Consider the following 57,671-nt stretch of genomic DNA (forward strand, 5'->3'; position numbering starts at 1 on the left):
CTTTTTTGATAAAAACATCGTCTTTCGCACCACTTGCGTAAAGTTACACCAATAAGGTCATTTTTAGTACGTTTCGTCTTCCAGAACGGGTTCGGGCGAGCCTATGCGGGTCACCAGCAGCTGGTCTATCTTGTAACTGTCGATATCGACGACTTCAAATTTGTAGCCCGAGTGCAGTACGAAATCGGTGCGCTTGGGGATTTTGCGCAGCATGTACATCATGAAGCCGGCGATGGTTTCGTAGTTTTCATCATTGGGGAAGTCGTCGATGTCCAACACACGCATTACATCTTCCAGCGGTGTCGAGCCTTCTACCAGCCAGGAGTTGGCATCACGAGACACTATATTGTCTTCCTGAGACTGCACCAGTTCACCCATGACGATGCTCATGACGTCTTTAAGGGTAATGATGCCGACCACCATCGCATACTCGTTCATGATAATGGCAAAATCTTCCCCCGCCGTTTTGAAGTGCTCCAGCACCTCATACATGGACAGGGTATCCGGAATGATAAGAGGGCTACGGATGATGCCTTCTTTTTGCAGTGATATGGGCTGCTGGTGCAGCACCTGCATCAGGATATCGCGGGAGTCGACGTATCCGACCACCTTGTCCAGACTGTCTTCACATACCAGAAACTTGGCATGGGGATGCTCGGCTATCTTGGCCTTGATGCTGTCCTGACTCTCGGTGAGGATAAAATAGATAAGACTTTCCCGTGCGGTCATCGCCGAGGTTACGGTGCGAGACTCCATATCGAACACATTTTCAATCAGGTGATGTTCCTGCTCCTGCAACACCCCGGCCTGAGCCCCTGCATCCATCATGGCGATGATGTCTTCCGGCGTAATTTCGTCCTTGCGCATGGTCGGCACCTTGAACAAGCGAAAGAACAGGTTGGCCAGACCATTGAAAAACCAGACCAGTGGCTTGAGAAAAACGATAAAGAACGACATCGGTCGCACCACGGAAATGGCGATGCGTTCCGGCGCTATCATCGCCAGCCGTTTGGGCATGAGATCGGCAAACAGGATAAACAGCGAGGTCACCACGAAAAAGGACAGGAAGAACGCCGTTTTTTCGATCCAGACGCCCTCGAAGAACGTCTTCAGTAATTCGGTGATAAAAGGTGTAAAGGCGGCTTCACCCAGGATACCCCCCAGAATCGCCACGGCATTGAGACCAATTTGAACCACGGTAAAAAAGTTACCCGGCTGTTCCTGCAGCATCAGCACCTTTTCGGCATTGGGATCCCCATCGCTGGCCATTAATCGCAGTTTCATTTTTCTTGATGCGGCCAGGGCAATCTCCGATACCGAAAAGAATGAACTGATAGCGACCAGCAGAACGAGTATCAGCAGGTTCTCAAATAACGTCATAGTGATGTACACCGGTAAGAATAAAGGGAGGCAAAAGCCGAAAAAACAGGCTCAGGATATCATGGCGTATGGAATTTAACAGAAGCCGGCCAGTGGTTTCAGACAGGATCCGGGGTGATATCAAAAAAGTGCTGTAAAAAGAAAAAGATTGTCGTGATACTGGCTATCATTCGACTAAAAAAAGCCCACAATGAGTCTGTCCGTTGTGGCGAGATCATTCAGATAATCAAGCACAGGGATAATACCAATGTTGATAAGGCGATTATTACTCGGCTGGATACTGTCCGGGCTGACGCTGCCCGTATGGGCCTCGGATCACACCCTGGACCACTGGTCTTTTCAGGAATATCTGGATGCGTTTCCGCACCAGCGCAATCTGTCCGACGCCTTTTCGGCGCGGATTCGGCAAGCCGCCGAGCCCTGGACTGCATCAACAGACAGGCCGGTACGTATCGCCATGCTTATCCCCGACCAGCAGGTGTCGGATTACTGGTCTCGCAACCAGAAAAGCTTCACCAGCCGTCTGCAGGAAATAGGCCTGCCCTTTACCCTGAAAAGCTACTCATCCCATCCGGAAACCACAAGCCGGGTACAGGAACAGCAGCTGCTTGAGGCTCTGAACGGCGATCCAGACTACCTCGTCTTTACCCTGAACTCGCTGCGTCACCGGGTCCTGATAGACAAGATAATGGCCCGTGGCCGACCCAAACTTATCCTGATGAATGTCACTACCCCGCTGAAACACTGGGGCAAAAACCAGCCGTTTCTCTATGTAGGATTTGATCACGCGGAAGGAACCCGGCTTCTGGCCGATGCCATTAGCAAGATGACCGGAAAACAGGCCAACTACCTGATGCTGTATGGCACCCGGGGGTATGTCAGCCAGGCAAGAGGGGATGAGTTTATCCGGCTGACATCAGACCAGCCCGGTTTTACCCTGCGCCAGGCTTTTTATACCGATGTAAACCGGGAAAAAGCCCGACAGGCGGTACTGCAAACGCTGGCAACCAGCCCAGATATCAACCTGATCTATGCCTGCACCACGGATATCGCCCTCGGCGCCATCGACGCCCTGAAACAACTGAACAGGGAAGACAAGATTATCCTCAACGGATGGGGAGGAGGCAGCGCCGAGCTCGATGCCCTGGCCCAGGGCAGTCTGGATCTGACCGTGATGCGTATGAACGATGATAACGGCGTTGCCATGGCGGAAGCCATCCGCCTCGATCAGGAGGGCAAGGCCAGCCAGATCCCCCAGGTCTACAGCGGGGACTTCGCCGTCGTTGACAAAGATACCCCCACCGCAGAACTGGAGCGCCTTAAAGCCAATGCTTTCCGTTACTCGCAGTAGCCCCCGCGCCAGGCGCTTGCTCCGGCTGATGCTGATGGCGCTGCTGCCTGCATTTCTGTTGCTTGCCGTGGCCCTGCTGACGCTGACCTATAACAGCACGTCAAAGATGGTCGATGAAAGTGTTCACCATCAGTTACAGGAAACCCACCATCGGTTGCAGAGCCGCCTCGACAGCTACCTGAATGGTCTGGATAACCTGCTGTCGACCGCTGCCGAGCAAGCGGTGCTGGCCGCCATCATATCGAGTGACGACCGGCAAGCCGCCAGGACACAATTACAGAAGACGCTGGATAATAGCCACGGTGAATACCTGGATCTGCTGATACTGACACGACAGGGTCAGTATTGGGTAAACATGAACTCGCCCCTCTATATGCTGGAACACCGGCTACCATCGCTGATTGCCGACACCCCCTTCTTTAATAAATGGTCCAGTATCGAGCTGGAGCCCTCCCCCAGCCCCTTGACGGCCTTGATACAGCGTTATCCCGTACTGTCACCGGATTCGGGACAGATAACAGGCAGCCTGTTCGGAGGCCTGGTGCTGAATGACAACCTTACCCTGTTAAGCTTGCTGGGGCAGGAACTCGAAAACATCAATGTACAGCTGGTGTTGCGCGGAAAACCGGTGGGGCCGCCCCTTATCAACAGTGACATACCTTCCGACTTGTTCACTCAGGTCCTGTCCAGCCAGCGCCTCCAGGGCCAGATCCAGGGCCATTATTTCAGCCTGCAGCCCCTGCTTATCAATGGTGAGCAGAGCGAACTGCAACTGTTGCTGCTGACCAATGACGCCATGTTCCAGCAATTACAACAGACCTACGGCTATCACACCCTGCTGGCGTTGCTACTGGTATTAAGCACGGCCCTGGCCCTGTCACTCTATACCCTGAGGCTTATCTCCTCACCATTGGCCAGCCTCACCCTGTTTGCCGAACAGGTGAGCCGTGGTCACTCGGTCTCTTTTCAGCCTGATTGCATCGAGGAATTCAACCTTCTGGGCACAAGCCTGGAACAGGCCGAAAAATCACTGCGTCTTCACAGGCTGGTGCTCGAAAACATGATGGAGGCAGTGGTGATTTTCGATCGCGCTCACCACCTCATATATGTCAACCATGCCTATACCAAGATTACCGGCCAGAGTCTGGATGAAATCGCAGGCCAGACACCATACCGCACCTTACACCTTGAGTCGGGCGACACGTCGCTGCAGCTCCCATGGCAAACGGTCAATGCGACCGGTTTCTGGCAGGGAGAGATATCTGGCCGAATAAGAAATGGCAGCCCTAGTCCTCTGTGGTTGTCTATTACCTCCCTCAGAGACACCGACAACGAGATAAGCCATTATGTTGTCGTCTTTTCGGATATATCCATACTCAAGGATACCCAGCAGCAACTGCAGAGAATGGCTCATTATGATCCGCTGACGGGCCTTGCCAACCGCAGTCTGTTCAATGAATTGCTCGACCATAACCTGAGCCGGGCTGCGCGCCATGACACCAGCCTCACCATGCTGTTTATCGATCTGGATAAGTTCAAACATATCAATGACAGTCTGGGACATGCTGCGGGAGATGAGCTGCTTAAGGCCGCAGCCCGCCGAATTCAGCATCATAGCCGAACCGAAGATATACTCTGCCGTTTTGGCGGGGATGAATTTATTCTGGTACTCACCAGTCCCTTGTCACACCAACAGGCCATGTGCGCAGCACAGCGTCTCGTCAATGCCTTTTCCGACAAACCATTCCGGATACAAGGACAATACCGTTACGTCAGCATCAGTATCGGACTCGCTTGCTATCCAGAACATGGCAGGGATCAAGAAACTCTGATGAAAAACGCAGACACTGCCCTCTATCAGGCCAAGGAGCAGGGACGTAATCAGGTACAGATATTTGACGCCGGGATGAATTTGCAGACCCAGATACAGATAAAGAAGACCACCGAATTACGGATTGCCCTTGAGCAGGGACAGATGGAACTCCATTATCAACCCCAGTTTTGTCTCCGCGATGGCAGCCTGGTCGGGGTCGAGGCTCTGGTGCGCTGGAACAAACCGGGGATTGGGCTGGTCTACCCAGGGGATTTCATTCCCCTTGCCGAAACAACCGGGATCATAGTCCCCATGGGTAAATGGGTGCTGAAAGAAGCCTGCCATCAACTCAGTGCCTGGCGACAGGCCGGATTTAACAACATCCGGATGGCGGTCAACCTGTCGGCCCGTCAACTCCGACAGCCCAGCCTGGCGAGTGATATCGCCGGCATATTGCAGCAACAGGAGATGAATGCCGATATGCTGGAGCTGGAAATAACGGAGAGCATGCTGATGGAGGACATGAATACCGCCATCACCACCATGTCAGAGCTGAACCAACTGGGGATACACCTGGCCATAGACGACTTCGGAACCGGTTACTCCTCCCTCGCCTATCTGAAGAATTTTCCGGTGCGCCGGCTCAAAATAGATAAATCCTTTGTCCAGGATCTGACAGCAGACACTGAAGATACCGCCATTATCAGCGCCATCATCAACCTGGCTCACAACATGGGTATCGCCGTTATCGCCGAAGGCATAGAGAATGAAGCCCAGCTTGAATACCTGCGTCAACTGAACTGTGATGAAGGACAGGGGTATTTTCTTGCCAGGCCCATGCCAGCCGCAGATATGGATAAACTGTTACAGGAAAGCTGTCCCCTGGTTGAAAAAGATCAATAGCCATAAAAAAGCGGTCCTGGTCGATATGGTTTCGATCAAGGCCGCTTAAGGTTATGGGATGACACTTTATTTTCATCCCACAGGTGGTTCAAAAACAGCGCTGGATTATTCGACCGTGACCGACTTTGCCAGGTTTCTCGGCTGATCCACATCGGTACCCTTGATCAGGGCCACATAGTAAGACAGCAACTGCAGCGGCACCGTGTATACGATGGGTGCGATAACCTCTTCCACATGGTTGACCTGCATCACCCTCATGGTGGCATCGCCCTTGAAGCCGGCCTGCTTGTCGGCGAACACATAGAGAATACCGCCACGGGCGCGCACTTCTTCGACGTTGGACTTCAGCTTTTCCAGCAGATCGTTGTTGGGGGCCACCACGATAATCGGCATGTCGGCGTCGATCAGCGCCAGCGGGCCGTGCTTGAGCTCGCCGGCCGCATAGGCCTCGGCATGAATATAGGAGATTTCCTTGAGCTTGAGCGCCCCTTCCATGGCGATGGGATACTGCTCGCCCCGGCCGAGGAACAGGCTATGGTACTTGTCGGCAAACTCTTCCGCCAACACCTCAATGTCACCGGCCAGGGCCAGGGTATCGACGATATGGCCCGGCAAGGCGCGCAGTGCCGTGACCAGCCCGGTCTCGGTTTCCGCCGTCATGTTACCGCGACAACGGCCCACCGCCGCCACCAGCATAAGCAAACCGGCCAGCTGGGTGGTGAACGCCTTGGTGGACGCCACGCCGATTTCGGCACCGGCCCGAGTCATGAAGGCCAGATCCGATTCCCGCACCAGGGAAGAGCCGGGCACGTTGCATATGGCCAGGCTGCTCATGAAGCCGGACTCCTTCGCCAGCCTCAGCGCCGCCAGGGTATCGGCAGTTTCACCGCTCTGGGACAGGGTGATCAGCAGGCTGTTGGGGCGCACCACCGACTTGCGATAGCGGAACTCGGAGGCAATTTCGATATCGCAGGACACGCCGGCCAAGGCTTCGAACCAGTAACGGGCCACCATGCCCGCATGGTAGGAAGTGCCGCAGGCGATAAGCTGGATATGCTCGACCTTTTCGAAGATCTCGCGGGCGCCATTGCCGAACGATTCCACCACCACCGCCGATTCGGTGATCCGGCCTTCCAGGGTGTCGGTAATCGCCTTGGGCTGCTCATGGATTTCCTTGAGCATATGGTGGCGATATTCGCCCTTGTCACCCGCATCATGGGTGACGTCAGACTCCAGCTCTTCACGCACCACTGGGTTGCCGTCGGTATCGAAGACATGTACCTCGCGACGGGTCACCTCCGCCACGTCCCCTTCTTCCAGGAACATGAAACGGCGGGTCACCGGCAACAGCGCCAGCTGATCCGAGGCAATGAAATTCTCGCCCAGCCCCAGACCAATTACCAGCGGCGAACCGGAGCGTGCCACCACTACCCGAGAGGGATCGCGCACATCCATCAGCACCGTACCGTAGGCGCCACGCAACTCTTTTACCGTGGTTTGCAGCGCCGCCAGCAGTGACTCGCTCTGTTGACGGTGGTAATGCACCAGGTGAGCAATCACTTCGGTATCGGTGTCGGAGCTGAACTCGTAGCCTCTGCCTTGCAGCTCTGCCCGCAACTCTTCATGGTTTTCGATGATGCCGTTATGCACCACCACGATATCGCCGGACACATGAGGATGGGCATTGCGTTCGGACGGCTCGCCATGGGTGGCCCAACGGGTATGGGCAATACCGGTACCGCCGGCCAGCGGATGCTGCTCGAGGGCATCGGCCAGCGCCTTTACCTTACCCAACCGGCGCAAACGCCCCAACTGACCCGGAGCGTCAACAATGGCAACGCCCGCCGAGTCATATCCGCGATATTCAAGACGGCGCAGGCCTTCTACCAGAATTTCTGCCACATCACGCTGGGCTACAGCCCCTACAATTCCACACATATATTATTCCTCAGTATCCGTGGCAATAATCAGGTTAATGCCCTTGTGCTCTAGTTGTTGTTGATATTCTTTGGCTATGCCGTCGTCGGTCACCAGGGTATGAATGACGCCCCAGGGCAGCTCCATATTGGGGATTTTGCGGCCAATCTTGTCGGACTCCACCATCACCACCACCTCGCGGGCGACTTCCGCCATCACCCGCGACAGGCCCGTCAGCTCGTTGAAGGTGGTGGTACCCCGCTCGAGATCGATACCATCGGCGCCGATAAACAGCTGATCGAAATCATAGGATCGCAATACCTGCTCGGCCACCTGGCCCTGAAAGGATTCGGAAGAAGGATCCCAGGTACCGCCGGTCATCAGCAGGGTCGGTTCCGGCTCCAGCTCGCGCAGGGCATTGGCGATATTCAGAGAGTTGGTCATCACCACCAGGCCATGCTTCTGACCCAACTCACCCAGCAGCGCCGCCGTGGTACTGCCGCTGTCGATGATGATGCGGTTATGGTCACGCACCCGTCCGGCCGCCGCCCTAGCCAGCGCCTGCTTTCGTTTCGAAATCGGCTCACCGGCATTTTCCGCCACCATTTCACTCGGCACCGGCACGGCACCGCCATAGCGACGCAGCAGCAGACCATTTTTTTCCAGCGCGGTCAGATCCTTGCGAATGGTGACCTCGGAGGTTTCGAAGCGTTGCGACAGCTCGTCCACCGTCACTTCGCCCTGCTCGTTGAGCAAGGTAACGATGGTATGGCGGCGTTGTTGGGTATTACGTTTCGACATGATCTAGCTAAGTTTCGATTTGAAACCTGATGCTAGCAGATCAAAAGATAAGGGATCAATCGATAGTTTCGCGATTGGGGATTCGATATGAAGAGGCAACAGAGTTGCCTCCTCCGACACGCTCCAAGTACATCCATGTAACGCTCAGCACATGACATCCCTGTTATGTGACGGTCGGCTGAGGCAATCTCTGCAGCCTCTTCTTGACGCCCGAGTTAGCTGTTGGCATCACCAACAGGCGATACCGGGGTTTCAAGGAGGACAAAGGGATCTGCTCAGCCGGCCATCCGCGCCAAGGATGGCGCGGCTGAGCCCCCAGGGAGGGGTTCACGGCGAGTCGGCGGAGCTGGCCCTTTGGCCGATGTGCAAACATCGAGCTAAAAAACCAAGCTGTTCTCCCACTAGCTGATTTGTGACCAAGAAACAGGCTTACGGCTTCTTTTTGACGGGCCGTGGCCAATCCTTGATATGACGCTGGCGTACCCTCGTTATCACCAGCTCATCTGCGGCCACGTCCTTGGTAACGGTGCTGCCGGCCCCAAGGGTGGCGTTCTTGCCGATGCGTACCGGGGCCACCAGCTGGGTATCGGAGCCGACAAAGACGCCGTCTTCGATGATTGTTTTAAACTTGTTCACGCCATCGTAGTTGCAGGTGATGGTGCCGGCACCGATGTTCACACCGTCGCCGATCTCTGCATCGCCCAGATAGCTCAGGTGACCGGCCTTGGAGCCTTTGCCCAGGCGAGACTTTTTCATTTCGACAAAGTTGCCGACGTGGGCATCCTCGCCCAGCACGGCACCGGGCCGCAGACGGGCGAAAGGACCGGCGCTGCTGGCGGTGCCCAGCTCGGCATTTTCGATGATCGAGTAGGGCTTCACTACGGCGTCGTCACCGATCACGCAATCCTTGAGGATGGCGCCGGCACCGATGCTGACTCTGTTGCCCAGCGTTACCTTGCCCTCGATGATGACGTTGACGTCTATGGTGACCTCTTCACCTACGGTAAGCGTACCGCGCAAATCGAAACGGGCCGGATCCAGCAGAGTCACGCCATCACGCATCAGTCGCTCGGCCTGCATCTTCTGGTAGGCACGCTCAAGACCAGCCAGCTGTACCCGGTCGTTGGCGCCTTCCACTTCCGCAGTGCTGGAAGGATGAACTGTGGCAATCTCGCAACCGTCCGCATGGGCCATGGCGAAGATGTCGGTGAGGTAGTATTCACCTTGGGCGTTATTGTTGTTAAGCGCGCCCAACCAGCGCTTGAGCAGACCGGCTTCGGCCACCAGCACCCCGGTATTCACTTCATTAATCGCCAGCTGCTCGGCATTGGCGTCTTTCTGCTCGACGATACCGACTACCTTGCCATTTTCTCGCACGATGCGGCCATAGCCGGTGGGGTTGTCGAGCTTGACGGTCAGCAGACCCACGCCGCCGGTTGGCTTGGCTGCCAACAAGGCCTTGAGGGTATCTGGCTGCAGTAACGGCGTGTCACCATACAGCACCAGCACGTCATCACTATCGGCAATCTCGGGTAAGGCAACCGCCACCGCATGGCCGGTGCCCAGTTGCTCGGCCTGGTGCACCCAGCCGATGCCCGGCTCATCGATGCGCGCCTTGAGCTGGTCGGCACCGTGGCCATAGACCAGATGAATACCGTCTACCGTGCAAGCCCGGGCCGCCGCGATGACATGACTGACCATGGGCCGATTCGCCACCGGGTGCAATACCTTGGGTAAGGAAGAACGCATGCGGGTGCCCTTACCCGCCGCCAGAATCACTGCCTGTGTTTTCATAAAATTGAATATCCCGTCGATAAAGAAGCGGTTCGCTTAAGCAATATGCGGACTTCGTGCCCGGGCGTAAGAAGGAACAGTACGCCAACCCGCCAAAACCCATCCATGGGGGCTCGGAAATGCCGTCCTTGGCATTTCACGGTCGGCTTAACTGCTTCCTTCTTACGCCCTGAAGATGTCGGTGATGCCCGACAATAAAAAGCAGCCCATCTGCGAAAGCGCCACCATCAAAAAAACTGCCGTCATTCTGATTTTTTTGTAAAAAAAAAGCGACCCTGGGGTCGCTTTTTTACGCACGGCTAGTAACGCACGTTATCTTTTAACCAACTGCAGCACGCGCAGTTTCGCCAGAGCCCGGGCCAGATCGGCGGCCGCTTCTGCATAATCCACATCGTGTGAGGAATTCTGCAGTTTGGCTTCCGCCGCTCGTTTGGCTTCTTCGGCCTTGGCTTTATCCAGATCTTCGGCGCGAATCGCAGTGTCGGCCAAAACCATGACACTGCTGCCCTGCACTTCCAGCATACCGCCGGAAACATACAGAACTTCTTGCTTGCCGGCTTTGGTGACATATTGCACCAGGCCGGGACGGATAGCCGTCAGCAAGGGGGCATGTCCGTAACGGATCCCCAATTCACCCTCAGAGCCGGATACAGTCACCGCACTGACAGAACCGGAGTACAAACGCTCCTCGGCACTGACGATGTCCAAGTGAAAGCTATATTCAGCCATCAGGTACTCCTTCGAGGCTTACAGTTTCTTGGCTTTCTCGACGGCTTCGTCGATGGAACCAACCATGTAGAACGCCTGCTCGGGCAGCGAATCGTAATCACCGTCCAGAATGCCTTTGAAACCACTGATGGTATCCTTCAGGGACACGTACTTACCGGGAGAACCGGTGAATACTTCGGCCACGAAGAAAGGCTGGGACAGGAAACGCTCGATTTTACGGGCACGGGATACAGTCAGCTTGTCGTCTTCAGACAGTTCGTCCATACCGAGGATGGCGATGATGTCTTTCAGCTCTTTATAGCGCTGCAGCACAGTCTGTACGCCACGAGCGACAGAGTAGTGCTCTTCACCAACAACCTGCGGATCCAGCTGACGGCTGGTGGAGTCCAGCGGATCAACGGCCGGGTAGATACCCAGGGCGGCGATCTGACGGCTCAGTACCACGGTAGCGTCGAGGTGGGCGAAGGTGGTCGCCGGAGACGGATCGGTCAAGTCATCCGCGGGCACGTAAACGGCCTGTACGGAGGTGATGGAACCGGTCTTGGTGGAGGTGATACGCTCTTGCAGTACACCCATCTCTTCGGCCAGAGTCGGCTGGTAACCTACTGCAGAAGGCATACGGCCCAGCAGTGCGGATACTTCGGTACCGGCCAGAGTGTAACGATAGATGTTATCCACGAAGAACAGTACGTCACGACCTTCGTCACGGAACTTCTCGGCCATGGTCAGACCGGTCAGTGCCACGCGCAGACGGTTTCCTGGCGGCTCGTTCATCTGACCGTATACCAGCGATACCTTGTCGATAACGTTGGAGTCGGTCATTTCGTGGTAGAAGTCGTTACCTTCACGGGTACGCTCACCAACACCGGCAAATACGGAATAACCGCTGTGCTCGATGGCGATGTTACGGATCAGTTCCATCATGTTGACGGTTTTACCAACACCGGCACCACCGAACAGACCAACTTTACCACCCTTGGCGAACGGACAAACCAGATCGATAACCTTGATACCGGTTTCCAGCAGCTCGGAGCTGTTGGCCTGTTCTTCGTAGCTGGGCGCTTCGCGGTGGATAGACCAACGGTCTTCTTCACCGATAGGACCCTTCTCATCGATAGGGTTGCCCAGTACGTCCATGATACGACCCAGAGTCTTGATGCCTACCGGCACCTTGATCGGGTTGTTGGTACGTTCGATTTCCAGACCGCGGCGCAGACCGTCGGAGGAACCCATGACGATACAGCGCACAACGCCGCCGCCAATTTGCTGCTGAACTTCCAGAACCAGGCCCTGGCTCTGGCCTTCAGTCGTGATCTTCAGCGCTTCGTATACGTGGGGAACCGCATCTTGCGGAAATTCCACGTCTACTACGGCGCCGATGATTTGGACTATGATACCCTTACTCATGTCAAATCCTCTAAACCTTTGAATACCCTTGCCTTATACGGCACCGGCACCGGCAACAATCTCACTCAGCTCTTGGGTAATCGCAGCCTGACGGGCTTTGTTATACACCAATTGCAGATCTTCTATCAGATCGCCGGCGTTATCGGTGGCGGCTTTCATCGCCACCATACGTGCAGCCTGCTCACTGGCCAGGTTTTCTACCACACCCTGATACACCTGTGCTTCCACAAAGCGTACCAGCAGCTTGTCCAACAATGATTTTGGATCAGGCTCGTAGAGGTAGTCCCAGCTGTGGCTGGCCACGTTTTCTTCCGATGCAGGTAAGGGCAACAGTTGATCGACCGTGGGTTTCTGAACCATGGTGTTTTCAAACTTGTTGTACACCAGATACAGCTTGTCTATCTCACCCTTGTTGTATGCCTCTAGCATGACATTGACGGAGCCAATCAGCTCAGACAGCGACGGGTTATCACCCAGGCCGCTCTTCTGTGCGACTACCTTGCCGCCATGGCGGTTGAAAAAGCTTACCGCCTTGCTGCCGACCAGGCACAGGTCAGCGCCTACACCTTTGTCGGACCATGCTTTCATTTCATTCATGGCTTGCTTGAACAGGTTAATGTTCAAACCGCCACAGAGGCCACGATCGGTCGAGATGATAATAAACCCAACGCGCTTGACCTCGCGGTCTGCCAGATAGGGGTGCTTGTATTCCAAGTTCCCCTGCGCGATGTGGCCGATCACCTTGCGTATGGTTTCAGCGTATGGGCGGCTGTGGTCCATGCGATCCTGCGCTCTGCGCATTTTCGAGGCGGCCACCATCTCCATAGCGCTGGTGATCTTCTGAGTGTTTTTGACACTCCCGATCTTGCTACGTATTTCTTTTGCGCCGGCCATGTCGCTTCTCCAATTCAGGTGGCAGCAAACGCTGCCACATGGTTACCAGGACTGGGTAGCCTTGAAGCTATCCAGCAACGCAGTCAGCTGGGCAACAACATCTTTGTTGAAGTCAGCTTTCTCGTTGATCTCCGCCATCACGGCGGCATGTTCTGAATTGGCATAAGCGAGCAGGGCGGCTTCGAACGTAGTGATGAGCTTGAGCTCAACATCGTCCAGATAGCCATTTTCGGCGGCAAACAGAACCAGGCCCTGTTCGGCGACGGACATAGGACGGTATTGCTTCTGCTTCATCAGCTCGGTCACTTTCTGACCGTGACTCAGCTGCTTGCGAGTCGCCTCATCCAGATCGGAAGAGAACTGAGCAAAGGCCGCCAGTTCGCGATACTGAGCCAGAGCGGTACGGATACCACCGGACAGTTTCTTGATGATCTTGGTCTGCGCAGCACCACCAACACGGGATACGGAGATACCCGGATCAACTGCCGGACGAATACCGGAGTTGAACAGTTCGGTGGTCAGGAAGATCTGGCCATCGGTGATGGAAATCACGTTAGTCGGTACGAAGGCAGAAACGTCACCAGCCTGGGTTTCGATGATTGGCAGTGCGGTCAAAGAACCGGTCTTGCCTTTCACTTCACCCTTGGTGAACTTCTCTACGTAGTCGACAGACACGCGAGAGGCGCGTTCCAGCAGACGAGAGTGCAGATAGAAAACGTCACCTGGGTAAGCTTCACGACCTGGCGGACGACGCAGCAGCAGAGAGATCTGACGGTAAGCAACGGCCTGCTTGGACAGGTCATCGTATACGATCAGGGCATCTTCACCGCGGTCACGGAAGAATTCACCCATGGCACAACCGGAGTAAGGTGCCAGGTACTGCAGGGCAGCAGATTCGGAAGCAGAGGCAACTACCACTATGGTGTTCGCCAGGGCGCCGTGTTCTTCCAGCTTGCGTACCACGTTAGAGATGGTGGACGCTTTCTGGCCGATGGCCACGTACACACACTTAACGCCAGAGTCTTTCTGGTTGATGATGGCATCGACGGCCAGGGCAGTTTTACCTACCTGACGGTCACCGATGATCAGCTCACGCTGACCACGACCCACAGGGATCATGGCATCAACAGCCTTATAGCCGGTTTGCAGCGGCTGATCGACCGATTGACGGTCGATAACGCCCGGTGCAATCATTTCTACCGGAGAGAAGGTATCGGCTTCAATAGCGCCTTTACCGTCGATGGGCTCACCCAGGGTGTTAACCACACGACCCAGCAGGTTGCGACCTACCGGTACTTCCAGGATACGGCCAGTGGACTGAACCTTCATGCCTTCGGCCAGATCCGCATACGGACCCATTACCACGGCACCTACGGAGTCACGCTCCAGGTTCAATGCCAGGGCGTAACGACCACCCGGCAGTTCAATCATTTCACCTTGCATGATATCAGCAAGGCCGTGAACACGAATGATGCCATCGCTTACAGAGACGATGGTACCTTCGTTTCGTGCTTCACTGACAACGTTGAATTGCTCGATACGCTGTTTTATCAGCTCGGCAATTTCAGTTGAATTCAGTTGCATGCTCTATTCCCCAATCAAGATTGCAGCGTTTCAGCCAAGCGGGACAGCCTGCCCCGAACACTTCCGTCGATTACCATGTCACCGGCTTTAATGATGATGCCGGCCATCAGGCTCTTATCGACACTGCAATTCAGCTTCACCTTGCGCTCGAGGCGCTTTTCAAGTGAAGCCTGAATCTTGGCCATTTGTTGCTTGGTCAGTTTGGCAGCAGAAACCACATCGGCTTCTACTTCCCGGTCCAGCTCCGCCTTCATCGCGACGAATTCCAGTACCACTGCTGGCAACACACTCAAGCGTCCGTTAGCAGCCATCGCCTTTATCAGGTTCTGGCCTTGCTCATCGAGCTGTTCGCCACAGACAGCCAAAAACACGTCGGCCATCTTTTCCGCGTTCAGATTGCTGTTGATAACGTCGTCCATTTGTTTGTTTTGCACCACAGCGGCGGCAAAACTCAACATGGTTAACCAGTTATCAACCGCTTTTTTCTCAACGGCAAAATCGAAAGCTGCTTTGGCATAGGGGCGAGCAATGGTTTTCATTTCCATAGCTCTATGTCCCTTACAGTTCAGCTACTACTTTCTCAACAATGTCGCTATTAGCAGCGGCATCAATCTGACGCTCGAGGATCTTCTCTGCACCCACCAGGGCAAGAGCAGCAACCTGCTTACGCAGTTCCTCTTTGACACGATTGCGTTCGGCTTCAACTTCAGCCTGGGCCTGTGCCAGAATTTTCTCACGCTCAGCCTGAGCTTCACGTGTAGCATCCTCGACGATCTGGGCCTTGCGCTTGTTAGCCAGCTCAACAATTTGAGCGGACTGCAGCTTGGCTTCCTTCAACTGTTCGGTTGCATTGTTTTGCGCCAGAGCCAGGTCTTTCTTGGCCCGTTCCGCCGAGGACAAGCCTTCGGCGATTTCTTTCTGGCGATTTTCAATGGCTGCCATCAGAGGCGGCCATACAAACTTCATGCAAAACCAAACGAACAGGATAAACGCGATCGTTTGACCGAGGATTGTTGCGTTCATGTTCATCGCAACTCTCCTTTAAAATGGTTAGCAGACTGATTGATAGACCGAGCCATTAAGCTACGGCGAAGATCAGGTACAGAGCCATACCAACGGTGATCATGGGGATGGCGTCAACCAGACCAACCACGATAAAGAAGTTGCCGCGCAGAGCAGGCAGCATGTCCGGCTGGCGAGCCGCACTTTCCAGGAACTTACCACCCAGCATAGAAATACCGATAGCACCACCGATAGAAGCCAGACCCAGCATAAGAGAGGCAGCGATAAAAATCATTTCCATTTTTTTTCTCCAATTGTTAGCGGTTAGAACGACTGCTTGTTAATATATTGTTATCTTTTGTTATTAATGTTCTTCATGTGCCATTGACAGATAAACAACGGTCAAGATCATGAAGATGAAAGCCTGCAGGGTGATAATCAGGATATGGAAAATCGCCCAAGGCACATTAAGGGCCCATTGAGACCACCACGGCAGCAGACCGGCAATCAAGATGAAAATCATCTCACCGGCATACATGTTACCGAACAATCGCAAACCCAGAGAGATAGGCTTAGCGATCAGTGATACGGTCTCAAGCACCAAGTTAACAGGGATCATGGACCAATGGTTCAACGGTTGCATGGTCAGCTCTTTAACGAAGCCGGACAAGCCTTTCATCTTGATGCTGTAGAAAATGATCAAGATAAACACGGAGAACGCCATGGACATGGTGATGTTAACATCGGCGGAAGGAACAACCCTCAGGTAAGGAACACCTAGCAATTGAGCGCCATAGGGCAGATAGTCGACCGGGAGCAAATCCATCAGGTTCATCAGGAAGACCCAGACAAAAATGGTCAGCGCCAGAGGCGCAATTAACGCATTTTTACCATGGAAGACGTCCTTGACAGATTTATCCACGAATTCGACCAGCAGCTCAACGGCACATTGCAACTTGCCGGGAACTCCACTGGTTGCACGAGATGCAACCTTGTTGAAGCCCCACAAGAACAGCATTCCCAGGACAACGGAAACAAGCAAAGAATCGATATTTAACGCCCAAAACCCCGAACCAATCTGCAGGTGTTGCAGGTGGTGAGAGATATAACCCTGGGAAGTTAAGACATCTCCTGTTGCAGCCATGTGTTTTCCTAGTAACGGTTGTTGAGAGTGAACGAAAGAATCCACTGCATCAGCAATGCTAGGGCGTAAGCCGTATACAGAGGGGCATGAAGCACCTCTATGTACTTGAGCGCTATCACAAACAACAAGATAGTGCTGCCAAACTTAATCCCTGCCCCGCTGTAAAAGTCCGCCACAACACTGCGTGGCGTGTCGTGCTCGGCGCTGAACGCCAAAACCCGTACGCTAAACAGACATTGGGGAACCCAGTAGATTCCGCCCCCTATGAGGGCGGAACGGGCGGCTGCCTCTCCCTGTTGGTAAAAAAACAGGGTGCCGACAGCCACCACCAGGAGCAATTGACAAGACAATATCACCAGCGCCATTTGCTTGTCGCTCAGGTGCCGCTTCATTTGCTTCACAAAAACTCCTGATACAGTTAGGGGCTTGCTGGTCACACCGAGGTGTTGTCAGTTAAGCCCCAAAAAAGCAGGTCAAATTATACCCGTGCGCGGCGTAAATGCAATTGCAGTAAAACCTTATTTTCACCGGATTACTGCGGTTTTTCCGACCATTTACAACGGGTTAAACTCATTGAACATTTCTCACGACTCAGACTTCGGGCGTGTCGTTAATACCGAAAAAATGACTTATTTTATCTAGTTCATTCAATGAGTTATAAGAAATCACCAGTTTCCCCTTGTCCTTGTGGGTCGACTTGATTTCTACTTTTGACCCCAGTTTTTCACCGATTTCCCGCTCAAGCTGGCTCATCAGCAAGGATCCGGGCTGCTCGATTTTCTCTTTTTTCGGTGTCAGGCTCTGCTTGACCAGTTTTTCGGTTTCCCGCACCGTCAGCGCTTTCTGGGCCACCAACCGAGCCAGTTCGGTCTGTTGTTCGCCGGTGATCGCCAGTAGCGCCCGGGCATGCCCCATCTCCAGCGAGCCGTGTTCCACCAGTTGCTTCACCTCGTCGTTCAGCTGAGCAAGACGCAACAGGTTAGAGACGGTACTGCGACTCTTGCCCACCGCCTCGGCCACCGACAGATGGGTAAAACCGAATTCTTCGATCAGCCGCAGCAGGGCACGAGATTCCTCGATCACGTTCAGATCTTCGCGCTGAATATTCTCGATAAGACCGATGGCCATGGCTTCCTGATCCGCCACCGCCTTGATCAGGCAGGGGATCTGGCTCAGACCCGCAAGCCGGGCTGCCCGCCAGCGGCGCTCGCCAGCCAGGATCTCGTAACCGCCGGCTTCAAGGGGTCGCACGACGATGGGCTGAATGATGCCTTGCTGGCGGATTGAGGTAGCCAGCTCTTCCAGCGCTACCTGGGACATGTCCCGGCGGGGCTGATATTTGCCCGGTTGTAGCTCGTTCAGAGAGAGAGTTTGCAGCTCACCATTGGCGCCGGGCAAGGAATGGGGATCGGCCTGATACTGACGCAGATTGGCGGCCGAGCTGGTACTGAGCAGTGCATCCAGGCCCTTGCCCAGACCACGTCGTTTGATGGTCATGCTGTTTGTTCCGAAGGTTCAGAAGAATCCAGAGCCAGTTCTTCCCGGCGCAGTATTTCACCGGCCAGGGCCAGGTAGGCTTTGGCGCCCAATGAAGATTTGTCGTAATACATGGCCGGCTGACCAAAACTAGGGGCTTCGGCCAGACGGACGTTACGCGGAATAACGGTGCGATAGACCTTGTCACCGAAGTGGCTTTTAAGCTGATCGGACACCTCATTGGACAACCGGTTGCGGTGATCGAACATGGTGCGCAGTATGCCTTCGATCCTGAGCGCAGGATTCACCACCGACGCCAGCTTGCTGATGGTATCCACCAGCGCGGTCAGTCCTTCCAGGGCGAAATATTCGCACTGCATCGGTACCAGTACCGAGTCCGCCGCCGACATGGCGTTTACCGTCAGCAGGTTGAGGGAAGGGGGGCAGTCGATAAAAATATAATCGTAATAATCGCGTACCGGCGCCAAGGCATTCCGCAGGCGAACTTCTCGGGCAAACACTTCCATCAGCCGGATTTCGGCGGCGGTGACATCGCCGTTACCGGCGATAAGATCATAACCACCGCTGGTTTCCCGTTCGACGACCTGCTCGACCGGCACCTCGTCCACCAGCAAATCATAGGCGGTGTTGGCGACCTGATATTTGTCGATGCCGCTGGCCATGGTGGCATTGCCCTGAGGATCCAGGTCTATCACCAGCACCTTGCGTTTGGTCGCGGCCATGGACGCCGCCAAATTGACACAAGTTGTGGTTTTGCCCACGCCCCCTTTCTGGTTGGCAATGGCGATGACTTTTCCCACCGAACACCTCTACTGGCTGGCTAGTTTGATGACCACCAGGTGGCGGTCTCCTTCCTGCTCGGGCACGGTTAACGGATAAACCCGGTCTAACGCGAGATGAGCAGGCAATGATTGTAACTCCTGCTCAGGATATTGCCCCTTTAACGCCAGAAAGCGGCCTTCGGGGGTCGGCAGGTGAACGCACCAGCTTACCATGTCATCCAACGAAGCAAAGGCCCGGCTCAGCACGCCATCAAACTTTTGCTCCGGGTTGAAATCTTCCACCCGGCTCTGCACAGCCTCGACGTTGGTCAGTCCCAGTTGATGGACCACCATACGAATAAAACGGATGCGCTTGCCCAGGCTGTCGAGCAGCACGAACTGCTTGTCGGGATTGATGATAGCCAGAGGCAGGCCCGGCAGGCCGGGGCCGGTGCCTACATCGATAAAACGCTGTCCCTGCAGGTGAGGGCTCACTACCAGGCTGTCCACGATATGACGGCCCATCATGGCGATAGGGTCCCGTACGGAGGTAAGGTTGAAAGCCTTGTTCCACTTGTCGAGCAGGGTAACCAGTGTCACCAGTTTATCGGCCTGCTCCGGGGTAACCGACAGCTCGGTCTGGCCCAGCAAGCGCCCTAGTGTTTCCTGTAATTGGTCGTGCATATTGTTGTTTCTCATCATATTTCTTATGCCGACTTACGCAGCAAACCGCGCTTCTTGAGATGAACCAGTAATATCGAGATCGCCGCCGGCGTCACACCGGAAATACGTGATGCCATGCCTAAGGTTTCGGGTCTGGCCAGATTCAGCTTGGTGATCACCTCATGGGACAGACCGGGCACCGAGCCATAATCCAGATCCAGCGGCAAACGAGTGTGTTCGTTGCGCAGATGCTTCTGAATTTCGTCTTTCTGCCGCTCGATGTAACCGGCGTACTTGATCTGGATTTCCACCTGTTCGGCGGCCTGTTCGTGATCGATACCGGGGCCGATGCCGTCCACCGCCATCAGGCTGGCGTAAGTCACCTCGGGTCGGCGCAGCAATTCTTCCAGGTTGTGCTCACGGCTGAGTGGCGTTTTCAGCAATTCATTCAGCGCCGGGGCGGCGGCATGAGCGGGGCTGATCCAGTTTGTCCGCAGGCGCTGACCTTCCTGGGTAATGCGTTCCATCTTGTCACAGAACATGGCCCAGCGATGATCGTCCACCAGACCCAGATTACGGCCTTCTTCGGTCAGGCGCAGATCCGCGTTGTCTTCCCGCAGCAGCAGGCGATATTCGGCCCGGCTGGTAAACATGCGGTAGGGCTCCTCGGTACCCAGGGTGGACAAGTCGTCCATCATGACGCCCAGGTAGGCCTGATCCCGGCGAGGTGACCAGGCTTCCTTGTCGAAGGCGCGCAGGGCTGCATTCAGACCGGCCAGCAGGCCCTGGGCTCCGGCTTCTTCGTAGCCGGTAGTGCCGTTGATCTGACCGGCGAAAAACAGGTTGTGCAGACACTTGTTTTCCATGTTGATCTTCAGATCACGAGGATCGAAATAATCATATTCGATCGCATAACCAGGCCGCATGATATGCGCCTGCTCGAAACCCTTGATCGAACGCACGATCGCCAGCTGCACGTCGAAGGGCAGGCTGGTAGAGATCCCGTTGGGATACAGCTCTGTGCTGGTCAGGCCTTCAGGCTCGACGAAGATCTGATGGGAGGCCTTGTCGGCAAACCGGGTGATCTTGTCTTCGATCGAGGGGCAATAGCGCGGGCCGATCCCTTCGATCACACCTGCGTACATGGGGCTGCGATCCAGATTTTTGCGGATCACCTCATGGGTTTTTTCATTGGTGTGAGTGATGTAACAGGGGATCTGCTGCGGGTGATCCTTACGGCTGCCGATAAACGAAAAGACCGGCGTCGGGTTATCACCTGGCTGAACCTGCATCACCGAGAAATCCACGCTGTTGGCATCGATTCTGGGCGGAGTACCGGTTTTCAGTCGATCGATGCGCAGCGGCAGTTCACGCAGACGCTGGGCGAGGGCGATGGACGGAGGATCTCCGGCGCGTCCGCCCTTGTAGTTATCCATGCCGATATGGATCAAGCCGTTGAGGAAGGTCCCGACCGTCAGCACCACGGTTTTGGCGCGGAATTTAAGACCGGTCTGGGTCACGACACCGACGACAGTATCGCCTTCCAGCAGCAGATCATCACAGGCTTGCTGGAAGATCCTCAGGTTCGGCTGGTTTTCCAACCGGGTTCTTACGGCCTGCCGATACAGCTGACGATCCGCCTGAGCACGGGTGGCTCGAACGGCGGGGCCTTTTGAGGCATTGAGGGTTCGAAACTGGATCCCGGCGTGATCGGCGGCGATGCCCATGATCCCGCCGAGGGCATCGATCTCCTTGACCAGATGGCCCTTGCCGATGCCACCGATGGCTGGATTGCACGACATCTGCCCCAAAGTATCTACGTTATGGGTCAATAACAGGGTGTTTGCTCCCATACGAGCTGCAGCAGCGGCGGCTTCTGTGCCGGCATGACCGCCACCCACAACAATGACGTCAAACGATTCTTCAAATTGCATAACAGATACTCTTGAGACAGGCAGGTGTAAGGATCCCGAAGGGCGGTCATTTTAGCTTTTTTAGCGAGAGGATGGAAACCGGATCGAGAGGATCTCGTGATCGTTAATAGATCTTAGATCTCTAGAGAGATCTTCTGTTAGATCTATTATTAGGGACGACCTGATCTGTGAATAACCGTTTTTTGATCTTTAAGATCATGCGGTTAGTAACGATCGATTGATGTGTACAACCTTGCGGGAGCTCCCCCTGGACCGGTGGGTAACTTGCATAGTTATCAACAGGTGGCCGTGAGCTTTTATTTAATTCATAGGATAACTATAGGTTTAACACCGGATTCAAGCCTGGTTATACACAATGCTGATTTTTATAGTCGGCTGGAGAGAGGGAGATCTAACGGCGGGATCTGTTGATAACTTGGTGGAAAGAATTTTAGCGGGTAGCGGATCTTGCCGTGACCAGATCCGCTACACCCGAGTAAAAACGAGGATCTAGTGCTGCGATAACCATAGACCCAGCCACGTTGTGGCGATCGCCTCCGGTGGATCCGGCAGACTGACATCTATGTCCAGCCGATCCCCGATCCGCTCTGCGCCTAGATCCTCAAGCTGTCGATCCAGTGTTTGAATGGCATGGCAGAAGGTATCGTACGCCGAATCACCCAGGCCGACGGCCAGATACGCCAGTCCGGTCAAATCCGGCCCTTGTTCGTTCAATTGCTGAGAGAAGGGCTGAATATTGTCGGGCAGGTCGCCGGCGCCATGGGTAGAGCAGACCAGCAGCAGGTAATGATCGGGCCTGATCAAGATGTGATCAAGCTGGGGAGAAGTGTGAATAACCGTTTGATGACCGTGGTTTTGCAGGATCCCGGCCAGTTCATCGGCCAGATCTTCCGCGCTGCCGAGGGTGGAGCCCACCAACAGGGTGAAGTGACTCATACAGTTCCTTGATAAAGACAATGGCGCCGATTTTAGCATCATCCGGGGAGAACTGTGGCTCAGGATGTGAGCCGTTCGGCACATATCCTGCCCGGAACTGTCATAGCGCGGATAGCGTGCGATGGCGAATTCGCTGTCTATCCCCCTACGGATATCAAATGAAATTCTTGCCCGTCAAAACTCAGAATTACCCCCCTGGGAGTAATGCTTTGCAGTCGCAAGGCCCCGAATTGCTGGCCTTCACGCAGCATCTGCCCGTTGATGCTGGCCATCCGGCTGCTGGCGGTTTTAGAGTAGATATGAACCGACAGCGTCAGTGCGGGCAGCTTCGACCGAATGTTGGCCGGCAGCTCGCGCAGATCAGGCACACCAGGGTCGAACGCCGGTTCGGGAACGGACACCGGGTCGGAAGCCGCTACCGGCTCGGGCCCGGTAATGACGGTGGTGGGCGCCGCCATGGTGCCGGCTGGCGGGGCGGGATTCATGGTCAGGGCGGGAGGCTCGTCAAGCAGGATACGTACCGGTACGGAGCCAAGCGCAATCGGCGTTCTGGCCGTGGTGGTGGCCGGTTGCGCGGGTGCAGTCTTCTCGGGAGGCGCCGAGCCGGGATAGGGCTTAGGTAAAGGGATGGCTTGCTGTGGCGATTGCAGCCATGCCGAGCCGATTTTACCCAGGCCATATCCCAGCATCAGTGCCAGCAGCACGCCGGCAAGCAGCCACCATAATCGTCGCCGATAGCGGGGAGCTGGCGGTAAACTCGGCGTTTCCGTCGGTGTATGGTTTCCCGCCGCCGATGTCTGTTGGCCTCGTTTTCGTTCCGATTGTTTAAGCGCATCAAGGATGTATGACACTGGTTATCTCCTGTTGACCGGCAAGTCCGGGCAAGTCGTTAAGCAGGCTGGCGCTGAGATAAATGCTGGTTTGTGGCCCGAAAATGCCATCGGCGGTCAGCCCCTTGCTGCGTTGAAATGCCCTGATATCACCGACGAGTACCTCGTCATAATATTGGTGCTGCCGACGAGGTGCTCGTTCTTGCAAGCTCGCCATTTGCTGTTCCAGCCAGGCGACGACTTTTCCTTTGCTACCGGGGTACAGTGGTGCCTGATAATGCGGCGGCAACTGCCACAGCAGAACGTAGCTGTGGGGCCAGCTGGCGGCCAGCTCCGTCAGTGACATGCGCTTGAGCTGACCGCCCACCATCAGTTCTGCCCGTTCACCATCGATACGGGTCAGAATGGCATATACGGCTCCCTTTTCTGGGTACTCCAGGCGAAAAATGACCGGGTGGTTCTGTTGCCGCACCGTTGCGAGATTACCGTTCTGAAAGGCGCATTCCAGCCGATGCCGGCGCGAAAAAGGGCACACCACCGGATCTTCCGTGGGGTCGTAATCCAGCCCCCACAGCGAGAAAAGATGCTGATATGCCATAACCTGGCTCAGGTCGGTGGTCAGGGCCGCAGGCCATTGCCATGGATCAAGCGGCGTTGCGCTATCACTCGGCGTTGGTGTTACTTCAGCCGGCGGAGCGGGTTCCGGGGCGAGAGCGCCGGTGATGCGTTGTTCAGGGCGTTGTTCGGAGCCTTGCTCCATCTGTTGTGGCGGGCGGACGACATCGATGGACATCGGCGTTGCCAGCCTGGCGATGTCTGAAATGGCCGGCCATGTTGACTGAGCAAGCCAGCCACCGGTGACAACCAGAGCGAGCAGGCCGGCGGCAATGGCAAGGAGCCGCCAGCGCGCGAGTGGCGGCGAAACGCCCAGCACTTCAACGGCGGCGCGGTTCAGGGTGGCCAGGTCGACCCGGGGTAGCCGTTGTACATAGGCCCCCAGCAAGGCCCGGTCGCAGATCACGTTGATAAGCCGGGGCACGCCGCCGGTCAGGCGATACAGCCGGTGCAGGCTGTTGTGCCGGAACAGTGCCGCTTCTATGCCCGCCACCGATAACCGGTGGGCAATATAGGCCTTCATTTCCGCGAAGGTCAGGGGAGCCAGATGGTAGCGAGCGGTGATCCGCTGGGATAACTGACGCAGTTCGGGTTGCTTTAGCTTGTCCGCCAGCTCCGGTTGCCCAAGCAGGATAATCTGCAACAGCTTGTGGGTATCGGTTTCCAGGTTGGTCAGCAGCCGGATCTGCTCCAGCACCTCGGTGGAGAGATTCTGGGCCTCGTCGATGATCAGCACCGTCTGGCGGCCCCGGGCATGGGTCTCGAGTAGATGATGATGAATGGCATCGGTCAGCTGCCTGCCATTGGACGGTTCCGGCACCGTTATCGCCAGCTCCTGACAGATGGCGGCCAGCAACTCCTGTACCGAACAGCCGGGGTTGAGAATAAACGCCAGATCGGTTTGCTCCGGTACCTGTTCCAGCAGACAGCGACACACCGTGGTTTTTCCGGTGCCGACCTCACCGGTCAGCAGTACAAAACCGCCGTGACAGACGAGTCCATACTGCAAATGAGCCAGCGCCTCTCTGTGTTGCTGGCTGAGGTAGAGATAACGCGGATCGGGCGCAATGGAAAAAGGCAGATCGCTGAGGCCGAAATAAGAGTCGTACATGATGGCCGTCCCTGGGTGCACATGGGTATAAATATAGAAGTCGTCTGCTCAACCCGCTCATCCGGTAGCGGCTTTACCATGCGGGATTAAATTTCGGCTGTACTAAACTGGTTGGTATCTGTTCAAGGATGGCGATAGATAATGACAACAGAAACCACATCTCGATGCCGGGCACGTGAACCGGAGCAGACCCAGAGAAAGGTGCTTTACCTTCATTGGTCATCGGCGCGGGAAGAGGAGGTGACCGAGCTGCTGGATGACTGGCAGGTGATCCGGGTTGGCTCGGTTCAGGAGGCGCGTGCGGCCATGCAGGACTGTCCGTTTCGAGTGGCGCTGGTGCGTTTTGGAGAGCTGGATCATGAGCGGCAAGTGGCCTTCGAACAGCTGGTGGAGGAATCACCGCCACTGTACTGGATTGCCCTGATCGATGCGGACAGCGCAGAGCAGAGTACCTTCAGCCAGTTGATCTATGACTATTTCTTCGACTATTACACCCTGCCGCTTACCGACAAGATACCCTTTCTGTCGGCTACCCTGGGTCATGCCTATGGCCTGGGAGCCTTGTGTGATGCCGAGCATGAGCAGCGACGCTATCAGGAAGAATGCCAGATGGTGGGCGCCAGCCCGGCCATCAGGCTGGTGTTCAGCCAGATCCGCAAGGTAGCGGGGGTGGATGCCACCGTGCTGATCGCCGGCAACAGCGGCACCGGCAAGGAGCTGGTTGCCCGAGCCATTCATCAGCGCTCCCGGCGTCGACTCGGACCCTTTGTGGCACTGAACTGCGGCGCCCTGCCGGAGAATCTGGTGCAGGCCGAGCTGTTCGGTCATGAAAAAGGTGCCTTTACCGGTGCCCATTGCCGCAAGATAGGGCGAATTGAAGCCGCCACCGGCGGCACCTTGTTTCTCGATGAAATCGGTGATCTGCCGCTGTCATTGCAGGTAAATCTGCTGCGATTTCTGCAGGAAGAAACCATAGAGCGGCTGGGTGGCCATGAAACCCTGTACATCGATGCCCGGGTCATTGCCGCCACCCACCGGGATTTGGAGGACGAAATAAAACAGGGCGCCTTTCGGGAAGATCTCTATTACCGGCTGAACGTGCTCAGCATTGAAGTGCCGGATCTCAAGGAGCGGGACGGAGATATAGAGCTGCTGGCCAACTTCTTCTTTCGCAAGTTTACCGAGGGCAGGCAGCACAAGGTCAGAGGCTTCAGCCGCAAGGCCATGGCCGCCATGAACCGGCACGACTGGCCCGGAAATGTGCGCGAGATGATCAACCGGGTGCGCAAGGCCATAGTGATGAGTGACAACCGCTTGATTACCGCCACCGATCTGGGGCTGAACAAGGGCGGGAGCGAAGGGACTGTGCCTACCCTGGAGCAGGCCCGCCATCAGGCCGAGCGGCAGGCCATCCGGTGCAGCCTGAAAAAAGCCGATCATAATGTGACTTCTGCCGCCCGTATGCTGGGAGTATCCCGGGTCACCTTGTATCGGCTGATGGAAAAGCATCGGCTGAATGAGGCCGGAAAAAACTGATCCTGTTTCTTGTGGTTAACAGTTTGCGATAACCGTTTTCTATAACAGGAGTTGAAAACGAGTAAAAATATCTGATTATATTGGGATATTTAAATATGGTGTAAAACTTGCTTTGTTTATTCTACGCATCGATTTTCCTGACGTAGAGTTATCCGGCATAACACCATGAAGCATGAAAGAGTGAAAAAAGCATCGCAGGCAGACAGCAAAAGAAAAAAGCTCATTCGGGTCTGTCTTCGCTGTGGCCCGCATCTCTACTGCCGTTATTATCCCCGCCGCCATTGCTGCCCGCACATTGATCTGTGGGACGAGCTTTATCACCGATATTGAAACAGCCTGTAAAACCCGTGATAACGTTCAGTTTCATTCGGAAATAACCATGACAAAAACTGACGGTACAGAGATGGTATTGAATAGTTGAGTCGATAGCTTTGCGTGCAAGTGATTAAAAAATAACCAGTTAAGATATTCCATCGATATTAGTCACTTAACATTTCATAATCATATTCAATAGACTCCATGTGCTTTAAATTTAACCGTCATGATTGTTTTTATACCAATGTGGAATAAAAAGTAACCAGTTCGGAATGCTATAGTGCCCGCCGTTCGGTTGCCTGAGCACCATTTGAGTGTCTTGCAACCGCCATTCGCCAGAGCAGTAACTACTGCCATCCTGGTACGCAATTCATTATTAAAGATTTGAATGGCTCCTTAGTTGGGGCAGGCATTCTTTTTTGTTTTTTGGGAGAAACCGATGCGCCTCTCCAGGCCTGCTATTGCCTCTTTACTGGCAGCTGGCGGTATTACCGCCGCGCTGAGTATGTCGTTACCCGCCTTTGCCGGACCGGAACATCAGGATCATTCCGTTGCCGAAACATCGGCGGCCGCCGCGCAAGATGCCCGTCAGCAGGCAGAGCAGCAGACCGGCGCCCTGCTGGCGCAATACCGGTACTGGCAGGCCGCCGCCAATAGCGCAGACAAATCCCGTGCCCTGTTAACCCTGACGGAACTGGCCGATGCCCGCGGCACTATGATGGCCGAGCTGGCAGCAGCGGATCCGCGGGCGGTGCTGGACACAGCCATTTCCGAGCAACAGCGGCAGGGCATGCCGGCCGATATTCGGGCCATGCTGGAGCAGCGTTTCGAGCTGGAAGGAGAGCTGGAAGCGCGTTATGAAGATGATGCTGATGGTGGTCACCGCCTGCTGCACCGGCTGAAGACGGCAGATGGAGAGGAAGTCACCCTGCTTGCCACCGACAACCAGGCCGAACTACCTCACGGCAGTCGGGTCAAGGCCAAGGGCTGGTTGCTGCCCAAGGCGGAAGGGGTAGTAGACGAGACCGGGGTGGTGAATGGCGGGCTGCAATTACTACAAATCGGTGGTGATGGCACCGCAACCGGCTCCTCGGTGATGTCGAGCTCCGGCCCCAGTCTGGGCGAACAAAAGACCCTGGTGATGCTGGTCAACTTTACAGACAAAGCCGAACAGCCATATACCAGGGAAGAGGCTAGTCAGCTGATTTTCGGCCAGGTCGATGCCTATTATCAGGAGAATACCTACCGTCGTAGCTGGTTGACGGGAGAGGTGGCGGGTTGGTTCACCATACCGCTGTCCAGCCAGGTCTGTGACGTGCAGACACTGGCTGCACAGGCTCAGGATGAGGCTGTCGAAGCCGGCGTCGAATTGTCTCAATACAATCGTTATATCTATGTTTTTCCAAATAATTCCTGTGGCTTTTCCGGCACGGCCACCGTGGGGGGAACCCCTTCCCAAGCCTGGATAAACCAGAGCCTGACCCTGACTACCATGGCCCATGAATTCGGCCATAATCTGGGCACAGTCCATGCCCACTCCCTGGTGTGTAACGATGGTACCAGTGTCGGCGCCGGCGGCGGTGCCGTGGGTGCGACCCCCTGGCCAAACTGTACCAACCTGGAATACGGTGATGGCCTGGATGTGATGGGCTGGGCAGCTTCCGGCCATTTCAATGCGATGCAAAAGCAGCGGCTGGGCTGGTTGGATGACGAACAAGTGCTGACCGTGACCGACAGCGGCCAGTACAGCCTGTCTCCGGTGGCGGCTCAACAGGCCGGAGTCAAGGCCCTAAAAATACTGAAAAATATCAATGAGAACGGGCGCAAGACCTGGTATTACCTGGAATATCGCCAGCCCATCGGCTTCGATGGTTCTATCGCGGCTGCGGATAGCATGATGGATACGGAAAATGTAACCAATGGGGTGACGGTGCGGGTGCACTACGAAGGGGGGGCTTCCAATGGCGTCTATCTGCTGGATATGACGCCGGAAACCAATGGCGATCTCTACACCCGGGATCCGGCGCTGGAGGCGGGCAGCACCTTTGTCGATCCGGATGGCCTGCTCGAATTTACCCCGATTAGGGTCGATGGCACTGAAGCCGTCGTCGATATCCGTTTGTTCGATAGCCCCTGTGTCAGCCAGCCGGGGGTTGTTGAGGCCATATCCGCAAGCCAGCAGGGCGCTCCGGGGGAGACGTTGAGCTACCAGTTACGGGTAACTAACCCCAATGGCGTTGATTGTGGCTCACTGGATATCGCCCTTGACGTTCAGGGGCCGACCGGCTGGTCGGTACAGCAGGCCGACAGCCTGTTGTCATTGGCTCCGGGCGAGACGGTCACCACCAGTTTGGCGGTGACCTCGGCCGCCGATGCCGCTTCGGGGGACCATGGCATCATAGTCAGTGCCTGGAGTGGCGAGGCCGAGGCCAGCACCCAACTGGTCTACCGGGTGGTGGCCGACAGCCTGCCGCCGGTGGCGGTGGACGACGATGCCCAGATGGACAGCAAGCAGCCGATCGTTATCTATGTGCTCAATAATGACTGGGATCCGGCCGAAGCGCCCTTGAGGGTGTCCGGGGTTACCCAGGGAGCTAAGGGTAGCGTGGTGATCAATGGCGACGGCAGCCTGAGCTATACACCGGCGCGTAATTTCAAAAACGGTGACAGCTTCGACTATCAGATCACCAATGGCAGTCACAGTGCCCAGGCCAGGGTCCGCATCAGCCTGACCGGTACCGGCGGCACCGGCGGTGGGCCGGGTAAGGGTAAAAAATAGCTTAAAAAAAAGCGGTGGCATTGCGCCACCGCGTTTATTTTTGTCCCAGGCAGGATTACTGGGCTGTGGTCTTGGCGGGCAGGGTGACGCTCACCACTTCGCACCCATGGGTGACGGCCTTGTAGTTATTGTCGCCCTGGTAGGCAGCCAGATAAGAGACATGGCTGGTTGCATCCAGCGTCTTGACGATCTCTTCATCTGTGCTCAGCAGACGGGCGATCAGCTCGCCGCTGACGTCCACTAGAGACACGCCGGTGATGGTATTCAGGACGGTGCCGGAGCAGTTGTCTGAAGCATAGACGGTAAAGTCGACCACCCCGCTGGGCTCGCCCACACCGACGATGGTGTTACCATCCCCTTCGACCTTGGCCTGATCCAGCAGTATGACATGGGTCTCTATGCTGGGGTTGCGCTTGGCGATGGTCAGGTCTTCGCACGGAGCCTGGGCGGGGGCATAGTTGGTATCCCCGCTATAGCTGGCCTTGATCGAAAGATCCCGGGTATTGGCGGTGGTCAGATAACCGACGGTGCTGTAGCTGTCGGACTCGTTCGTTGCCAGTACACCCGAGCCGCTCAGGGCTTTATTACTGTGGGTGGCCAGTACGCTTCCGTCGCAGGTCGCATTGTCATAGAAGACGAAGGTGACCGTTCCGGTGGGCAGCAAGCCGTTGGAGCCAGTGACATTGGCCAAGTCGTGGAGGCTGATGCCGACGGCCTGGGTGGTGTCCTGTATATCAGGACTGTGGCCGGTTCCCTCGTGGATTTCGGTGGCCACGCCGGGCGTCAGCTGGTTGACGAGCAATTCTTCGCAGTGATAGGCGGAGCTCGGTACCGGGCTGTTGGCGGCAGCGACAAAGCGTACCAGATAGGCGAAGGCTCCCGGGTTCGGAACATCGGTATCGGTATCGCTGGGGAAGCCTGCATCGTCACTGGTCAGGCCGTTGGATTCCACCTGTACGCTGTTGGTCGTGCCGTCCAGGGTGTAGTCCACGGCAGTGGAGTGATTAGCCAGGGCATCGGGCAGCGGATCGACCGGGTCGCCGTTTTCATCGAGCAGATCGTTACAGGTGGCGGCGTAGGTATCGAAGGTCACTGTACCCAGCACCTGCAGGCCAGTGGGGCCGGAGAAGCTGACAGTGGCCTGGTCATGGATGCCCGAGCCGGCACTGATGGCGCCATCTTGCAGGTCTGTCACATGGTCGGCGCCCGAGTGGATGGCGGTACTGATGTTGGTAGAGCAGATCGGGAAGGAATCCAGCACGAAGTCCTTGAGGGTGGCGGTAAAGCTGCTGGAGGAGCGGGTCTCGGCCATGAAGCTGGCGAAGCAGCCGTCGCCCGGGATCAGTTGGGTCAGGTTGATGCCCCCTTCGAAGAAGCTTTCAAACGGAAAGGCACCGACCAAGCCGCTCTTGGCGGTATAGGGCCAGGGCGAGGTCTCGGTAACCTCGTTGGTGATGGCGCAGGCCTCATCTATGCCGCCGTTGTTACAGATGGCGCCGTCACCGGATTCCCCGGCGATCAGACGCAGATTCTTGGCGATACACTGGCCCGGCTGGGGGTTGTTGTTGGCGGCTTTGGAGCAGCCGAACTCGCCATCTCCGCTAAATTCGCCATTGCCGACCCATTCCACCACCTGGATCAGGGGCACGGCGTTGTTGGCCTGGGGGAAGTTCACCAGCACCAGGGTATCGCCCAGCTGGTGGTCTCCGCTGAAGCTGCCGTCGTCCTCGGCCTTCACTTCGTCCTTAAAGAACCAGAAGCCCATAAAGGCATCGCCCACGTTGCTGAAACGGTCGGCGCCGAAGTAGAGGATTCGGTCTCCTGTTGCTGAATCCGTATAGGAAGCGGCATAGGCGTTGGTGATATCGTCCTTGTCCGGCACGGAGCCGTTTTTATGGCTCCAGTCGCCGATAGGCTGGATATCCTTTTTACCCCCGTCAAAGATAGTCACCGGGGCCGCATCCGGGTTGACGCCGGTAAAGACCTCGGGTGAGCCACCGTTGTTGAGCCCTCCATTATAGAGGGTTTGCCAGTCATCCGGCGGTGGCGGATTGCCATCCTGAAGGGCGTTGCCGTCCAGTTCAAACAGGCCGAGATCTTCCACCGGCGCGGACATGACCGATAGCGAGCCCATACATAGCAAGGCTCCCAGTAACCAGGCAGAGATAGTGCCTGGCAAGTTATCTGTTCGTTTCATGTTATACCTCCAAGACCAGGGGCGAACCTGGTGGATATGAGCTCCGGACCTTTGGCTGGGGAGCCGGCCCGAATGTATAAACACTCGACCTGACGAAACTCTTATGCAAGATGGTAAGCTTGCTGCCAGGTTGTTATTTACTCTTGAAGCAAGTATCAGCGCCTGGCTTTTTATCGGAACGACGACCATTGGCGCATCGCGAAAATACATCCTTGTAAAGCAATTTATCCAGACTCTTCAACTGATGAGTTGGGAGTGAATTACCATACGGACCGGGTAAATAGAGCTATCTACCTATCAGGCCGGACATGACAGACAAGAGGGTTGAAGCAAGCTTTGTACCATGTGTTTATCTTGCTGATTTCAATGGGCTTCATTTTGACGAGTTAATCAGACTTTCGATAAGTGTTAATTTATTGATACACGTAAATGGTGGTTAACAGATATTTTCATTTATTTACAATGGATTGTGATTTTTAAAAGTTGTTAACTTCATAACAGGCCTGATTATCAACAAGGGAATATGTGGCCTTTTAATGGGCTCATATGGTCTATTGTTGTGTCTATCCAGAGTTATTCATACTGGCTAATGGAGAAATAGCAGGGGCGGCTGATGCCGCCCCTGCTATTTTTGTTTTGAATAAGATTAAGTGTTTAATTTTATTGAATAATTTTTAGCATGAACTTGTTGCAAGGGAGATATAGCAAGATAGGCATACAGCCGACGGCAAGGGGCTGTATGCCTCGACCGCTTTTTACATTGCCACCTGCTGCAGCTTGCGGCGATATTCCCGGGTGACGGCGCGGGCGTCGGCCGGGTTGGCCACGGCGGTGGGGGTGATCAGCACCACCAGCTCGGTGCGTTTCACGTTGGTGCCGCTGCTGCCGAACAGCCAGCCCAGCACCGGTATGTGGCGCAGGCCGGGCAGGCCCTGGCTGTCCTGAGACTTGTTCTCGCGGATCAGCCCGCCCAGCACCAGGGTTTCGCCGCTCTGTACCGCCACCCGGGTGTCGATTTTGCGCTGGGTGATGGTGGGTGACTGAATATTGGAGCTGGTGGTGGTGGCCACGTCGTTCACCTCCTGCACTAGCTCCAGCACCACCATGCCGCCGGCATTCACCCGGGGGGTCACCTCCAGCAGCACGCCTGTGTCTCTGTATTGTATGGTGCTGGTCACGTTGCCCACGTCGCTGTTGAGGTTGGTGGTTTCCGAGGTACGAATGGGTACCTGATCACCCACCCGGATCAGCGCCTTCTGGTTGTCCAGCACCATCAGGGTGGGGGAGGAGATCACGTTGACCTTGGAATCGCTGGCAAGTGCCGTGAGCAGGGCCCGGGTACCGCTGGCGTTGAACACCTCGTAGCTGGCGCTGGCGGCAAGACCGCCGTCGAAGGGAGAGGGTATGGGCAGCGAGCCGATGGCACCCACACCGCTGCGACCGCCGCCCAGGCGATTCTTGAAGTACCATTGCAGGCCGTAGCGCAGTTCGTCATCCAGGCTCACTTCCACTATGGTGGCTTCCACCAGTACCTGCAGCGGCAGCTGATCCAGCCGCTTGATGGCCTGTTCCACTTTCTGGTAATCGGCGCTGGCGGCCATCACCACCAGGGCGTTGCGTTCGGTGTCGGCAATCACGCTCACTTCTCCCACGTCCAGGTTGGCGGCATTGATGCCGGTGGTAATCTGCAGCGGCGCCCCCTCTTCCGTGGGCGAAGTGGCTGGCGGCAGAGGGGAACCGGCGCTGTTGCGGCGCTGGCTGTCAAACAGCTGGTTGAGCAGGGTAGCCAGGTGATCGGCCTTGCCGTTCTGCACGTGATACACGTACATGTTGAGGCCACGCGGGTTTTCGGCCCTGTCCAGCCGCTCTATCCACACCCGGGCGTCGGTCAGATAACGTTCTTGCGGGGTGATCACCAGCAGGGCATTGAGTCGTTCTATCGGCAGGTAGCGCACCATGCCGGCGAGGGGGCCCTCGGCCTCGTCGCCGAAAATTGCCTGCAGTTCGCTGGCAATTACATCGGCGCTGCTGGCCTGCAGCCGGAACAGGCCCACCGACATGCCGCGCAGCTGATCCACATCAAACAGATTGACGGTGTCGCGAATGTTGATCAGTTCGTCGCGGCTGCCGACCAGGGTGAGCATGTTGCGTCTGTCGTCCACCATCATGGCGCCCTGGCGGGGCTTGACCGGCTCGAGGATTTTTTCCATTTCCCGGGCGCCGATGTAGCGCAGCGGTAATATCAGCATCTGGTAGCCGCGTTCTGCGGTGGGCGTCAGCCGCGGATTGAGGGCCGAGGTGGGAACCTCGCTGGCGGGCACCACGGTAAAGAGGCCCTTGCTGTGTACCAGGGCGGCGCCGTGGGTTTGCAGCAGGTTTTCCAGGGTGGGCAGCAGGTCGTCTTCCCGAATGGGGGTGTTGGTCTGCAGATACACCTGGCCCCGCACTCTTTCATCCAGCGAATAGTTCAGCTGCAGTATGTCGCCGAGAACGGTTTTCACCACCTCGGCAATGTCGGAACCCTGAAAGTTGAGGGTGATGTCGCCGGGGGCGGCGGTGTTCAGCGGCGTCTTGCTGGTCTGACCGAGTTTGACGAAATTTCCCGTTCCGCGGTAAATCTCGGAACGGGTGGCCGGCCGAGCGTTCGGGTCGGCTGTGGTGGCGGCAGCCCGGGGGAGATTGTCGTCGTGACGGGAGGGGAGTCGCACCGGATCGTAATTGCTGGTGACGCCGGCCTGGCCCCAGGGTTTGTCGAGGGCGGCCCTGTCTCCTGTCGGGTTGGTGCAGGCGATCAGCAGCAGGCAGGAGACATTGATAAGCAGCCATTTTGTCTGATGTGAGTTGGTCATTGTGACTCCCCGTTACTTCCCTGTTTGTTGTTGTCATCCGCCCTGGTCGCTTCTGCAGAGTCGGTGTCCGGTTCGGCGTTTGCTTCGTTCGGATTCTTGTTCTGGGCGCCGGTATTGTCGGCAGGAGACTCTACGGTGTCGGTGTCGGTGTCGGTGTCGGCGGCAGGCCGGGGCGAGGGCTGCCGGGGTTCCCACAGCTCCAGCCGCAGGCTCTGGCTGCCGTCGCTCAGGGTTACGGCATCCAGGTCTATGTCTTCCAGCTGCCAGTTGCCGTCCAGATACATGCCGATCTTGATGCGTGCCCGCCCTGCTCCCTGCCGTTCGCTGAACAGGGCCAGTTGCTGGTCGTTTTCCCATACTACCCCGCTCAGGCGCCACTTTTCCCGCATTTCGGCGGCGCTTTCGCTGATACTTTCCTCTTCTTCGTCTTCCTGTGGTCGGCGATTGTCGTCAAACAAGGGCCGGGCCATGATTTCCTCGAATTGCTCGAGAGGGGGATAGCCCGGTATCGGGGCGCCATCGTTCTGCGCGCGAGCGGGTGACAGCCACAGCAGCGGCATGGCCAGCAATAACACCCAGGGCTTCATAAACAACAAGCAGGGCTTCATAGCGCCTCCCTTTGGGTATAACCGATGAGATCGAAGCGCACGTCGAGCGAGGGGATCTGCCGTGTGTTCGCTCTCTGGCGGCGGATCACCCGGTTGCTGCGGGCCATCGATCGGCGAGGGGTGGCGGTGATCACCAGGTCTTGCATGAACAGGGCCGGCTGCCCCGACTCGAGCGCATGGATCAGGGGCACCAGCTGATTGATTTCACTACGCAGATGGACCCGCAACATGACGCCTTGCAGCGGACTCTCGAGACTGGGCTGGGCATTCTGAATACTGACCAACTGGCCGCCACTGCGGCTGACCTGCCGGTTCAGGTGCTGCTGTAGCCAGGCCGAGGCCAGGGAGGGGCGCCGTTCCGGCAGATAAAGGCCGGTATCGGGAGTCGCGTCGCGCAGTTGCTGTAATGACTGTTCGGTCTGCTCCAGTTCGGCCGACAGCCGTTGATAGCGATGGAGCTGATCTTCAAGCTGATGGATGGCAGCCCCCTGTTGCAGAAACAGGCCGATAAGGGGGCTGATAATCAGACTGAATATCAGCAGCAGAACCGCTATCAACAGGCCCAGAGCGATCGCCTGTTGCTGGCGCTGATCGAGATTGATCATGAATCCTCCTCGCCGAAACGGGCGTCGATCATGAAACGATCCTTGCTGGTGGCCGGATTATTGGTCACCGGTGAGCTGAAGCGCACATCGAAGAACAGCGGAGAGGCTTCCAGAATGCCGATAAGCTCGGAGGCATTGGCCGACTCGCCGCGCAGTTGCACCGTACCGTCGCGCAGTTCGAAACGGCTGAGCCAGGTATGGTCGGGTAATTGGCGGGTCAGAGCATCCAGCAGTAACAGGGCCGAAGGTTGCCTGGCTCTTTCCCGAGCCAGAAACTGCCGGCTTTGCTGCAGTTCTTCCAGTTGTCGTTTTAGTTCGGCGGTCTGCTCGGCCCGTTGCCGGGGTATGTCCAGCTGAGTACTCAAAGACTCGATACGGTTCTGTCGGTGGTAAAGCGGCACGGCGATCAGCAGAAACAGCATGAAAAGCACCAGGGCACCCTGCAGGGTTTTCAACCGCCGAGCCTTGCTGACGGCGATGCTGGTGGGAGCCTGTAGCGGGATCAGCGGCGCCTGCGGATGTTCGGCATTGGCCAGGGCCGTGGGCACCAGGCCGAGCAGGTTCAGCTCGGCCAGTTGCGAGTCTACCTGTGCGCGCGGCGCCAGCAGCAGTTCAACCCGGATGAGGAGTTGCTGTTTATCCCGCTCGGCAAGGCGATAGCCAAAGTAGACCTGGTCGGCACTGAATGGGGTATGCCGATCCATCTCGAAGCGCAGCACATCGGCCAGGTTGCCGGCGGTGGCCGCGGGCAGGGTGACATGGGTATAGAGCACGTCTTTGCTGTTCAGGCACAACCGGATGCTGTCTGCCTGGCGCAGCATGTCAGCCAGCAAGCCGCTCTGCTCTGCCTGATCGTCCAGCAGCAACTGTTCGCCGTGAGGGGTCAGCTCCAGCCGGTAATGCTCCTGCCCGGTATAGATACAGAGCCGTTGTTTCTGGCCGAGCAGACGATGACTGATGGATGCGGGCAAGAGGCTGAACAGCTGCCGGCTCCACCATTGCCAGAATGTGGCCAGAGGTTGCCACAGTAATTGGCCGTAATGATGCAGCTGTTGGGTAAATTTTTCCCCATCCATAGGGATCTCCGTTAGGCGTCTGGTTCGGTGAACAGCGGGATGAATTCCTGTGTTATCTGTTTCAGAATGGGTCGTCCGCGACGATTAAGCAGGCTGGCTGTCAGCCGATAGCGATACACCGTATTCATTCGGGCTTCCGTATGCACAGTGTAGTTGACCCCGGATGAGCCGCCAGAGAGCAAGGCGCGGGGGAAAATATCTGTGGCGGGTAAGGGCTGGCCGGCTTCATGGTTCCGGCGTCGGTCGGCGATAAACTGATCGACGGTGATCTCGTCGGTGCCCGGCAGCGCCAGCAACACTTGGCGCGGGGCATAAAGCGGGTTGATGCTGTTGCGTGGATTACGCAGGGTCAGGCTGTGCCTGATCCGCCGGTAAATGTCGGGGGTCATGTCCAGTACCTGCAGCACTTCGTCCACCGACTGAAAGGGGGCGTTGCCCGGGCCATAATCCAGTCCGGCGGCCAGATAGTCGTCGGCTTCGGCACCGTTGAGCCGGCGCAGATCGTCGCCATCGCGCCAGTCCATGATGGCATCCACCAGCCGGGCGCGCAGGTCGTCGTCGACCCCGGCGGTGACCAGCAGGCCATCGAGCAGCTCGGGGCCGGCGGCATTGAGATCGATACGGCCGTTTTCATTGAACAGGGCGACCCGGATTTCGATCTCGTCCAGCATGATCAGGTTGGCGCTGCCGTCCGCCAGCCAGGTTGGCTGCTCTTTCGGTTGCGCCAGCATCAGCATGGCCAGTTGCACTCCGGCGTCGGCGGCATGGCGAACCTGGGCCGCCTGGGTGATATTAGCGCTCTGCCGGGCCTGGCTGCGGCTGTTCACAGACAGGCCGGTGGCCAACAGGGTCAGCAGGGTCAGTACCCAAAGCACGCTGATCAGGGCTATGCCCCGGTGTCGTTCAATATTCATCCTTGATCTCGTAACGGTGCCGGCGGGAGGCGACCACCAGGGGCGGCCAGTCCGGGCCCAGTTGCAGGCGGATCAGGGCCGGCAGTTGCTCCTGCTCCAGCCACTCGGGTTGCCAGGCCGGTATGTTCTGTTCTTCTGCAGGCAGGTAATGCAGGCTGAACGAGGCTACCTCCAGTTCCAGCAGGGGAGGGATCAGCTCCGGCTGGCGAAAGTCGTCCAGCAGTTGGTACCAGTCGAAAGGCGGAGTCTGTTCTTGCGGCTCTGTCTCGGCAACCAGTGGCTGTGATTTGAGTGAGAGCATCGGGTGTTCGGGATTTGAGCTGTCCAGCGCCAGATAAAACCAGACCGGCTCGGTGGAGCTGCTCAGTCGCCGGGGCTGCGGGGCCAGAAACACCAGGGAGTGTTCGGTTCCCTGGAAGGACAGCAGCGGGGCCTGCCGATAATTCTGCACCTCGCGTGCCTCTGCCTGCTCCAGCAGGTTGCGCAAAAACAGTTGCAGCTGTATCTGCTCACTGTTGTCGGCATTGCGCTCGCCTACCGTTTCCCAGGCCCGGCCGGCGAGGCGGAAGCCACCGAACATCAGCCCGGAGAGCAGGGTCATCAGGGTCAGGGAGACCACCAGTTCCAGCAGGGTAAAGCCTGGTTGTCGTTTCATCTGGCCTCCTGCCTGACCAGCCGCAGAGTGGTCAGTCGATATTGCTGGTCATGGTGACTCCAGCCCACCACCACCGACAGTTGATAGGGAAGCAGCATGGACTGGTTGTCCATCAGCTCCCGGGTATCGAATTCCTCGACCCGGGTTTCCCACCAGTAATATTCGTCGAGCCAGCCCTGCTCGCGTCCCGGTTGCAGTGTGGTGCCGGCATACAGCTCGGTCAGTTTCGATTCCGCCAGCAGCATGGCCTTCTGCTGCTGCTGGGCCGACTGGGTTGTGCGAATGGCCAGCGAAAAGATATTGAGCAACACCCCCAGGGTGATGGTCAGTATGGTAAAGGCCACCAGCACTTCCAGCAGTGAAAAACCCTGTTTCCTGGTCATGGGTTTTCTGGTCATGTGTAGTCTAGTCATGAAGGCTTATCCTGCCGGTCAGCCAGTGCACCTCTATCTGGTAGCGCCGCTCGCGCCCGGCTATCTGCAGGGTGCCGCCGTTGGCGCTGCCATCCGGATAAAAGACGAGATCGGTCTCCCGAGCATTGGCGGTCCCATCGAAAGACACTGCTATCTGTTCCGGCCAGAAAGAGGGCTTTTTCTGTCCCGTTATCCGGGAAGAACGGGCGTCGGAGTCGAGTTCCAGTATTACTTCCTCTCCGCTGGCGATGGCCTGGCTGCGGGCCAGTCTGAGCAGGGCGGCGGTCTGCCGGCTGTAGCTTTTAAGCTCGGCGCCGGGCAGCAGGGCGGCAAAGCGGGGAGTGACCACCGCCAGCAGCAAGGCGGCCAGGGTCAGCACCACCAGCAGCTCAAGCAGGGTAAAACCGGTTTGGCTCCTATTACTCCCAGCTGACCACGTCCTGATCCTCACCGGTTCCTCCTTGCTGGTTGTCTGCGCCCAGGCTGAACAAATCGAATTCCCCTTGCTGACCGGGGGCGCGATACTGGTAGTCGTTGCCCCAGGGGTCCTGGGGAACCGCTTTCTTGGTCAGATAGGGGCCGTTCCAGCCCCGGGCGTTGGCCGGGGCGCTGATGAGCGCCGACAGGCCCTCGCTGCTGGTGGGATAGCGGCCCACTTCCAGCCGATACAGATCCAGCGCCGTACCGAGCTCCTTGATCTGCAGGGCGGCAGTCTTGGTTTTGGAACCACTGAGCTGACGCAGCACCTGGGGGCCGACCAGACTGGCCAGCAGACCGAGGATGACCAGTACCACAAGCAGTTCGAGCAGGGTGAAGCCGAGCCGAGAAGTCTTATGTTGGTAATGCACCTTCTACCTCCCTATATGGGCAGTTCGTTGATACTGAGTATGGCCACCAGAATGGAAATGATGATGCCGGCGATGATGACGCCGAGGCCGACGATCAGCACCGGCTCGAGTATGGTCAGCAAGCGCTGAATGGTACTTTCCACTTCCCGGTCGTAGCGATCGGCCACCTTCAGCAACATCGTCTCCAGTTGACCGGTTTCTTCGCCAACCCGGATCATCTGTATCGCCAGTGGCGGAAACAGACCCGAGGCCTGCAGCGGATCGGCCAGCCGCTTGCCTTCTTTCAGGCTGTCGGCGGCCTCGCCCACTGTCTGTGCCAGCAGGCGGTTGTTGATGGTATCGCGGGCTATGGTGAGCGCATTGAGCAGGGGAACGCCCCCCTTCATCAGGGTGCCCAGGCTGCGGCTGAAGCGGGCGACCTCCAGCCGGCGGATCAGTTCTCCGGCCAGGGGAAGCCGCAGTTTGAAGCCGTCCCAGGCCAGGCGTGGCTCGGGCCGGGCCAGCAGGCGCTGTCCGGCGATCAGCGCCAGCAACAGGGCCAATAACAGCCATGGCCCCATATCGCGCAGAAATTCGGCGCTGCCGATGACGATGCGGGTAGACAGCGGCATGGTCTGGCCCATGTCGGCGAACAGCTGCTGAAACTGGGGGATCACGTAGGTCAGGATGATCAGCAGCGACACCGCCGACACCAGTACCAGTATGATGGGGTAAATCAGCGCCGACAGGGCTTTCTCCCTGAGCTGACGGCTGCGTTCCAGGTAGAGCGCCAGGTCGGCCAGACCCAGTTCCAGATTGCCCGAGACTTCGGCCGCCCGGATCATGTTCAGATAGAAGGGAGAAAAGCCGGAGCCCTGTTCGGCCAGCACCACCGACAGCGCCTGTCCGCGCTGAATGCCCTCGCGGATCTGGCTGAGCAGGCGGATATCGCCGGCCTGACTGCGCACCTCGATCATGATGCCCAGGGCGCGCTCCAGAGGGATGCCGGCCTTCAGCAGGGCGGCCAGATCCTGGGTCAGGGCCTGGATCTGACGCTCGCCGGTGCTCCGTCGCTGCAGCCAGCCGGCACCCAGAGAATGGCGCTGGCCGGCATCCTGCTCTACGCTGAGCGGGATCAGCCCCCGCTGTTGCAGTTGCAGCACTATGGACTGCTCGTTCTGCCCTTCCAGCCGGCCTTCCTGGGTCTCGCCGTTCTGGCTGACCGCCTTGAAATAATAGAGTGCCACCTCATGCCTCCTGGGTGACCCGGATCACCTCTTCAATATTGGTGACTCCGCTCAGGGCCTTGTGCAGACCGTCTCTATACATGGTGATCATGCCGTTACGGACAGCCGCTTCCTGGATCTTGCCGGCGTCGGCGTGGCTCAGCACCAGCTTGCGAATGTCGTCGTTCATGGTGAGCAGCTCCTGAATGGCCAGACGACCGTGGTAGCCGGTGCCGGCACAGTGGGCACAGCCGACGGGCCTGTGCAGCTGGATGGGCTCCCCCGAGTCAGGCGACGTCAGCTTCAGCTCTCGCACCAGCTCGGGCAATGGCTGATAGCGCTCTTTGCAGTGGGGGCAGAGTACCCGCACCAGACGTTGCCCTATCACGCCGTTGAGGGTGGAGGTGAGCAGGTAGTCTTCCACCCCCATTTCCAGTAGTCGGGTAACGCTGCTGGCGGCATCGTTGGTGTGCAAGGTAGACAGCACCAGGTGCCCGGTCAGCGCCGACTGCACACAGATACGGGCGGTTTCCAGGTCGCGCATTTCCCCCACCATGATGACATCGGGATCCTGACGCACTATGGAGCGCAGGGCGCTGGCGAAGGTCAGTCCTATGGCTGGCTTGACGTGGATCTGGTTGACCCCTTCCAGCTGGTATTCCACCGGATCTTCTACCGTGATCAGTTTCAGCTCTGTGGTGTTCAGCTGATTAAGGGCGGTATAGAGGGTGGTGGTCTTGCCGCTGCCGGTGGGGCCGGTCACCATCACCATGCCGTGGGGGATCTTCAGAACCTGCTGAAAGCGTCGCTTGGTGTGTTCGGCAAAGCCCAGGGCGTCGAAGTCGAGTACGACACTCTCCCGGTTGAGTAGCCGCATGACCAGGCTTTCGCCGTGCATGGTGGGCACAGTGGATACCCGGATATCCAGCTCCATGCCCTGAATCTTGAGTTCGATGCGGCCATCCTGGGGCAGGCGTCGTTCGGCGATATTGAGCCGGGCCATGATCTTGATGCGAGAGATAATGGCCGGGGTCATGTTCACCGGCGGTGCCTCGCTTTGCTGGAGCACACCGTCGATGCGGTAGCGGATGTTGAGCCGGTTTTCGAACGGCTCGACATGAATGTCGGAGGCGCGCAGATCCACCGCCTTCTGGATGATCAGGTTGACCAGGCGGATAACGGGTGCTTCGCTGGCCATGTCCTTGAGCTGGGCGATGCTTTCTTCGGTTTCTTCCTCTTGCTGTACCGCAGAGAGGATATCGCCCATCTTGCTCTGGCCTTCACCGTAGAGACGTTCGATGGTGGAGGTGATTTCCGAGCTGACCCCCACCTGCAACCGTATCGGTTGTTGGCACATCATGGCCATGGCGCGAATGGAGAAGTCGTCTCTGGGATCGACCATCGCCAGTACCAGTTCATTGTTGTCCTGCCGCAATGGCACCAGATGATGTTCTTTCAGGAAGCGATAGGGCAGGGGGCCCTCGAGTGGAGGAGAAAGCGGATATTCCTCGACGGCGGTCAGCGGTAGCCGGGTCAGCTCTGACAGGCATTTGGCCAGGTCTCGCTCCGATATCATGCCCAGATTCAGCAGCAAAGCCGTCAGGGAGCCGCCATCGGCCTGCCTTTGGCGCATTCGTTCCAGCCGGGCAAGCTCTTTATCCGAGATGTGCCCCTGCTCTATCAGGGTTTGCCCCAGTCGTGTATCTTCTACTGCCGATAGAGTCCCTTCGGTGTCCATACGGATTCTCCCTGTGCCTGAGATCAAGCATAGACGGCTTTGAGCTACCGCTGGTCGGGTGAATTGCGGGATTTCTGGCACCAATATGGAATAAATATTCTGCTTTTAGGTATATATATTTGGTATTTAGGCATTGACCGGATAGGGCATCCATATTTCAATAGCGGCGGGTCTTAAATCTGTATACCGGATAAAAGTTTTACAAAAAAATAACAAGGAAGATATCGTGACGTATATTCATGACACCATTGCCAAGCTCAAGAAAACCAGCCCTGCTCAGGCAGAGTTCTATCAGGCGGTGGAGGAGGTGCTCGACTCGCTGCAGCCCATCCTGGAAACCAGCGAAAAATACCAGCTGCATTCCATTATCGAGCGGATGATTGAGCCAGAGCGCCAGATCATGTTCCGGGTTCCCTGGGTTGATGATCAGGGCAAGGTACAGGTCAACAAGGGTTATCGCATCGAGTTCAACTCGGCTCTGGGTCCTTATAAAGGCGGTCTGCGTTTTCACCCCAGCGTTAACGCCGGCATCATCAAATTCCTCGGATTCGAACAAATCTTCAAGAATGCCCTGACCGGTCTGCCTATCGGCGGCGGCAAGGGCGGCGCCAACTTCGATCCCAAGGGCAAGTCCGACGGCGAAATCATGCGTTTCTGCCAGTCCTTCATCAATGAACTGTATCGCCACATAGGCCCGACCACAGACGTGCCCGCCGGTGATATCGGCGTGGGTGCCCGTGAAATCGGCTACATGTTTGGTCAGTACAAGCGTCTGACCGGCAACTACGATGGCGTCTTCACCGGCAAGAGCCTATTGTGGGGTGGTTCTCTGGTGCGTAAGGAAGCCACCGGTTACGGTTGTGTCTACTTTGCCCAGTACATGCTGGAAAACAAAGGCGACACCCTGGCCGGCAAACGCTGTCTGGTATCTGGCGCCGGTAACGTGGCCATCTATACCATAGAGAAGCTGTATCAGCTGGGTGCGGTTCCGGTGAGCTGCTCCGACTCCAGCGGCACCATCTATCACGAAGCTGGTATTAATCTGGATACCCTGAAAGAGCTGAAGGAAGTGCGTAAGGTTCGCCTGAACGAGTACCTGACCGCGCACCCGGATGCCAGGTTTATTCCGATTGCCGAGTACCCGGAAGACGGCAATGCGGTATGGCGCCTGCCTGCCGATCTGGCCTTCCCCTGTGCCACCCAGAACGAGCTGAGCGAAACCGACGCCCAGGCGCTGGTCGCCAATGGCTGCATCGGGGTATCGGAAGGGGCCAACATGCCTTCTACCCAGGATGCGGTAGAGGTGTTTCTGGATGCCAAAATCCACTACGGACCGGGCAAGGCCGCCAATGCCGGCGGTGTGGCCACCAGTCAGCTGGAAATGGCACAGAATGCCAGCATGCAGCGCTGGAGCTTCGAGGAAGTGGACGAGAAGCTGAAGGTGATCATGAAGAACATCTATCTGAGTGCCAGCGAAACCGCGGCCGAGTTTGGCGAACCCCACAACCTGGTGCTGGGTGCCAATATCGCCGGTTTCCGCAAGGTTGCCGACGCCATGATTGAGCAGGGCGTGGTGTAAGCGAGCTCTCGCTTAAACAACGTCTAAAGGCCCGGTAGTCCCGGGCTTTTATTTTTTTAGGCTTCGCGCTCTATCGCAATCACCGAAATTTCTACCAGCAACTCGGGGCGAGCCATGGCGGCTTCCACGCAGGCGCGAGCCGGGGCGTGTCCTTCCGGCACCCAGGCATCCCATACCGCATTCATGGCGGCAAAGTCGGCCATGGTATTCAGATAGATGGTGGCAGACAGCATATGTTCGCGGCTGGAGCCGGCTTCCAGCAGCAGCTCATCCACCTTGTCCAGCATGGTCACGGTTTGCTCGGTAATACCCTTGGTGGCATCCTTGCAGACTTGGCCGCACAGATAGATGGTACCGTTGTGCTTGACGATACGGCTCATGCGCTGGCCAATTTGTTGACGTTCTATAGTCATTTCTACTCCGTAAATACGATGAAAGTGGCAGTATGAACCAAACCTTACCCGTTGGGCTGCTGTTGTAAACTGATACTAGTGAGCAAGGTGAAATAATATGGCGGTGATCACGGGACTGAATCTTTATCCGATCAAGTCGGCGGCAGCGGTGACGGTCATGGAGGCCTGGGTTTCCCGCGAGGGGCTCACAGGGGATCGACGCTATATGCTGGCCAGGCCGGATGGCAGCTTCGTGACCGCCCGTACCCACCCGCGCATTCAATCCATAGTAGTGAAGCCGGTCGCCGGGGGGCTGGACCTGCAATATGGCGATGAGCGGCTGGCAGTGCGCCACCAGCAGTTTGGGCTGCAACCGGTAACCACCTTCGTGTGGGACGATCAGTTTACCGCCTGGAGTACCCATTCTGAATATGACGCCTGGTTCAGCCAGATCCTGGAACAACCGGTTCAGTTACTCTGGGTGGGTGAACAATCCGGCCGTTATCGCGACAAGCTGGGGATCGCTGTCAGTTTTGCCGACGGCTACCCGCTGCTGCTGATCTCCGAAGCCTCACTGACCGATCTCAACCTGCGCGCAGACGCCCGGCAGGAAATGTCCCAGTTTCGTACCAACCTGGTGGTGACCGGTACCCGACCCTTCGAAGAGGACGGCTGGCGGCGCATTCGTATCGGTGACGTAGAGTTTCTGGTGGCCAAGCCCTGCAGCCGTTGTGTGATGACCACCATAGAGCCGGACAGCGAACACTTTAACCGGATGAAGGAGCCGCTGGCGACGTTGCTGCGTTACCGGAGGGGAGAGGATGGCGACGTTTATTTTGGTCAGAATCTGGTGCCGCTCAACGAAGGGCACATTCGCCTGGATGACGAGGTGGAAGTACTGGAATACGCCAGTGCGCCCATCTATCCGGACGCGGCGCCCAGACGCCGGACACTGCGCTGTGTGGCGCGCGAACCGCTGGCGCGGGACATGGATACCTACTGGCTGGAGGCGACGGACGGCAAGCCCCTGGCCGATTACCAGCCGGGTCAGCATTTACCGGTAGCGCTGGATATCGAAGGGCGGAGACACCTGCGCTATTACACCCTGAGCTCCAGCCCGACACGACCGGGCCGTTATGGCATCAGCGTCAAGCGTCAACCGGATGGCCGGGTGTCGAACTGGCTGGCCGAGGCGCTTCAGCCGGGCAGCACCCTGCTGGCGCACGCGCCGACCGGCGACTTCATTCTCAAACCGGCGGAACGGTACCTGCTGTTATCGGCTGGCTCCGGCATCACCCCCATGTTGTCGATAGTCCGCGCGCTGGCGGATCGGAAGCAGCTGAAGGATCTGGTGTTCCTTCATGTATGTAGAACCGAGGCAGACATTCCCGCCCGGGCCGAGCTGGAACAGCTGGCCGCCGATCATCCGGGACTGACGCTTGAATTCGTGCTGACCCGACCGGCGCGAGGCGAGGGCGGTCGCCTGATCCTGGCCCAGCTGGCGGCAATACCGGCCTTGCCACAACGCCGGGTTTATCTTTGTGGTCCCGATGGTTTCATGCAGCAGGCCCGCAGTTGGCTGCTGGCGCTGGGTGTTCCGGTGGGAATGCTGCGGCAGGAGTATTTCGCCAGTCCGCAAACCGAGACTGTTTCACGTGAAACACTGAGTGTGAATATTCGTATCGGCGAGCGCGAGTTTGTCGGCAATAATCGGCAGGACCTGCTGACCCAGGCGGAAGGCCAGGGCGTGAGCCTGCCCTGGTCCTGTCGGGCCGGCATCTGCGGCAGCTGCAAGCAGACCCTCAAATCCGGCGAGGTGGATCAGCCCGAGGCGCCAGCGTTGTCGGCGGCGGAGCGGAAGGCTGGGGTGATCCTGACCTGCTGCTGTGTGCCCCTGTCGGATGTGGAGTTTAATTATCCGTAGATTCTGTCTTCCAGAAACTGTTTCAGATCCTTCAGCGTTTTCAGGTGCTTGAGCAGCTTGTTGTTATTCTTGATATCTGCCTTGAGCGCCTTGGTGTGTTCGGCGAAGTTTTGGTCGCTGGATATCCTGCCTACATGCCGGAAGCGGTTCCATATGGTCGACTCCATGCTGTCTTTCATGAATACCTGTTCATATTGCCGCTCCAGATCGCGCAACTGCCGGCGTAACAGTTCATTGATGTCGTCCAGATCCTGCTTCTTCAGCTGGCCCAGCGCATCGGTATCGAAGTGCTGCCGGTGCAGTTCGATCAGGGTGTAAATATCGTTTTCTTTTCTGGCTGCCAGAAGTTGCTGCATTTGCTCATGCCTGACGGCCTTCAGGGAGGCATCCTGTTCCAGATCCGGATGCAACCGTTTTGCCAGCTGCTTGTAAAGGCGGTGGATTAGAGCCTTGCCTTCCGCCTGGCCGTCGACGGATTTGGCGTCTTTGGTATCGAAGCGGTCGCCCTGTTCTTCATCGTCTTCTTCTTCCGGCCAGTCCAGGTCGTCCGCCTGCATTTTCTCCATCATTCGCTGCATGAATTCGGTCGGGCTGTTCAGGAATAGTTCGACTTCTTCATCGTCTATCTCCAGGCCCAGCTCCCGGTATATATCACCCCTGATATCCTCGCGCTCGGACTGCGATAGCGCGGGCGCTTCGGGTTGGGGGTAGAATTGCTTGAGCAGTTCTTCGGCGCGGATGAGTAATTCGGATGGGTTCAGCCCATCTTCGATAAAGGGATTGGTAGACAGCATGCCCAGCTCATCCTGTATCCAGCGGAACAGATCGTCCCTTTGCCACTGGGTCAGGGATTTGCGGGAGAAAAAGGTCAGCAGCCGCTCGATCAGCTGATACTGGGTTCTGGCCTGTTTCCGCTCCAGAGGAAGTATCTCGTCATTGAAGCGATCCACTATCTTGCGAACCCGTTTTTCCTGGCCTGCCAGGCGGGTTTTCTGTTTTTCGATCTTTTCCCAGAGCAGTTGAAACTGATCACCGGGTGTTTTTTTGGTTGGTTTGGTGGTGGTGAGCTTGGTCATATCGGCGTCTGTGATGAGAAGGAGATGGCTATTTTAGAATCGGTCAGGGACGCAAGGCAAAAATTTACTGCCCGCACGAGGGCGGGCAGGCTGACATCTTATCGGCTGGCTTCATCCACCAGATAGAGGATGGACTCGTAGTTGATGCCGCTGTGGTGGCTGAGACCCAGTTCGCAGGTGCGGCTGTTGCTGAATCCACGGGTACAGTCGGCGGGCACCTGCTCCTTCAATGGCTTGAGGGCGGCGGCGTTCAGCTCGGGCAGGGTAAATCCCTTGTCACCGGCGAAGCCGCAGCATTCGATATGTTCCGGCACCACTACCTTGGTGGCGCAGCGTTGGGCCAGCTCCAGCATTCTGTTGGTCAGCCCCATGCGCCGGCTGCTGCAGGTAATGTGCAGCATCACCGTCTCGTTCACCGGCTGCAGTGCCAGCCGATCAAGTGCCAGCTCCAGCACAAAGGCCACCGGCTCATAGACGGTGAGCGGCAGGGTGAAGCCGTCCTGACTCAGCTTGGCGCAGGGGCTGGTGTCCATCAGCACCGGCCAGCGGCCCTGCTCCGAGGCCTGCCATAATCTAGCTTCCAACTCCTGAGTTTTGTCGTCGGCAAGACCGGCCATGCCCTTGCTCTGGTAGGGCATGCCGCAACACAGGCTGTTCAGCTCCCGGGGCAGAATGACATCGAAGCCGGCTTTTTCCAGCACTGCCTGGGTGACCTCGGTCAGCGAGCGGCGATCGGAGGCTGCCGGGGACTGGCCAAGGGTGCGGCTGGAGCAGGAGGGGAAGTAGACCACCTTGGGCCTGTTCTGATCCGAGCACTGTGGCCGATGCCGGTTGGCGGCCGGCGTTTCCGGCAACCATAGCGGCACCTTGTTCTTGCTTGCCGTGCGCAGACCCAGATTCATTCCCGCAACAGCACGGTCGCCCAGCAGCCAGCGGCCCATGTCCGCGGTATTCAGGCCGATGGCGACCGCCCTGGTGGTGCCGGCGAAGTGATGGGCACTCCAGCGGGCAATGGGTTCAAACTTCTGATAACGGGCGGTGCGCAGCTTTCGTACCAGGTTTCCGGTATTGATGCCCACCGGGCAACGCTGTTCGCAAAGGCCGGTGGCGGCGCAGGTGTCGACGCCCTGATAGTCGAACACTTGCTGTAACGAGTCGTCGATGCGGTCACCGGTTGCTTCCCGACGTTGCAGCTCACGATAGAGCACGATGCGCTGGCGCGGCGTCAGGCTCAGATCCCGGGACGGACACACCGCCTCGCAGAAACCACATTCGATGCACTTGTCGACGAGGGGGTCGGCGGCAGGCAGGGGTTTGAGGTTTTTCAGATGAGCCTCTGGGTCCTCGTTGAGGATGACGCCCGGATTGAGAATGCCCTGCGGGTCGAATAGCGCCTTGATGCGTTGCATCAGCCTATAGCCATCCTGGCCCCACTCCAGCTCTACATAGGGGGCCATGTTGCGACCGGTGCCGTGTTCGGCCTTGAGCGATCCCTGATATTCCACCGCCACCAGCTGGGCCACCGCGTCCATGAAGCCGCCGTAACGGTCCAGTTCGGCCTGCGAGTCGAAGCCCTGGGTAAACACGAAATGCAGATTGCCGGCCAGGGCGTGGCCGAAGATGATGGCCTCATCATAACCGAAACGGTCGAACAGCTCGGTCAGCCTGCGTACCGCCGACGCCAATTGTTCCACGTGAAACGCCACGTCTTCGATGATTACCGTGGTGCCGGTTTCACGCACCGCACCCACCGCCGGAAACATGCCCTTGCGCATGGCCCACAGGGTGGCACAGACCGCCTTGTCCTGAGTGAAGGGCACTTCGTTGAGCCGAGCGAAGTCCACTATCGCCGCCATCGCCTGTTCGCACCGGGCCAGCAATTGCGCCTCGCTTTCGCCGTGTACCTCAATCAGCAGGGCGGCGGCCTCCAGATCCAGTTCTTTGATGAAGTCCGGCATAGCGGCGTTGTCGGCGATGGATCGCAGCGCCCGCCCGTCCATCAGTTCTACCGCAGCCACTTGGGTATTGGCCAGTTCGGTCACCGCCAGACAGGTGGTTTCGATGTCCGGATATACCAGCAGGCAGGAGGCCTTGAAGGCATGATCGGGCACAGTGTGATAAGTCACTTCATTGATAAAGCCGAGGGTGCCCTCGGAGCCGATCATCAGATGCGCCAGCATATCGAAGGGGTCGTCGAAGTCGATCAGGGCGTTGAGGCTGTAGCCGGTGGTGTTCTTCAGCCGGTACTTGTGGTGAATACGCTCGGCCAGCGTCGCATTGTTTTTTACCTCGTCGGCCAGCTGCCGCAGTCCGGCCAGCAACTCGGGCTTCTGTTCTGCGAACAGGGCCCGGCTTTGTTCATCCCGGGTGTCCAGCAGGCTGCCGTCGGCCAGCACCAGACTCATGCCTGCCAGGGTGCGGTAGGAGTTTTGCGCCGTGCCGCAGCACATGCCCGAGGAGTTGTTGGCGGCGATACCGCCTATTTTGCAGCTGTTGATGGACGCCGGGTCCGGGCCTATCTTGCGGCCGAAGGGGGCCAGATACTTGTTGGCATCGGCGCCGATCACCCCGGGTTGCAGGGCTATCCTGTGGCCGTCGTCCAGCACTTCATGATGGCGCCAGTCGTTGGTGAGGGTGATTAGCACCGAATCGGATACCGCCTGGCCCGACAGGCTGGTGCCGGCGGCGCGGAAGGTGCAATGGATGCCATGCTCGCCACAGATCTGCAGCACCCGCACCACTTCATCTGTGCTTGCCAGTCGTAATACCAGCTGCGGCAACAGCCGGTAAAAACTGGCGTCGGTGCCGTAGGCCAGACAGAGCGACGGGTCTGTGATGATGCGATTATCGGGCAAAAACCGGCTCAGTTCGTCAACCAGCAGGCGGTAGCGTTGTTCCATTAAAGGTCCTTTAATATAAGCGCTTAAGTGATTTCGATATTGGTGTATCCATCAGACGTCTTCCAGGATCAGCACCAATAGTTGCTTCGGGCCGTGGGCGCCATAGGCCAGAGTCTGCTGAATGTCGGCGGTCTTGGATGGCCCCGAGACCAGCAGCAGATTGGTGGGCATATTTTCTGCCCAGCCCTGGTCCGCCATCATCGCCGGCAGGTTGGCGTGCAGGGTCGAGGCCTTGAGAATAGCGATATGGCAGGGAGGCACCAGCGACAGGGTACGAGGTTCTGCCGAGCCGGGCCAGAGTACCAGGGTACCTGTGGCGGCAATGGCGCCGTGACAGCCGGTTATGCCGGCATCCACCCGGTTGAACAGCTCGTCTTTCCACTGTTCCAGCGGCTGGTCGAAGGGCAATTTTTCGGCGCAACCGGCCAGAGCCTCGGTTATCTCGGCATGGAAGTCTCCGCCGGTGCCGGTGGCGATATGTTTCAGTCCCATCTTCTCGATCCGGGTCTTCAGGGTCGCTATCAGTTCACCACGCTTCAGGTTGATCACCTCGGCATGATTCTGCTGTAGCAGTTCTGTCAACCGGCTAAGCATGGTGTTTCGGTCGGAGTTATCCCAGACAGGGTAGTCCGGATTATTGACCGGCAGCGGCTTGACCTGTGCCTGAAGCAGTCGGTTGAAAATGGCATTTCGGGCAGTCGACATTATTTGTTCCTCTCGGCCATCAGTTCGCGCAGGGTTCTGGCGGCGGGTCTGGGGGCGGTGCGACAGCGAGTCCAGGGTCCCAGTTTGCTCGGTATCAGGCCGCGAAGACGGGTGGCGCACCAGCTCATCATTTGGTACAGCGCCGGCTTGCGGGTGAGCAGGCCGAAGCTGCGCCAGGCAAAGGCTTCCAGATTGCTTTTGGCTGCACCCTGGCCGCGCAGGGCGGGTACACCGGGGCGGGGCGCCTGTTTGGCCTCGCGCCGCAGTCGCTGCAACAGTTCGGGAATGGGAATACGTACCGGGCAGACTTCGCCGCAGGCGCCACACAGGCTGGAGGCGGTGGGCAGATCCTGAGTTTCTTCCAGCCCCATCAGGTGGGGTGAAATAATCTTGCCGATGGGCCCGGGATAGACGGTGCCATAGGCATGACCCCCGATGCGGGTGTAGACAGGGCAGTGGTTCATGCAGGCGCCGCAGCGAATGCACTGCAGCGTCTTGCGCATTTCCTCATCCACGAAGGCCTGACTGCGGCCATTGTCGAGTAACACCAGATGCACTTCCTTGGGGCCATCCAGCTCGTCGCTCTTGCGAGGCCCGCTTATCATGTTGAAGTAGGTGGTAATGGTCTGGCCGGTCGCCGAGCGGGTGAGGGCGCTGAACAGTGGTGGTACGTCGTCCAGAAACTCAACCACCTTTTCGATACCTGTGATGGCGATATGCACCTCGGGAACTGTGGTGCACATGCGCCCGTTGCCCTCGTTTTCCACCAGGCACAGGGTACCGGTTTCGGCCACTGCGAAGTTGACGCCCGAGATCCCGATGTCGGCGCTACGGAATTTTTCGCGCAATACATTGCGCCCGGTCTGGATCAGGGTATCCACGTCCAGGGTGTGTTTGAAGCCGGGCACGTGCTCGGCAAACAGGTCAGCCACTTGCTGTTTGTTCTTGTGAATGGCGGGCATGATGATGTGTGACGGCGTTTCGTCGCCGAGCTGGACTATGTATTCGCCCATGTCGCTTTCCAGGCAGTCGATGCCTTCCTTCGCCATGGCGTGGTTCAGCTCTATCTCTTCGCTCACCATGGACTTGCCCTTGACCGCCAGGATGCCGCCATGAGACTGAATGATGTCGGCGAAGAGGGCGTTGGCCTGCTCGGCGTTTTCTGCCCAGTGCACCCGGATGCCGTTGGCGATGCAATTGGCTTCCAGTTGTTCCAGCAACGTCGGTAGTTTACTCAGACAGCGCTGCCGGATGGCTTCGGCCCGGTCGCGGATGGCGCTCTCTTCATCCGGGTCGGCGAAGGCAGTCTGGCGTTTGTCGCGCAGATAGTCCATGGCGCCACGGAAGTTGGCTCGCAGCTCGGGGTTGGCCAGAGCCTCCTCGGCCTGGGGATGAAACAGCTGGGGTTTATTGTGCATTATGTCCCTCCAGTCGGCTTAGCAGAAAGGTCGCCAGATGTGTTCCCTGCAGTTCTTTTCCCTGAAATTCCAGAGCCCCGTTGATGTTGAGCAGGCAACCCCAATCGGCACTGATTAGCTGCTCGGCTCGGGTGTCGTGCAGATGCCGGGTCTTGTCTTGCACCATGGCTTCGCTGATCGCCGGGTGGCGTACCGAAAAGGTGCCGCCGAAACCGCAACATTCGCTTTCGTAGGCCTGTTCGCGCAGTTCTACTCGCTCCAGTTGGCTCAGCAGGTGGCGGGAAGTGGTGTGTACCTTCATTTCCCGGCGGGCGGCGCAGGAAGTGTGCAGCACCACCGAGGTGGATGGTCCCTGATCCTTCAGCTGTATGCGGCATACCTGCACCAGAAACTCGGTGAGTTCGAATACCCGCTCACAAAATCGATTCACTGCCGCCTCTTGCTCGCTGCCGGCGAACAACCTGCGGTAATGATGGTGCATCATGCCGCCGCAGGATCCGGACAGCACTATCACTGGCCAGGGCTCGGGGAAAAGTTCCATCTGGCTCAGAGCTGTAGTTTTGGCATCCTCTTCGTAGCCGGATGAATAGGCTGGTTGACCACAGCAGGTTTGCTTGGGCACGTAGATGACCTCGACACCGGCCAGTTCCAGCAGGCGGATGGCATCCAGCCCGCTCTGGGGGGAGAACATGTCCACCAGGCAGGTGGCGTAGACATACACCTTTTCTGGTTTGGCCGGGTAGATACGAATAGTGGACGACATAAGGTAATTCCTTCAAATAACATTGTTTTAGCTGTTGCCTGCCGGTCTGGTACCGACCGGCAGGCAACGCAACTCAAGACAATTTCAGCAGGGGATCCGAAATACCCAGTCCATAGATGGCAATCATGCCGATGACGCCGATGGCCACCAGATAGTAGAGGGTTGGCAGGGCGGTCTTGCGCAAGGTGGCTCCTTCCTGTCCGAGCAGGCCGACGGTAGCCGAGGCCGCGACCACGTTGTGGATGGCTATCATGTTGCCGGCGGCGGCACCCACTGCCTGCAGTGCCACCACCATGGCGGTGGATACATTCAGCGTGTGAGCGACCTCGAACTGGAACTGGGAGAACATCATGTTGGACACGGTATTGGAACCGGCGATAAAAGCCCCCAGGGCACCGATGGCACCGCTGATGGCTGGGAAGAAATCGCCGACCAGGTCGGCGGCAACCTTGGCAGCCATGACCGGCATGCTGGCAATGTCGGCCTCGTTGACGCCGGAGTTAATGAATATGCGTACCATGGGCACGGTAAACATCAGTACGAATCCGGCACCGAGCAGGGTTCGGGAAGACTCGGCGACTGCCGGAACGAAGGCGGAAAGCGAGCGGGTCTGGCTCAGTACCGCCACCAGGGAAACGAACACCAGAATGCCACCGGGCAGGTACAGAGGCTGGATGCTGGCGCTGATACCTGCTTCGCCCAGAATATTGCCGAAGGCGATGTTCCAGCTGCTGAGCAGGCCCTTGAAGCTATCACTGGTGCGGCTCAGTACCAGCAGCACTGGTAGCAGCAGGTAAGGGAACCAGGCCAGACCCAGGCTGATAGGATGCTGTTTCAGATCTTCCTTGTGAATGGCGATCGAGCCCAGCCATTCAGCCGGCCAGCTTTTCTCTTCCGGGAACTCGAAGGTGCTCTTGGGCACCAGGAAGTTTTTACGTGTTGCGGTCACGACAATAGCCAGGCCGACCAGACCGCCGACCATGGAAGGAAACTCCGGGCCGAGCAGAATGCCGGTAAGGGCGTAAGGCATGGTAAAGGCCAGACCGGCGAAGATGGCGAACGGCAGTATGTCGAGGCCTTCTTTCCAGCTTTTGTTTCTGCCGAAGAAGCGAGTCAGCATCATGCACATGAACAGAGGCATCAGGATGCCGATGATGGTGTGGGTGACCGCCACGTTGTTGGTCACGGTTTGCAGATAGGCTTCCCAGTCGGAGCCGGCGGCGGTCAGGGTGTTGTTGATGGCAGCATTATCCAGGCCGGTGGTTACGCCGACGATGATGGGGGTACCCACGGCACCGAACGACACCGGTGTGCTCTGGATCATCATGCCCATCAGTACCGCCGCCAGAGCCGGGAAGCCCAGCGCTACCATCAGCGGCGCGGCCACGGCGGCGGCGGTGCCAAAGCCGGAGGCGCCCTCGATGAAACAGCCGAAGCACCAGGCGACGATGATGGCCTGAATGCGGCGATCCGGCGAGATGGCGGTGAAACCGTTGCGAATGGTGGTAATGGCACCGGTATGCTTCAGGGTATTCAGCAACAGGATGGCGCCGAAGATGATCCATAGCAACGAGATGGAAATCACCAGACCCTGCAGGCTGGAGGCGATCACCCGGGTGGTACTCATGTTCCATGCCAGCAGGGCGATGAGCACTGTCAATATAAATGCCAGGGGCATGGCGCGTCTGGCTGGCCACTGCAGGCCGACCAACAGGATGGCGGCAAGCACTATGGGCGAAAATGCCAGCAGTGCCAGTAGGGAATCATTCAGCATGGCGGTTCCTTCCTTGGTTATGTCTTCGTTATCATCACTGGCGTACTCTTGCTTTAGGGTAGGATGATGAGCCCGGTGTTAATGGGGTGTAACCATATTCCCTTGTTCTTTGTGGATATATAGATTTAATGAAACTGATTACTTCCAAAAGTGGATGAATGATGCCGAAAACCGACGATCTCGTTCTGTTTGCTCAGGTGATTGAATTAGGCTCCTTCAGCAAGGCTGCCGATGCCAATGGCCTGACCAATTCTGTGGTGAGTAAGCGTATCGCCCGGCTGGAAAAGGAGCTGGGCAGCACCTTGATCCACCGCACCACACGGCGTTTGACGCTGAGCGAGGCGGGACAGGTGTTGTACCAGCACGCCCGTCTGGTGGCACAGGCCGCTCAGGAAGCGTTTGACGCTGTGACCGGCTATAGCCAGTCGTTGCAGGGGCATATCCGGATGTCGGTCCCCACCATTTCCGGTGAGTTGTTGTTGGCGGAGGCAGTCGCCGAATTTTGTGAACTGCATCCGGCTATTTCGGTGGATATGTCGCTGGATAATCGTTTCGTAGACCTGATTGGAGAGGGGTATGATTTGGTGATTCGTACCGGGCACCTGGACGACTCCAACCTGATTGCGCGTCATATTTTGGATTCAAATTGGACCATCTGTGCCGCTCCTGCGTATATTAGTCGCCGCGGCAAGCCCCGGGTGCCGGAGGATCTGTTGCAGCATAGCTGTCTTATCTACAGTTATCAGGAGAGCGGGGCCCGTGACTGGCTGTTCAACCGGCATGGCGAAATTTATCCGCTACGGGTGAGCGGCAACTTTTCCACCGATAACGCCGCCGCCCTGCGTAAGGCGGCCCTGGCTGGCCATGGCCTGGCTTATATGCCCCGTTGTCTGGTCTATCCGGATCTGCAGGCGGGGCGTCTGGTTGAGCTGTTACCCCGGCAGGTTGGCAAGATACTGGGTATTTATGCCGTCTATCCCTACAGTCGCCAGCCGCCGCGCAAAATAAAGCTGTTGATTGAGCATATCCGTTCCCGTTACATGGATATCAAGCATTACTTTTAACGAGAACTTTTAACGAGAGCTACCCATGATTAAAACCGCCATTATTGGCTACGGCCAGTCCGCCAGCATTTTCCATCTTCCTTTTATCGATAGTCTGTCGGAGTTCGAGCTGGTGGCCATCAGTACCTCCAAGCCGGAAAAGGCGGCGCAAGAGTGGCCCGAGGTGAAGGTCTATACCGACGTGGATCAGATGCTGGCCGAATCCGGCGCCCGGCTGGTGGTGATCACCGCGCCCAACGAGGTGCACTACGAGCTGGGTCTCAAGGCGCTGAACCTGGGACTGCACGTGGTGATGGAAAACCCCTGCGTTACCCAGCTGCATCAGGGCGCCGAGCTGATGCGACTGGCCGACACCAATAAACTGTGCCTGATCCCCTTTCATAATCGCCGCTGGGACAGCGACTTTCTGACGCTGAGCAAGCTGCTGGCCGAAGAGACCCTGGGACCCATTCACGGTTTCGAGTCCCACTTCGACCGTTTCCGGCCGCGGGTACGGGCAGAGAAACCCGGCGAGGGTGCCGGCGTCTGGTTCGATCTGGGCGGGCACATGGTGGATCAGGCACTGGTGCTGTTCGGCAAGCCCTTGTCGGTGACCGCGCGTTGCTTGTCGATGCGACCCGGCTCCGAGGTAACCGATTATTTTCATGTGCAGCTGCATTACAGTGACAAAGAAGTCTTGCTGCATTCCAGCCCCTATCACCCCGGGCCGACGTTACGCTTCAAACTTCAGGGAGAGCGGGGCTGCTATATCAAACGCGGTTTCGATCCGCAGGAAGAGCGGCTGCAGAACGGCATAGTGCCGGACTCGCCGTATCTGGCCAAAGAAGCCGAAGCGGATTACGGCGTTTTTTATTCCGACGAGGAGCCGGAGGTGATCGAGTCGGAAATCGGAGGCTATCGCTATTTCTACCAGGCCACGGCCAAGGCAATTCGTGGCGAAGGGCCCTTGCCGGTGACTATGCAGGATGCATTGGATGGGCTCAATATCATCAACCTGGCGGAAAAAAGCTCGACGGAGGGATGCACGCTGTCATTGACTGCTACCAGTTTCAGGTAGGCTCGACAGAGATAAAAACGGCGACCCCAGGGTCGCCGTTTTGGTTGCTGCAGGGGACTGGCTTATTGACTGAGCAGGATGTAAGCGATGATCAGGCCAGCGATAAACAGGGTTTCCAGTATCACCAGTAGCACCGGCTTCCAGCCTACCGAGAGAATGTCCTTAAGCTGGGTACGTACGCCCAGGGCGGCGATGGCGGTCAGCAGCAACCAGGA

48 protein-coding genes (1 of these 48 running past the window's edge) are annotated in these 57,671 nt (G+C 57.2%); 8 read left to right on the top strand and 40 right to left on the bottom strand.

What is annotated here, in order from left to right:
* Nucleotides 1–63 precede the first annotated feature (63 nt).
* Nucleotides 64–1,380, bottom strand: coding sequence for a polyamine export protein PaeA (paeA, locus tag UN63_RS04235; protein WP_104485538.1), 1,317 nt, complete (start codon nucleotides 1,378–1,380; stop codon nucleotides 64–66).
* A 247-nt stretch (nucleotides 1,381–1,627) separates the two neighbouring features.
* Here paeA and UN63_RS04240 point away from each other — a divergent pair, with 247 nt between their 5' ends.
* The gene (locus tag UN63_RS04240; protein WP_104485539.1) at nucleotides 1,628–2,731 is read left to right on the top strand and encodes a substrate-binding domain-containing protein; all 1,104 of its coding nucleotides are present in this window, start codon (nucleotides 1,628–1,630) and stop codon (nucleotides 2,729–2,731) included.
* The gene (locus UN63_RS04245; protein WP_104485540.1) at nucleotides 2,709–5,447 is read left to right on the top strand and encodes an EAL domain-containing protein; all 2,739 of its coding nucleotides are present in this window, start codon (nucleotides 2,709–2,711) and stop codon (nucleotides 5,445–5,447) included. The genes UN63_RS04240 and UN63_RS04245 overlap by 23 nt, the downstream gene beginning before the upstream one ends.
* A 105-nt stretch (nucleotides 5,448–5,552) precedes the next feature.
* Here the strand turns inward: UN63_RS04245 and glmS are convergent, their stop codons facing one another.
* The 19 genes from glmS to UN63_RS04340 all read right to left on the bottom strand — a co-directional run bounded on the left by glmS (nucleotide 5,553) and on the right by UN63_RS04340 (nucleotide 25,066).
* Nucleotides 5,553–7,385, bottom strand: coding sequence for a glutamine--fructose-6-phosphate transaminase (isomerizing) (glmS, locus tag UN63_RS04250; protein WP_104485541.1), 1,833 nt, complete (start codon nucleotides 7,383–7,385; stop codon nucleotides 5,553–5,555).
* A gap of 3 nt (nucleotides 7,386–7,388) precedes the next feature.
* A complete protein-coding gene (locus UN63_RS04255) occupies nucleotides 7,389–8,165 on the bottom strand; it encodes a DeoR/GlpR family DNA-binding transcription regulator (protein ID WP_104485542.1) in 777 nt (258 codons plus the stop codon).
* 429 nt (nucleotides 8,166–8,594) lie between these two features.
* Nucleotides 8,595–9,959 carry a bifunctional UDP-N-acetylglucosamine diphosphorylase/glucosamine-1-phosphate N-acetyltransferase GlmU gene (glmU, locus tag UN63_RS04260; protein ID WP_104485543.1) on the bottom strand — a complete coding sequence of 455 codons (1,365 nt, stop codon included), beginning with the start codon at nucleotides 9,957–9,959 and terminating at the stop codon, nucleotides 8,595–8,597.
* A 312-nt stretch (nucleotides 9,960–10,271) separates the two neighbouring features.
* A complete protein-coding gene (locus UN63_RS04265; RefSeq protein ID WP_104485544.1) occupies nucleotides 10,272–10,688 on the bottom strand; it encodes a F0F1 ATP synthase subunit epsilon in 417 nt (138 codons plus the stop codon).
* 18 nt (nucleotides 10,689–10,706) lie between these two features.
* Entirely contained in the window at nucleotides 10,707–12,095 is a 1,389-nt protein-coding gene (gene atpD / locus UN63_RS04270) for a F0F1 ATP synthase subunit beta (RefSeq protein ID WP_104485545.1), read from the bottom strand.
* A gap of 33 nt (nucleotides 12,096–12,128) precedes the next feature.
* Nucleotides 12,129–12,989, bottom strand: coding sequence for a F0F1 ATP synthase subunit gamma (gene atpG, locus UN63_RS04275; protein WP_104485546.1), 861 nt, complete (start codon nucleotides 12,987–12,989; stop codon nucleotides 12,129–12,131).
* A gap of 42 nt (nucleotides 12,990–13,031) precedes the next feature.
* On the bottom strand, nucleotides 13,032–14,573 hold the full coding sequence (atpA, locus tag UN63_RS04280; RefSeq protein WP_104485547.1) for a F0F1 ATP synthase subunit alpha: 1,542 nt from the start codon (nucleotides 14,571–14,573) through the stop codon (nucleotides 13,032–13,034).
* A gap of 14 nt (nucleotides 14,574–14,587) precedes the next feature.
* The gene (gene atpH, locus UN63_RS04285) at nucleotides 14,588–15,118 is read right to left on the bottom strand and encodes a F0F1 ATP synthase subunit delta (RefSeq protein ID WP_104485548.1); all 531 of its coding nucleotides are present in this window, start codon (nucleotides 15,116–15,118) and stop codon (nucleotides 14,588–14,590) included.
* A gap of 13 nt (nucleotides 15,119–15,131) precedes the next feature.
* Nucleotides 15,132–15,602, bottom strand: a complete 471-nt coding sequence (atpF, locus tag UN63_RS04290) for a F0F1 ATP synthase subunit B (protein WP_104485549.1) — start codon at nucleotides 15,600–15,602, stop codon at nucleotides 15,132–15,134.
* A gap of 49 nt (nucleotides 15,603–15,651) precedes the next feature.
* Nucleotides 15,652–15,876, bottom strand: coding sequence for a F0F1 ATP synthase subunit C (atpE, locus tag UN63_RS04295; protein ID WP_014290939.1), 225 nt, complete (start codon nucleotides 15,874–15,876; stop codon nucleotides 15,652–15,654).
* A 63-nt stretch (nucleotides 15,877–15,939) separates the two neighbouring features.
* On the bottom strand, nucleotides 15,940–16,719 hold the full coding sequence (gene atpB, locus UN63_RS04300) for a F0F1 ATP synthase subunit A (protein WP_104485550.1): 780 nt from the start codon (nucleotides 16,717–16,719) through the stop codon (nucleotides 15,940–15,942).
* Between the two features lie 8 nt (nucleotides 16,720–16,727).
* Nucleotides 16,728–17,111, bottom strand: coding sequence for an ATP synthase subunit I (locus UN63_RS04305; RefSeq protein ID WP_229793495.1), 384 nt, complete (start codon nucleotides 17,109–17,111; stop codon nucleotides 16,728–16,730).
* Nucleotides 17,112–17,310: 199 nt separating this feature from the next.
* Nucleotides 17,311–18,216, bottom strand: a complete 906-nt coding sequence (locus tag UN63_RS04310; protein ID WP_104485552.1) for a ParB/RepB/Spo0J family partition protein — start codon at nucleotides 18,214–18,216, stop codon at nucleotides 17,311–17,313.
* Nucleotides 18,213–19,016: a ParA family protein gene (locus UN63_RS04315; protein WP_104485553.1), complete on the bottom strand. Its 804-nt coding sequence runs from the start codon at nucleotides 19,014–19,016 to the stop codon at nucleotides 18,213–18,215. Before UN63_RS04315 ends, UN63_RS04310 begins: the two co-directional genes overlap by 4 nt.
* A gap of 9 nt (nucleotides 19,017–19,025) precedes the next feature.
* Complete coding sequence (rsmG, locus tag UN63_RS04320) at nucleotides 19,026–19,661, bottom strand: 16S rRNA (guanine(527)-N(7))-methyltransferase RsmG (RefSeq protein WP_104485637.1); 636 nt, start codon at nucleotides 19,659–19,661, stop codon at nucleotides 19,026–19,028.
* Nucleotides 19,662–19,684: 23 nt separating this feature from the next.
* Complete coding sequence (mnmG, locus tag UN63_RS04325) at nucleotides 19,685–21,574, bottom strand: tRNA uridine-5-carboxymethylaminomethyl(34) synthesis enzyme MnmG (RefSeq protein WP_104485554.1); 1,890 nt, start codon at nucleotides 21,572–21,574, stop codon at nucleotides 19,685–19,687.
* Between the two features lie 489 nt (nucleotides 21,575–22,063).
* The gene (mioC, locus tag UN63_RS04330; protein ID WP_104485555.1) at nucleotides 22,064–22,510 is read right to left on the bottom strand and encodes an FMN-binding protein MioC; all 447 of its coding nucleotides are present in this window, start codon (nucleotides 22,508–22,510) and stop codon (nucleotides 22,064–22,066) included.
* Nucleotides 22,511–22,647: 137 nt separating this feature from the next.
* Nucleotides 22,648–23,361 carry a general secretion pathway protein GspB gene (locus tag UN63_RS04335; protein ID WP_104485556.1) on the bottom strand — a complete coding sequence of 238 codons (714 nt, stop codon included), beginning with the start codon at nucleotides 23,359–23,361 and terminating at the stop codon, nucleotides 22,648–22,650.
* Nucleotides 23,345–25,066 (bottom strand): ExeA family protein, encoded by a 1,722-nt coding sequence (locus UN63_RS04340; protein ID WP_104485557.1) that lies wholly within the window; start codon nucleotides 25,064–25,066, stop codon nucleotides 23,345–23,347. The genes UN63_RS04335 and UN63_RS04340 overlap by 17 nt, the downstream gene beginning before the upstream one ends.
* A 141-nt stretch (nucleotides 25,067–25,207) precedes the next feature.
* Between UN63_RS04340 and UN63_RS04345 the strand changes: the two genes are divergently transcribed.
* Both UN63_RS04345 and UN63_RS04350 read left to right on the top strand, forming a co-directional pair.
* Nucleotides 25,208–26,602: a sigma-54 dependent transcriptional regulator gene (locus tag UN63_RS04345; protein WP_104485558.1), complete on the top strand. Its 1,395-nt coding sequence runs from the start codon at nucleotides 25,208–25,210 to the stop codon at nucleotides 26,600–26,602.
* 754 nt (nucleotides 26,603–27,356) lie between these two features.
* Nucleotides 27,357–29,696, top strand: a complete 2,340-nt coding sequence (locus UN63_RS04350; protein ID WP_104485559.1) for an Ig-like domain-containing protein — start codon at nucleotides 27,357–27,359, stop codon at nucleotides 29,694–29,696.
* Nucleotides 29,697–29,751: 55 nt separating this feature from the next.
* Here UN63_RS04350 and UN63_RS04355 read toward each other — a convergent pair whose 3' ends face one another.
* The 12 genes from UN63_RS04355 to gspE all read right to left on the bottom strand — a co-directional run bounded on the left by UN63_RS04355 (nucleotide 29,752) and on the right by gspE (nucleotide 42,804).
* The gene (locus UN63_RS04355; protein ID WP_146084714.1) at nucleotides 29,752–31,893 is read right to left on the bottom strand and encodes an Ig-like domain-containing protein; all 2,142 of its coding nucleotides are present in this window, start codon (nucleotides 31,891–31,893) and stop codon (nucleotides 29,752–29,754) included.
* Between the two features lie 755 nt (nucleotides 31,894–32,648).
* Complete coding sequence (gene gspD, locus UN63_RS04360) at nucleotides 32,649–34,742, bottom strand: type II secretion system secretin GspD (protein ID WP_104485561.1); 2,094 nt, start codon at nucleotides 34,740–34,742, stop codon at nucleotides 32,649–32,651.
* Nucleotides 34,739–35,350 carry a hypothetical protein gene (locus UN63_RS04365; RefSeq protein ID WP_104485562.1) on the bottom strand — a complete coding sequence of 204 codons (612 nt, stop codon included), beginning with the start codon at nucleotides 35,348–35,350 and terminating at the stop codon, nucleotides 34,739–34,741. Before UN63_RS04365 ends, gspD begins: the two co-directional genes overlap by 4 nt.
* Nucleotides 35,347–35,955, bottom strand: coding sequence for a type II secretion system protein GspM (gene gspM, locus UN63_RS04370; protein ID WP_229793494.1), 609 nt, complete (start codon nucleotides 35,953–35,955; stop codon nucleotides 35,347–35,349). The genes UN63_RS04365 and gspM overlap by 4 nt, the downstream gene beginning before the upstream one ends.
* Complete coding sequence (locus UN63_RS04375; RefSeq protein ID WP_104485563.1) at nucleotides 35,952–37,031, bottom strand: PilN domain-containing protein; 1,080 nt, start codon at nucleotides 37,029–37,031, stop codon at nucleotides 35,952–35,954. The genes gspM and UN63_RS04375 overlap by 4 nt, the downstream gene beginning before the upstream one ends.
* Before the next feature lie 11 nt (nucleotides 37,032–37,042).
* Complete coding sequence (locus UN63_RS04380) at nucleotides 37,043–37,945, bottom strand: type II secretion system minor pseudopilin (RefSeq protein ID WP_104485564.1); 903 nt, start codon at nucleotides 37,943–37,945, stop codon at nucleotides 37,043–37,045.
* Nucleotides 37,935–38,600, bottom strand: coding sequence for a prepilin-type N-terminal cleavage/methylation domain-containing protein (locus UN63_RS04385; RefSeq protein ID WP_104485565.1), 666 nt, complete (start codon nucleotides 38,598–38,600; stop codon nucleotides 37,935–37,937). Before UN63_RS04385 ends, UN63_RS04380 begins: the two co-directional genes overlap by 11 nt.
* Complete coding sequence (locus UN63_RS04390; RefSeq protein WP_229793493.1) at nucleotides 38,597–39,013, bottom strand: type IV pilus modification PilV family protein; 417 nt, start codon at nucleotides 39,011–39,013, stop codon at nucleotides 38,597–38,599. Before UN63_RS04390 ends, UN63_RS04385 begins: the two co-directional genes overlap by 4 nt.
* Nucleotides 39,006–39,464: a GspH/FimT family protein gene (locus UN63_RS04395; protein ID WP_104485566.1), complete on the bottom strand. Its 459-nt coding sequence runs from the start codon at nucleotides 39,462–39,464 to the stop codon at nucleotides 39,006–39,008. The genes UN63_RS04390 and UN63_RS04395 overlap by 8 nt, the downstream gene beginning before the upstream one ends.
* On the bottom strand, nucleotides 39,433–39,861 hold the full coding sequence (gene gspG, locus UN63_RS04400) for a type II secretion system major pseudopilin GspG (RefSeq protein WP_104485567.1): 429 nt from the start codon (nucleotides 39,859–39,861) through the stop codon (nucleotides 39,433–39,435). The genes UN63_RS04395 and gspG overlap by 32 nt, the downstream gene beginning before the upstream one ends.
* A gap of 11 nt (nucleotides 39,862–39,872) precedes the next feature.
* Nucleotides 39,873–41,087: a type II secretion system F family protein gene (locus tag UN63_RS04405; RefSeq protein WP_104485568.1), complete on the bottom strand. Its 1,215-nt coding sequence runs from the start codon at nucleotides 41,085–41,087 to the stop codon at nucleotides 39,873–39,875.
* A gap of 1 nt (nucleotide 41,088) precedes the next feature.
* Nucleotides 41,089–42,804 carry a type II secretion system ATPase GspE gene (gene gspE / locus UN63_RS04410; RefSeq protein WP_104485569.1) on the bottom strand — a complete coding sequence of 572 codons (1,716 nt, stop codon included), beginning with the start codon at nucleotides 42,802–42,804 and terminating at the stop codon, nucleotides 41,089–41,091.
* Between the two features lie 226 nt (nucleotides 42,805–43,030).
* Between gspE and gdhA the strand changes: the two genes are divergently transcribed.
* Nucleotides 43,031–44,383: an NADP-specific glutamate dehydrogenase gene (gene gdhA, locus UN63_RS04415; protein WP_104485570.1), complete on the top strand. Its 1,353-nt coding sequence runs from the start codon at nucleotides 43,031–43,033 to the stop codon at nucleotides 44,381–44,383.
* A 56-nt stretch (nucleotides 44,384–44,439) separates the two neighbouring features.
* Here the strand turns inward: gdhA and UN63_RS04420 are convergent, their stop codons facing one another.
* The gene (locus UN63_RS04420; RefSeq protein WP_104485571.1) at nucleotides 44,440–44,796 is read right to left on the bottom strand and encodes a RidA family protein; all 357 of its coding nucleotides are present in this window, start codon (nucleotides 44,794–44,796) and stop codon (nucleotides 44,440–44,442) included.
* Nucleotides 44,797–44,893: 97 nt separating this feature from the next.
* Between UN63_RS04420 and UN63_RS04425 the strand changes: the two genes are divergently transcribed.
* Nucleotides 44,894–46,699 carry a hybrid-cluster NAD(P)-dependent oxidoreductase gene (locus UN63_RS04425; RefSeq protein ID WP_104485572.1) on the top strand — a complete coding sequence of 602 codons (1,806 nt, stop codon included), beginning with the start codon at nucleotides 44,894–44,896 and terminating at the stop codon, nucleotides 46,697–46,699.
* On the opposite strand, the gene UN63_RS04430 is transcribed toward UN63_RS04425, so the two are convergent.
* The 6 genes from UN63_RS04430 to UN63_RS04455 all read right to left on the bottom strand — a co-directional run bounded on the left by UN63_RS04430 (nucleotide 46,690) and on the right by UN63_RS04455 (nucleotide 55,335).
* Nucleotides 46,690–47,775 carry a hypothetical protein gene (locus UN63_RS04430; protein WP_104485573.1) on the bottom strand — a complete coding sequence of 362 codons (1,086 nt, stop codon included), beginning with the start codon at nucleotides 47,773–47,775 and terminating at the stop codon, nucleotides 46,690–46,692. The genes UN63_RS04425 and UN63_RS04430 overlap by 10 nt on opposite strands.
* 98 nt (nucleotides 47,776–47,873) lie before the next feature.
* Nucleotides 47,874–50,675, bottom strand: a complete 2,802-nt coding sequence (locus tag UN63_RS04435; protein WP_104485574.1) for an FAD-binding and (Fe-S)-binding domain-containing protein — start codon at nucleotides 50,673–50,675, stop codon at nucleotides 47,874–47,876.
* A gap of 51 nt (nucleotides 50,676–50,726) precedes the next feature.
* Nucleotides 50,727–51,380: a LutC/YkgG family protein gene (locus UN63_RS04440; protein ID WP_104485575.1), complete on the bottom strand. Its 654-nt coding sequence runs from the start codon at nucleotides 51,378–51,380 to the stop codon at nucleotides 50,727–50,729.
* Nucleotides 51,380–52,798 (bottom strand): LutB/LldF family L-lactate oxidation iron-sulfur protein, encoded by a 1,419-nt coding sequence (locus UN63_RS04445; RefSeq protein ID WP_104485576.1) that lies wholly within the window; start codon nucleotides 52,796–52,798, stop codon nucleotides 51,380–51,382. Before UN63_RS04445 ends, UN63_RS04440 begins: the two co-directional genes overlap by 1 nt.
* Nucleotides 52,788–53,561, bottom strand: a complete 774-nt coding sequence (locus tag UN63_RS04450; RefSeq protein ID WP_104485577.1) for a (Fe-S)-binding protein — start codon at nucleotides 53,559–53,561, stop codon at nucleotides 52,788–52,790. The genes UN63_RS04445 and UN63_RS04450 overlap by 11 nt, the downstream gene beginning before the upstream one ends.
* A 73-nt stretch (nucleotides 53,562–53,634) precedes the next feature.
* Nucleotides 53,635–55,335 carry an L-lactate permease gene (locus tag UN63_RS04455; RefSeq protein ID WP_229793492.1) on the bottom strand — a complete coding sequence of 567 codons (1,701 nt, stop codon included), beginning with the start codon at nucleotides 55,333–55,335 and terminating at the stop codon, nucleotides 53,635–53,637.
* A gap of 158 nt (nucleotides 55,336–55,493) precedes the next feature.
* On the opposite strand from UN63_RS04455, the gene UN63_RS04460 reads away from it, so the two are divergent.
* On the top strand, nucleotides 55,494–56,399 hold the full coding sequence (locus UN63_RS04460) for a LysR family transcriptional regulator (RefSeq protein WP_104485578.1): 906 nt from the start codon (nucleotides 55,494–55,496) through the stop codon (nucleotides 56,397–56,399).
* 25 nt (nucleotides 56,400–56,424) lie between these two features.
* Nucleotides 56,425–57,456, top strand: coding sequence for a Gfo/Idh/MocA family oxidoreductase (locus tag UN63_RS04465; protein WP_104485579.1), 1,032 nt, complete (start codon nucleotides 56,425–56,427; stop codon nucleotides 57,454–57,456).
* Between the two features lie 62 nt (nucleotides 57,457–57,518).
* Here UN63_RS04465 and UN63_RS04470 read toward each other — a convergent pair whose 3' ends face one another.
* Nucleotides 57,519–57,671, bottom strand: the end of a protein-coding gene (locus tag UN63_RS04470) for a YeiH family protein (RefSeq protein ID WP_104485580.1). Its footprint extends 888 nt past the window's final position; 153 of the gene's 1,041 nt are visible here — the last part of the coding sequence; its start codon lies off the right edge, out of view — the gene reads right to left on this strand; it ends in the stop codon at nucleotides 57,519–57,521.

Source organism: Oceanisphaera arctica, from assembly GCF_002936955.1.
Classification (GTDB): domain Bacteria; phylum Pseudomonadota; class Gammaproteobacteria; order Enterobacterales; family Aeromonadaceae; genus Oceanimonas; species Oceanimonas arctica.

Coding starts and splice junctions, on each gene's coding strand:
- UN63_RS04350 (WP_104485559.1), top strand. CDS start 27,357: ATGCGCCTCTCCAGGCCTGCTATTGCCTCTTTACTGGCAGCTGGCGGT.
- paeA (WP_104485538.1), bottom strand. CDS start 1,380: ATGACGTTATTTGAGAACCTGCTGATACTCGTTCTGCTGGTCGCTATC.
- mnmG (WP_104485554.1), bottom strand. CDS start 21,574: ATGCAATTTGAAGAATCGTTTGACGTCATTGTTGTGGGTGGCGGTCAT.
- UN63_RS04355 (WP_146084714.1), bottom strand. CDS start 31,893: ATGAAACGAACAGATAACTTGCCAGGCACTATCTCTGCCTGGTTACTG.
- atpG (WP_104485546.1), bottom strand. CDS start 12,989: ATGGCCGGCGCAAAAGAAATACGTAGCAAGATCGGGAGTGTCAAAAAC.
- UN63_RS04460 (WP_104485578.1), top strand. CDS start 55,494: ATGATGCCGAAAACCGACGATCTCGTTCTGTTTGCTCAGGTGATTGAA.
- UN63_RS04345 (WP_104485558.1), top strand. CDS start 25,208: ATGACAACAGAAACCACATCTCGATGCCGGGCACGTGAACCGGAGCAG.
- UN63_RS04245 (WP_104485540.1), top strand. CDS start 2,709: ATGCTTTCCGTTACTCGCAGTAGCCCCCGCGCCAGGCGCTTGCTCCGG.
- atpH (WP_104485548.1), bottom strand. CDS start 15,118: ATGGAAATGAAAACCATTGCTCGCCCCTATGCCAAAGCAGCTTTCGAT.
- mioC (WP_104485555.1), bottom strand. CDS start 22,510: ATGAGTCACTTCACCCTGTTGGTGGGCTCCACCCTCGGCAGCGCGGAA.
- glmS (WP_104485541.1), bottom strand. CDS start 7,385: ATGTGTGGAATTGTAGGGGCTGTAGCCCAGCGTGATGTGGCAGAAATT.
- UN63_RS04375 (WP_104485563.1), bottom strand. CDS start 37,031: ATGGATGGGGAAAAATTTACCCAACAGCTGCATCATTACGGCCAATTA.
- UN63_RS04440 (WP_104485575.1), bottom strand. CDS start 51,380: ATGTCGACTGCCCGAAATGCCATTTTCAACCGACTGCTTCAGGCACAG.
- UN63_RS04425 (WP_104485572.1), top strand. CDS start 44,894: ATGGCGGTGATCACGGGACTGAATCTTTATCCGATCAAGTCGGCGGCA.
- UN63_RS04340 (WP_104485557.1), bottom strand. CDS start 25,066: ATGTACGACTCTTATTTCGGCCTCAGCGATCTGCCTTTTTCCATTGCG.
- UN63_RS04465 (WP_104485579.1), top strand. CDS start 56,425: ATGATTAAAACCGCCATTATTGGCTACGGCCAGTCCGCCAGCATTTTC.
- gspD (WP_104485561.1), bottom strand. CDS start 34,742: ATGACCAACTCACATCAGACAAAATGGCTGCTTATCAATGTCTCCTGC.
- glmU (WP_104485543.1), bottom strand. CDS start 9,959: ATGAAAACACAGGCAGTGATTCTGGCGGCGGGTAAGGGCACCCGCATG.
- atpE (WP_014290939.1), bottom strand. CDS start 15,876: ATGGAAATGATTTTTATCGCTGCCTCTCTTATGCTGGGTCTGGCTTCT.
- atpD (WP_104485545.1), bottom strand. CDS start 12,095: ATGAGTAAGGGTATCATAGTCCAAATCATCGGCGCCGTAGTAGACGTG.
- UN63_RS04450 (WP_104485577.1), bottom strand. CDS start 53,561: ATGTCGTCCACTATTCGTATCTACCCGGCCAAACCAGAAAAGGTGTAT.
- gspM (WP_229793494.1), bottom strand. CDS start 35,955: ATGATCAATCTCGATCAGCGCCAGCAACAGGCGATCGCTCTGGGCCTG.
- UN63_RS04365 (WP_104485562.1), bottom strand. CDS start 35,350: ATGAAGCCCTGCTTGTTGTTTATGAAGCCCTGGGTGTTATTGCTGGCC.
- UN63_RS04445 (WP_104485576.1), bottom strand. CDS start 52,798: ATGCACAATAAACCCCAGCTGTTTCATCCCCAGGCCGAGGAGGCTCTG.
- UN63_RS04455 (WP_229793492.1), bottom strand. CDS start 55,335: ATGCTGAATGATTCCCTACTGGCACTGCTGGCATTTTCGCCCATAGTG.
- UN63_RS04310 (WP_104485552.1), bottom strand. CDS start 18,216: ATGACCATCAAACGACGTGGTCTGGGCAAGGGCCTGGATGCACTGCTC.
- atpA (WP_104485547.1), bottom strand. CDS start 14,573: ATGCAACTGAATTCAACTGAAATTGCCGAGCTGATAAAACAGCGTATC.
- UN63_RS04435 (WP_104485574.1), bottom strand. CDS start 50,675: ATGGAACAACGCTACCGCCTGCTGGTTGACGAACTGAGCCGGTTTTTG.
- UN63_RS04385 (WP_104485565.1), bottom strand. CDS start 38,600: ATGAAACGACAACCAGGCTTTACCCTGCTGGAACTGGTGGTCTCCCTG.
- UN63_RS04380 (WP_104485564.1), bottom strand. CDS start 37,945: ATGAATATTGAACGACACCGGGGCATAGCCCTGATCAGCGTGCTTTGG.
- UN63_RS04240 (WP_104485539.1), top strand. CDS start 1,628: ATGTTGATAAGGCGATTATTACTCGGCTGGATACTGTCCGGGCTGACG.
- UN63_RS04255 (WP_104485542.1), bottom strand. CDS start 8,165: ATGTCGAAACGTAATACCCAACAACGCCGCCATACCATCGTTACCTTG.
- UN63_RS04420 (WP_104485571.1), bottom strand. CDS start 44,796: ATGACTATAGAACGTCAACAAATTGGCCAGCGCATGAGCCGTATCGTC.
- atpF (WP_104485549.1), bottom strand. CDS start 15,602: ATGAACATGAACGCAACAATCCTCGGTCAAACGATCGCGTTTATCCTG.
- atpB (WP_104485550.1), bottom strand. CDS start 16,719: ATGGCTGCAACAGGAGATGTCTTAACTTCCCAGGGTTATATCTCTCAC.
- UN63_RS04305 (WP_229793495.1), bottom strand. CDS start 17,111: ATGAAGCGGCACCTGAGCGACAAGCAAATGGCGCTGGTGATATTGTCT.
- UN63_RS04265 (WP_104485544.1), bottom strand. CDS start 10,688: ATGGCTGAATATAGCTTTCACTTGGACATCGTCAGTGCCGAGGAGCGT.
- rsmG (WP_104485637.1), bottom strand. CDS start 19,661: ATGCACGACCAATTACAGGAAACACTAGGGCGCTTGCTGGGCCAGACC.
- UN63_RS04430 (WP_104485573.1), bottom strand. CDS start 47,775: ATGACCAAGCTCACCACCACCAAACCAACCAAAAAAACACCCGGTGAT.
- gspE (WP_104485569.1), bottom strand. CDS start 42,804: ATGGACACCGAAGGGACTCTATCGGCAGTAGAAGATACACGACTGGGG.
- UN63_RS04390 (WP_229793493.1), bottom strand. CDS start 39,013: ATGACTAGACTACACATGACCAGAAAACCCATGACCAGGAAACAGGGT.